The following is a 54,957-nucleotide window of genomic DNA, read 5'->3' as shown; positions in this document are numbered from 1 at the left end:
CCCTACACGCCGCTGCCCACCCGGTCCCGGCAAGCCTGGAAACCAACTAACCAGCTCTCCACCAAACCCGGGGCTTGACACAGCGCCGCAACCTCCCGCTGCAGGTCGGTGATCATGTCCGACTGCTGGTCCGTCGCCTGCTTGAAGCTCAGTCGCTGCCCGCCGATCTCGAGCGTCACGTCGTCGGAGCTTCTCAGCTTCGAGAGGAGCTGCCGCCCGAACAGGAGCAGCAGGACGATCACGAGCAGGGGCCATAGCAGGGCGGCTATAGCGCTGATCAGGTCGGCCACGGATAGAACGTACCGGCTAGTGAATCTCAGCGGTCAGTCTTTCGAGCACCTCGTACATGCGCGCCGCGGCAGCCCGGTCGAGCTCAGGCCTGTCGATTCCGAGCAAGACACCCTTGCGCGAGACCGTCAGCGGTTCGACGGCGGCTCCAGGAGTCCGAACGAAGGGTTCCACCAGTGCCGCCGCCTTGTCGGCCGGCTGACCGAGGATTCGTGCGATGCCGTCGAGCGCCTTGCCGGCAAGGCCGCCCACCTGCCGGCCGAGGCCGGAGTCGACGAACATCGGATTGTGCAGCACGTAGCGCACACCCTCCGTTGACCCGCGCACAGCAAGTCGGCCACCCGCATATCGATCGTGGAAACCCGCGCCGAGCAGATCCGATGCCCGAGCCACCTGCGACACCGCGGCGAATGGCCGGTACGACTCCTCGAAGGCCAGGTCGTCCCAGCGGATTCCCGGACCACCCAGACCAGCGACCCCGCACATGCTGACGAGCACGGCACCGCCAGTGAGGCGCGGCATCAGCCTGTCCGTCAGCAGGTATCGGCTGACGACGTGCAACGCGAAGGTCTGTTCGAACCCGTCCGGCGTCAGGATTCGGCGGCGGTTGAACCGGCCTGCGCCGAGCACCAGACCGTCGATCTCGTCCGCTCTCTCGGCGATCTCGTCGGCAGCTCGTGCCGTGCCCGCCAAGGTACTCAGATCCGCTCGAACGAGTTCGGCGCCGGCGGGCGCTGAGGCAGAACGGCCCACGACCAGTACCCGGTGTCCTGCCCGGACCAGTCGCTCTGCCAGGGCCGCCCCGATGCCGTTGGTGCCGCCAGTGATCAGTGTGGTCGTCATACGCTGAAGTCTGGGATCGGGTAGAAACCACCGAAAGAAGGAACATCCATGTCTCTGGTCGCGGTACCCGTCACCGCCCAGCAGCGGGCCGACTGCAACGTGTCCGACGTCATGGCGCGGGTGGGCGAACGCTGGAGCGTGCTGGTGCTCAGCCTCGTGGCCGACAGGGCGTACGGGTTCAACGAGCTCGACCGTGCTGTCGAGGGGCTGAGCCGTCGGATCCTCACGAGAACCCTTCGGACCCTTGAACGGGACGGGCTGGTGCGGCGCTCTGTGCTCGGTGCTTCACACCATGGTGCGGTGGAACGTGTTGAGTACACGGCGACGCCGCTCGGGCACAGCCTGCTGCCGCTGGTGATCGCGCTGGGGGAGTGGGCCGTCGACCATGAGTCGGACCTCCAGGCAGCCCGGCGGGCGTACGCCGGTCCGCCGGTCCGCTGACCTCAAGTTCGACCTGTCATCGGGGAGCCGGAACCGTTCAGCCCTCCAGCAGCCCCCGGATCTCTTCCGCCCCCAGAGCCCCCGCGAACGCCCCGGCGTCATCGCTCAGCACGGCGTCGAAGAGTCGCGCCTTGCGCTCCTTGAGCGCCATCACCTTGTCCTCGATGGTGTTCTCCGAGACCATCCGGAACACCATCACGTTCCGCGTCTGCCCGATCCGGTGCGTCCGGTCGATCGCCTGGGCTTCCGTCGCCGGGTTCCACCAGGGGTCGAGCAGGTAGACGTAGTCGGCCTCGGTGAGGTTGAGCCCGAACCCGCCGGCCTTGAGGCTGATCAGGAACACCGGCGCGGCACCGTCCTTGAACCGGTTGATCACCTCGGCGCGTTTCCGGGTGGACCCGTCGAGGTACTCGTACGGAATGCCCAGCTCGCGGCATACCTCGGCCGCCTTCGCCAGGAACGACGTGAACTGGGAGAACACCAGCGCGCGGTGTCCCTCTGCCGCGACCTCGGCGAGCTGCTCGGCCAGCAGGCTCAGCTTCGCCGACGGCACCCCCTCGTACTCCGGGTCCACCAGCGACGCGTCCAGCGCCATGCGGCGCAGCGTCGTCAGTGCACGGAAGACCGCCACCCGGTTCTCGTCGAAGCTCTCGAGCAGGCCCAGCAGGCGAGAGCGTTCGCGCTGCAGGTGCGTGTCGTAGATCCGCCGGTGCTTCGCGTCCAGGGTCACGCGGAGCACCTGTTCCTGCCGCTCGGGCAGCTCCGGCGCCACCTGCTCCTTCGTGCGGCGCAGCAGCAACGGCCGGATCCGACGGCGGAGCCGGGCCAGCAGCGGCGTCGAGTCGCCCTCGCCGGCGACCGGCTTGACGTAGTCCTCCCGAAACTTGGTCGGCGACCCGTACAGCCCAGGGGCAACGATCGCGAGCATCGCCCACAGCTCCATGAGGTTGTTCTCCATGGGCGTGCCCGTGATCGCCAGCTTGAACGGAGTCTTCAGTCGACGGGCCGACTCGTTGGCACGTGTCTGGTGGTTCTTCGCGAACTGCGCCTCGTCCAGGATCAGGCCGCTCCACTCGACATCGGCGAACGCGTCGAAGTCCAGGCGGAAGATCGCGTACGACGTCACGACGACATCCGCCCCTGCCGCGACCTCGGCCACGGAGGTACCTGCCTTGCGCGCGGTGCTCGGCAACGTCACCACCGTGAGGTCCGGCGTGAACTTTGCCGCCTCAGCGGCCCAGTTGCTCACCACGGACGCGGGCGCGACCACGAGGAACGGCGCATTGGCTTCGGGCCGCTCCTGCCGGGCCTGCGCGACGAACGCGAGGGTCTGGACCGTCTTGCCGAGGCCCATGTCGTCGGCGAGGATCCCACCCAGCCCGTGCCGCCACAGGAAGGTGAGCCACTCGAAGCCGTGCTGCTGATAGGGCCGCAGCTCGGCCTTCAGGCCCACCGGCGGAGGTACGGTGTCCGGCCCGTCGACGCCGTCGGCGGTCAGCGCGACCAGGTCGCTCACCGATCGCCGCCACCGGTCGGACTGCTCGACGACGTCGGCGACCTGCTCCAGCTCAGCCCACAGACCGGCGTTGAACCGGCTGATCCGCAGCTTGCCCGGCTGGTCCGACAGGCGCTGCGCCTCGTCGATCAGGGCGCGCAGCTGCGCGAACACGGGCAGATCGGTGCGCAGCCATGTTCCGTCCGTCAGCATGAACCGTTTCTTGCCCCGGGCGAGGGCGTCGAACAACGGACCGAAGGGGATCTCGCGTCCGTTGACCGTGACCATGACGCCCAGGTCGAACCAGTCCAGGTCGGTGCTGTCGTCCGCGCGCATGCTGACAACGGGCGTGGCCTCGAGACCGTTGTACTCGGGCAGCTCCTCGCTCTCCACGCGTACGCCGGGCAGCTCCCGGAGCACCGGCAGCACGGTCGTGGCGAAGTCCATGGCCTGGAGCCCGCGGAACGACTCGGGTGCCACGCGGAAGTGGCCGAAGCCCGGGACGTCACGCACGGCGGCGACCGTGTCGCCGAGGGTCGCCGCCTCCGTCGCGAGATCGCGCAGGTCCGCTCCCGGCTCCAGTGCCGTGGTCAGCGGGTACTCCTTGTCTGACGGCGGGTACGCCCACCGCCACGCCACGCTGATCTCCGCCGGCGAGACCGCCGTGACCGTGGCCACGAGCTCGGGCCGAGGCAGCTCCGGCAGCTCGACACCGGCGTCGGCATGGACCTGGACCTCGCGACGGAGCAGTGGCAGGTAGTCCGCCAGGAACTCGTCCACCGCGTCGGCAGGAATGGCGACATCGGCCAGCTGGACCGCGGCGAGCTCCTGGTCGGTGAGCGGCGTCGCCGTCGGGCCGAGGGTGATGGTGCGACCCGCGGACGTCTCCTCGACCGCGAACAGGCCGTGGCGACCGAGCGCCCCGACGGAGGTCGCCAGGCTGACGGCGCCGTCGAACGCGACCGTCCGCTCGAGGTGCGCGCCGCCGTCGGGCAGGGAGAGGTCCAGGGCGATGGACGCCTCGCCCGCCAGACGCAGCGACTCCCGCTTGGACTTGCCCACGAGCTCGATGCCGAGGCCGGGAGCATCGGCGAGATGGCGCCAGAACGGGCGGGGGAGCACGTCGTCCAGCGCGATCCAGTCGCCCGCACTGACGTACCCGTACCCACGCGGGCTCGTGGCACGCAGAGCGTCGAGCGTGGTGAACCACTCGCGAACGGCCGGGTCGATGCCGCGCAGGAACCCGTTACGGATGTAGTTCCACGACGCCGTGCCGCCCACCCACGAGCCGCGATCGTTGCGCTGGACCGGCCGGACGGACAAGGACAGCTCGTTGGCGGAGGGCGCGCCATCGACGCGGAACTGCAGGGCCAGCACGGGCTGGGCGTCGGCTGCTCCAGGGGATGCGGCCTGGCCCGTTGACGGGGCCGCGGGCACAAGCTGCTGCACGGCCGCCTTCCAGGCCGGCACCTGCGGTACGCGCTTCAGCGACGACGCGGGCCGGACCATCGAGGCGAGCCCGTCGGAACCCGCCTCAAGGAGGGTCGCGGCGACGTGCTTGCAGGCGGACCGGACCGGACACGTGCAGTCCGTTCCGACGACGACGGCTGGTCCCTGCGCGGCGGTCTCGAACTCGATGGAGCACGAGTAGGTGCCGCGCCCGCTGCCCCGAACCCACGAGATGAGAAGCAGGTCGTCCGGCAGCCACTCCCACGAGATGACCCGGCCCTGCTTCTGGTAGTCCTCACCGCGCAGGAAGGCGCCACTGCCCACCAGGAGCTTGATCGCCGCGGGGTGGATGCGCGGGGCAGGGACGGACGTGGGCACGCCTCCATGGTTCCACGCCCGGCCGACCGGTCAGCGGAGTTATCCACAGCGTGCCTTCAACCCCCCACGGTGTCGGTGGCCTCTGGGAGAGTGTCGGCATGCATACCCTGCCCGACGCCGGGCGCCGGCCCGCCGCACTCAGCGTCCTCGTCCTCACGGTCGCTCTGTGGATGGCCGTACCGATGCGCCTGCTGATCCCGGGCAACGAGCTCGACTTCGGCTTCACCGTGAACAACGCGATCTTCGTGATCGAGAACGCCGCGATGGCAGGAACCGTCGTCCTGGCAGTGGGAACCGCGGCAGTCCGCGGCAGACGCGTCCTCACCGGCGCGTCGGTGATAGTCGGCCTGCACCTGCTGCTCCAGCTCGGAACCGCAGGGGTCCAGCTCATGCAGGGCGCCCGGCCCGAGCTGGTTCTCGGCACCCTTGCCGGGATTCTCGTGCTGATGATGGCGCTCGCCGGGGTCCTGCTTGCCCGGTTCGTGCGTTCGCCGAGGTCGGCTCGCCGTGCCGGTCTGGTCGTCGCCCTCGTCGGGGCACTTATCCACACCCTGTGGACAAGCGTCCTGCTCCCGCTGCTCGCGATCCTGCCTCATGGCGGCCCGCCGTCCGGGATGGTCTGGCCTCTTCTGCTGACCATGGTGCTGAGCCTGCTGGTCGTCGCGGCGGCGGCGTTGTGCGGCTGGGCGGCACCGACCTCGCGGCGGATCGGTGCCCTCCTGGCCGCTGTGGTCGGGGTGCTCGGGCTCCTGTCGGCGTCCGATGCGATCGGCGCCTTCGGCGGGGCGTACGGTGCGGTCCAGATCGTGCAGGCGCTCGTCACCCTGGCCGCCGTGCCGTTCGCGGTGGTCGCGGGCCGGCGCCTGGCGGTCGTCCGGCAATCCGACGACGGGCCCAGCAGCCTTACCTCGCGGAGCTGACTCGGATCTCCTCGAGCGCGACGACCTCGAGAATCTGCTTCACGATGATGGGGCCGACGGACTCCCACGAGAGCATCTCGGCGATCACCATGTAGGACAGGTCGTCCCCGGTGAAGCAGCCGCCGCGGTGCAGGGCGTTGAGGAGCCGGTGCTTGGGCCAGTCGAGCTCGTCGAGGCGCTCGACCCGCCGCACTGCGGGGAAGAGCCGGCCGACGGGCAGCGACTTGAGGCGGGTCACGGCCGCCTCGGCAAGGCGCGCGATACCGACGTCGGTCTTGGTGTCGACCTGACCGACGTACCAGGCGTCGTCTTCGGCCATGACCTCGCGGAACCAGGGGAACACCTCACCCCACGTGGGCGTGGGGGTGACGGCGGGTGCGTCGGACATGAGCGGATACCTCCAGTCCCTGTAGATAAGTTGTCTTAATCCTTGCACCGTTCTGCAGGCAAATCAGACATGATCGGCTCCAGGGACTGGACCTCATCCATAAATTCACCCGCTTGGTGCTTGCCTGGCCAACGCCGCGGTGCGTACGCCGCGCAGACCGAACAGGGCCGCTGCCGCGAGGTATCCCACGGAGAGGGCGATGAAGAGGCCGGGAGACCATCCGGCGTCCGGCACCAGGAAGGCCGCGAGGGCGGCGGCGCCCACGAAAGCCGCGTTGTAGAGGACGTCGTAGAACGCGAACGCGCGGCCTCGGTAGGCGTCCTCGGAGTCGCGCTGCACGATGGTGTCGACGGCGATCTTGGCCCCTTGGGCGGCGAGCCCGAGCAGGGCTGCGGCAGTGACCACGGTGACGAAGCCTGGCTCGGGCACGAGGACCAGCTGCGACAGCCCGGCCACGACCAGCATCACGGCGATCCAGGTCTGCGGGGCCATGCGGCGTGCGAGTACGGCGGTGAGCAGGATCGCGAGCCCGCCGCCCACACCCGTCGCGCCGATCACCGTGGCGAAGGTGGCGAGACCTGCCGTGCGGTCTCCCGGCTCGACGAGCAGGTTGCGCGACATCAGGATCGACGCGATGAACACGACCCCGTACAGGAAGCGGTGGAAGGCCATCACCATCAGCGCCTGGCCGGGGGTACGTCGCGCGGCCAGGTAGCGGGCGCCGTCGACCAGGCCACGGGCGACGACCACCAGCTCGTTCCGGATCGAGCCGACGGCGGGCCGTACGGGTCCCAGCAGTGTGCGCGACATCCGCAGCCCCAGGAGCGAGGCGCAGCCCATGACCACGCAGGCACAGGTCAGGGCCGTAGCGTCCTGGACGCGGCCGGCAGGGATCGCGAAGCCGAGCACAAAGCTCAGGCCGCCGCCGAGGAACGCCGCACCCGCGCCGAGCGTCGGCGTGAGGGCGTTCGCCGTGAGCAGCAGGTCGCCCTGGACCACGCGTGGCAGGCCCGCCGAGAGGCCCGCGAGGAGGAACCGGTTGACGCTCAGGGCAGCGAGCCCCAGCACGTAGATCGCCGGTGTGACGCCCTGCGTCAGCATGAGCACCGCCATCGTGCCGGTGAGCAGCACACGCACCGCGTTGCCGAACACGAGGACCTGTCGCCGCTGCCAGCGGTCCAGGAAGACGCCGGCGAACGGGCCGACGATCGTGAACGGCGCGAGCATGATGGCGAACGCCCCGGCGATTCCAGCGGCCGACCCCTGTGACTCCGGGCTGAAGAACAAGAGGTTGGCGAGGCCCACCTGGAACATGCCGTCGCCGGCCTGGGACACCAGCCGCACCGCGAACAGCTTGCGGAACCCGGGCAGGCGCAGCAGCGCGCGGAGTTCGGCCAGGACGGTCACCCGTTCACAGTAGTTGTCCGTCCACTGCCGTGGTGGGCGACGGCGGTGTCGGCCGTGGGGCGATCGAACCGTCCGCCGACGCGCGCCCGGACGGGGACCAGGCCCTGGTGGAAGGACCGACGCTCGAACACCTCTGACGGCAGGCGGCCACCTTTGAAGTTCATGTAGCGGACATCTTGGTGTCATCCGAGATCCGTCCACCTGCCACGGGTCGGCGTCAGTCTGCCCCGTGTGTCCCCCAACCGCCGCCACGCGGCATTCATCGCTTCTGGCGCCGCCCTCGCACTGGGGCTGAGCGCGTTCCCGGCATTCGCCGACCAGCGGGTCGAGCCTGTCGACGCAGGGGCCTCGACAGGCTCGACCAAGCCCCGCGAGACGTTCCACCGCCTCGCCACCTATCCCGTCTTCCAGAACGCTCCCGCAGGCACTGACCCCGCGGACGAGACGGTCGCCGAGATCTCCGCCGTCAGCGAGGACGGCAACACACTGATCCACACCGACGCCGCCGCGCGCCGCATCGGGTTCGTCGACCTCAGCGACCCCGCCGCGCCGCGGGGCCTCGGGTCGCTGTCGCTCGCCGAGCTCGGTTCCGAGCACGACGAGCCGACGTCCGTCGCCGTGGTGGGCGGCTACGTGCTCGTCGTCGTCGACAGCTCGACGTCGTTCACCTCGCCGTCCGGTCGCCTCGACGTCGTCGACCTCGCGACGCGCACCCGCGTCCGCTCGATCGACCTGGGCGGGCAGCCCGACTCGATCGCGATCACGCACGACGGCGCCCACGCCGTCATCGCCATGGAGAACCAGCGGGACGAGGACGTTCTTGCCGACACCGGCGAGGGCGAGGAGGGCGACCTCCCGCAGGCTCCCGCGGGATTCCTGCAGTTCGTCGACCTCCCGGGCACCGATCCGGCGGCCTGGCGGACCCGTGCCGTGGAGCTCGACGTCGCGACGCTCGGCGCCGCCGGCCTCGACACCCCGCAGGACGCCGAGCCGGAGTACGTGTCGATCAACCCGTCCGACACCAAGGTCGCGGTGACCCTGCAGGAGAACAACGGCGTCGCCGTGCTCGACGTCGTCTCCGGTGAGCTCCTGAACGTGTTCTCGGCGGGCGAGGTCGCGCTGGACGGCGTGGACGTCGACGACGACGGCGCGATCGACCAGACCGGGTCTCTCGACGCCGCCCCGCGCGAGCCCGACGCCATCGGCTGGGTGGACGACGAGCACGTCGCCACCGCGAACGAGGGCGACTGGAAGGGTGGCACACGCGGCTGGACGGTCTTCGAGGCCGCGACGGGCGACGTCGTCTGGGACGCGGGCACCGAGCTCGAGGATCTCGCGGTGCGCGTCGGCCTGCACAACGACGACCGTGCCGGCAAGAAGGGCGTGGAGATCGAGGGCCTGGCGGTAGCAACCCTTGACGGCGTCCGGTACGCGTTCGTGGGCTCCGAGCGGTCCAACTTCGTGGCCGTCTACGACGTGTCCGACCCGGCTTCCCCGCGGTTCGTGCAGGTCCTGGCAACCACGAACGGCCCGGAAGGGCTGCTGCCGGTGCCGTCGCGGAACCTCCTCGTCGTGTCCTCGGAGGAGGACTCGGCCGAGGACGGCGTCCGAGCTTCCGTGTCCGTGTTCGGCAAGGGGCAGCGGTACGCCCGCGACGCGGGCTCGCCGGTATTCCCGTCGGTGGTCTCCGCCGACGCCCGCACCGAGACCGGTGCGGCGAAGCCGATCGGCTGGACGGCGCTCGGCGCCCTCTCCGCCGACCCGGACAAGCGGGACCGCCTCTGGACCGTGACCGACGCCGCGATGTCGCCGACGTCGATCCTCTCCGTCTCGACCGCCGGCCAGCGCGGCAAGAAGGCCGGGCCAGCGGTGATCGACCGCGAGATCATCGTCACGGAGAACGGCTCCCCGGTCGGACTGGACGCCGAGGGCATCTGGGCGCGCCCGTCGGTCAAGGGCAGGTCGGGCGGCTTCTGGCTCGGCGTCGAGGGTGCGACCGGTGCGGAGAACGCGCTGGTGCGCGTCTCGGCCGCGGGCCGGGTGCAGGAGCGCGTGAGCCTGCCCGACGACGTCGCCGCAGGCCTCGGCAAGTGGGGCATCGAGGGCGTGTCCGGCACCGTGGACCGTACGGGCGAGCACCTGTTCGTCGCGCTCCAACGCGGCCTGACCACCGACGACGGTCTGGCCGGGTATGCCCGCATCGGGCGGTACGACGTCGCGACCGGCGAGTGGACCTGGTTCGGCTACCCCCTGTCCGCGCCGACGGCCGACGGCGACTGGGTCGGCCTGTCCGAGGTCACGGTGGTGGACCGCGACACGCTCGCCGTCATCGAGCGGGACAAGCTCAACGGTCCGGCCGCCGAGCTCAAGGCCGTGTACACCGTGGACCTGCCGCGACGCGCCCCGCGCCCCGGGACGGTCCCGATGCTCGACAAGGAGCTCGCGATCGACGTCCTGCCCGCGCTGCGCGGCACCAACGGCTGGACGCAGGAGAAGCTCGAGGGCCTCACGATCGGGGGTGACGGCCAGGTCTACGCCGTGACGGACAACGACGGCGTCCAGGACGCGACGGGCGAGACCGTCTTCCTGGACCTGGGCAAGGCACGGCACCTGTTCCGCTAGCTCCCGGAGATGTCAGACGCTCAGGTCACCCGAGTGACCTGAGCGCCTGACACGTCTTCAGGCGTGGGCACCCACGTGGACCGCCAGGGCCCCGTAGGCGGGGATCGACGCCGTGAACCAGCCGTTCCCGTCGACGCTCCGGGTCACCGAGCAGTCCGCGGCCGCCACGACGTCGCAGTACGTGCCCGCCGGGAGCGACGTCTGGAACGAGCGCTGCACGGTCGATGCGGTGTTGTTCAGCACCACGTACCCCCGGTCGCCCCGGCCGTAGCTCACGAGGTTGCCGCCGTCGTCCCACCAGTTGGTGACCTCGGTGCCCGCGACGGTGTTGTGGAAGCCGACCATGCCCCGGATCTCCGTCCAGCGCTGTGTGCAGGTCCACTTCCCGGCACCGCAGGTCGCGTCGGGCACCGTGGTCTCGGTGGCGCCGGGCGCGCCGGCGTCGGTGCCCGAGAACTCGTAGCCGGAGTACACGGTGGGGGACCCGTAGGGCCACGACAGCAGGAACGTGTTGGCCAGCACGTACTTGGCGCCCCACTTGTAGTTCATCGACTCGCCGTTGCGCTCGGTGTCATGGTTGTCCACGAACACGCCGGCCCGGTCGTAGGGCAGCTTGCCGTCGCCGATGAACCGCAGGTTCTTGATCTGGCCGTCGAAGTCGGCCTTGAGCTGCCGCGCGTAGTCGAACTCGTGCGAGTCACCGCTCCCCAGGTACTCGGACGGCTGGATCGGCTCGCCCGCGGCGCCGATCACCTCGTGCACCCAGAACACGTTCGGGTTGCTCATCCGCGACTTGATCGCCTCCAGGTCCGACGCCGGGATGTGCTTCGCGGCGTCGATCCGGAACCCGTCGACGCCGAGGGAGACCAGGTCGTCGAAGTAGGCGGCGAGCCGGCCCCGCACGTAGTCGGAGCCGGTGCGCAGGTCCTGCAGCGCGACCAGGCGGCAGTTCTGCACCTCGTAGCGGTTCGTGTAGTCGGCGATGTCGGTGCGGCAGTCGTTGAAGTCCTGCGCGCTGTACGTTCCGGTGAAGTTGTCCTCCGAGTACGCGGTGCCGGCCACACCGGTCCCCGACTGGCCGGCGCCGGCCATGTGGTTGACGACGGCGTCGGCGATCACGCCGACTCCCGCGGCGTCGCAGGTGGCGACCATGTTCGCGAACTCGGCGCGCGTGCCGAGCTTCGACTCGATCCGGTAGCTCACCGGCTGGTACGACGTCCACCACTGGGAGCCGCGGATGTGCTCCATCGGCGGGGAGACCTGCACATAGCCGAACCCCGCCGGGCCGGCGACGTCGGCGCACTCGGCGGCGACCGAGTCCCAGGTCCACTGGAACAGGTTGAGGATGACGTCCCCGTCGCCGTGCGCGGGGGTCGCGGCGCGAGCCGGTTCCGCGGTGACCGCGGCGGTGGTCCCGGCCAGGCCGAGGGTGAGTGTGGCGGCCAGGGTCGTCAGGGTGGCGAGCAGGCGTCGGGGCACGTTCGGACGGCGCTTCATCGCGGCTCCTTGCGGCGTTGTCCCGGCTGTGGCGCGTGCGGCGTTGCACGACCGTTTCCGGATCCTGCTGCAAGCCTTGCAGAGATGGACGACGACACGCCAGGCCCTGGGTGAAAAAGCGTCCAGGTCCTGGCGTGTCGGAGATGCGGTCCTGCCTACTCGGGGTCGTTCGGCATGAGGATCCAGAACGCGATGTACGCGAGGAACTGCGGTCCGGGGATGAGGAAGGACGCGACGGTGAGGACCCGCACCAGAGTGGGGTCCCAGCCGAATCGGCGGGCGACGCCGGCGCAGACGCCGGCGATCATTCGCCCCCGGCGCGGGCGGGAAAGTGTCTCTGTGCTCATGTCATCGACAGTACGCAGCCTGTGGGCGGCGCAGTATCCGGTGACGCCCTGGTTGATCCCTGACAGTGCCCTGGGATGTCCTGGGTGAAATCAGGGTTCCTCGGGTCGATCGACTGCCCGCTGCCCGTAACCTGACGGCGCCGGCCGGTACCGGGGCGCCGCAGCGCGCCCCGTCGAGAGGAGAGGGACAGCGTTGGGTTATGTCCACCGGACGCCCGCATGGGCGGGCCCGCTCGGCGCGAAGAACCGCACGACGTACTGGGGCGTGGTGCCGCTCAGGCCGGGCGGCTCGTCGCGCGGGTTGCCCCCGCATCCGGACGAGGTACGGCCCACCGGCACCTTCGGCGACTGGTACGACGCCGCGTGCGGCTACCTCTGGCGTGCGGAGCAGCAGGACCTCTCGCTGGTCCGCATCCTCGCCGGCGGTCTGCTGATCCTCCTCCAGCTTGTCGCGCTGGTGCCACTGGTGCAGCTTGTCGGTTCGATGCTGCCGGGCGGGCCGGTGGGGCGGCCCGAGACGTGGTCGGTCGTCGTCGGCGCCATCCTGCTGGCCGTCGGTTGGCTCTGCTGGGCCGTGTACCGGCGCCGCTGGAACAGGGCCTGGGAACTGCGTAAGGCCTGGTCCTGGGCGGTCCACGACCCTCGCGTCCTGGAGCTGCCCGAGCGGCCGCTCAGCGTGGGTGAGGTGCGTGATGTCGACATCGACCCCGAGATGACGCACCCGTACCGGGCGCGGCTGCACGTGCGGATCAAGGACCGGCCGTTCGTCTACAGGGTGTACTACCGGAGCCATACGGACCGGGTCCGTAGGCGCGAGGCGCTGCGGTCGTACCCGCCGCTGTCCGCGTTCATCCTGGCGACGGTCGGCGTTGTCGTATCGCCCACCTGGTGGGCGCCCGGACCAGGACAGTACGGAGTGCTGCTTGCCGCCTACCTGCTCGCCGCCCTGCCGCCGGTGATCAGTTCAACCGTGCGTTATGCCCGCCGGATGCTGCTGGCGCAGGCGCTCGCCCGGGCGGACGTCGAGGAGCGCCACCGGTGGATGGGCTGGCAGCTGCTGCACGGGGTGCCCGGCACGACACCGCTGAAGGAACGGGTGTCGAGTGCCGCCGCCGGTTCGCCGAGAGCCCTCGCTGACGGAGGAGTGGTCGATTCGAATGACCGTTCGCCGACCGTGTCGTTCGGGACGCGGCCGGACGTCCGGGCGGCGCGCGCCGCCGAAGAGAGCGTGCGGACCACTGTCCTTGGTGCCGTGGTCCCGTTCGGCATCTTCGGGCTGATCGCGGCACTGATCGCATGGCGGCAACCGAATCTGGGGCTTGCCGCCCTGGGCGGCCTCGCGGTCCTCGGGCTCATCTGTCTGGCGCTGTGGCTCTGGCACGGCTCTGGGCGACAGCCCGAGGGCCGGACCGGGTCGGGCTTCGTGGTCCTGGTCGAGGTCCCGAGCTACCCCCGCACTCCGCGCGCGACGGTGCCGACCGGCGACATGGTCCTCACCCTGGACGACGGTCACGCCCACCTGATCCCGGCCGACAGCTCGGTCCCCGAGCTCGACCTGCCCGTGACGGCACTGATCAGCGGCGTCGGGTCGCTCCTCCGCGACGGCAAGCAGTGGCTGGTGCTGCCCGACGGCAGCCACGTGGCCGTCACCTGCTCCGACTACGTCGGCCTGCGTGACGCAGCCGCCGACGCCGGGATAGCCGTGCTGATCCCAGGACCGCAGCCGCTGTGAGCCAGCGGCTCCCGACGGTCAGGCGGTGCGCTCGTTCGGGATGAAGACCCAGCAGATCAGGTAGGCCAGGACCTGGGGTCCCGGGATGAGGATCGAGGCGACGGTGACGACCCGCACGATCGTGGGGTCCCAGCCGAACCGGCGGGCGATACCGGCGCAGACGCCGCCGATGATGCGCCCCTGACGGGGTCGGAAGAGTCGAGGTGTGCTCATGTCCTCGACGCTACGCGGGGTGCGGTGCCCCCGACATCCGGTGATCCCCCGGTCGGCCCCTGAACGAACCCTGGGAGACCAGGGGGAGTTCTCCCCGTTGTCGCCGGGTGCGGGCGCTGAGATCGTGACCCCCAGCAGACGAAGCCGGCCGACACGGATCGAGCCGAGGAAAGGGCAGAATGACGCGCCTTGTGATGAACGACGAGTTCCTGGCGACGGTCGAGAACGACCTGGGCCAGATGAAGGACCGCCTGTACGACCCGCTGGACGCGATCAGGAAGGCTGAGCCGTCGGCGGTGGGGGAGCAGGGGCTCATCGAGAAGGTCGAGCACTTCAAGAACAGGTGGGACCACAGCATCGACCAGATGTGCGAGGCCACGGGCAACGCCCAGGAGCAGCTCCAGAAGATCCGTGAGGGCTTCGCCAAGGTGGACGCCGACCTCGCCGCAGCGCTGGGCGGTGAGTGATGGTCCAGTACGAGCACATCGGTACTGATCCAACCCCTGGCGACCACGTCGTCACCGGGTCTCTCGCCGACGGCCTGACGGGTGGTCACGAGACGCTCGAACGGGTGAAGTTCCTGCTGGAGAGCGTCAACGAGGGCGAGTGGTTCGGCGAGACGGCCATCGCCTTCAGGTCGATGCTCGCCGACGACTTCCGCCCCAAGGTCGCCGACGCCGAGGGGGCGTTCCGCAAGGCGGCGTCGGCTCTCGAGACGTGGGCCACCCACCTGGAGTCCTTCCGCCGTGACGCGGACAGCCTTGACCGCCGTCTCGGCGAGGCCATGGCTGCCCGGGACGCGGCGCAGGCCGCTTACCACAACATTCCCGACGGCTCGCGTCCGCCGGACGATGCCACCGAGGCGGAACAGCAGCGCTACGAGCAGAACGAGCGGGACCGGGGCAACGCTCGCGAGACCCTGGAAGGTGCCGAGCAGGGCGTCGCCGGCATCTGGGAGGAGATCCACCAGCTCGTCCGCGAGTACGACGCGGCGTCCAAGACGCTCCTCGACGAGTTCGACACCGCGGCGGCCATGGCCCCTGACGACCCCGCCTGGTACGAGCGTGCGATCGACTGGGTCGGGGACAGGTTCGAGGACCTGGGCGACTGGGTGGCCGACATCGGCGACATGATCCTCGAATGGGCCGCCGAGAACGCCGGCCTGCTGAACCTCATCTCCAACATCCTCAACGTGGTCGCCCTGGTGACCGGAATCCTGGCACTGCTGCCCATCCCCGGCGTCCAGGTCCTCGGCCTGATCAGCCTCGCGGCCACCGCCGGCAGCACCCTCGCCTCATATCTCTCGGCGGCGGGACAGGCTGGGTCCTGGGCGGACGGGTTCACGCCGTCCGTCGTGGTCGGGATCATCGCGACGGCGCTCGGCGTCGGAGCGCTCGGCGCCACGTTCAAGGCGACAGCCGCCGCGGCGACCACGGCGGGCCGGGCGGCTCCGACCTTCGGCCAGTTCATCCTGGGGCAGGGTCACCAGATCCCTGGGTTCTTCTCCCTCGCGGCCAAGGGAGGCTCGATCGAGTCGGTCGCCGAGCTCGGCTGGCGGTCCGTCGACCTCATGTTCGACCAGGGGATGTGGTTCGGTACGACACCGATCGGCCTCGGCATGATGGGGTGGGACACCAAGAACGACAAGAACGGCACGTACGACAACCAGAAGGGGGTCACGCAGTGACCGTGACGACGTCGCCAGAGGCGGACAACCCGACCCGCTGGCGCCTGCGTACCCGGGTCCCGGACGACTGGATCGAGCTGGCCGGCACCCTGACGGCGCAGGAGGCGCTCGGCACGATCCGGTCCGCGCTCGACGACGTCGGGGTGCCGCTGCCGGAGGCCGACGCGGACAGGCTTCGCGCCGGCCTGCAGTCGTGGCGCGAGATGTGGCGCCAGGAGCGGGTGCTCCTTCATGGTCTCGTCTACCAGGGAGCCGAGCACGAGGGCCCCACGGCGGTGGGGCAGGAGATCTTCTGGAACGTCATCGGCTCCGTCACCGAGATCACCGCGTTCGACGGTCCGCTGTCCCTTCTCGACGTGGTGCGGCGCGTCATCGGCGCGAAGGCGGGGATCGATCTCGACAGCGCGTACAGCGAGACCTTCGAGACGGGCATCGGGCCGGCCCTCGGCCTGACGACGACCTACGAGGCCACGTACCGGAAGCCCGGTGCGCCGCAGGAGGCCGAGCCCGTACGAAGCACGGTCGGGCTCGCGGCGGTCGTCGCGGCGCCGAAGGCCGGAGGGCCCGGCCTGGTCCTCATGGGCTTCTCGACGGACCCCGACCAGGTCCAGGGCGTCGGGATGCTGCTGGCGGCCATGGCCGGCCCTGCCACCATCATGCCCGTGGACAAGGACGGAAAACCTGTCGTCAGCGGTGCTCCGCCGCTCGGCGACCTGCCGCCGCTGCACGACGACGCGACGAGGGCCCCTGGGTCGCAGGAGGCCGGGTGAGCGGCATGACGACCTCCGTGCGGACGGCGCCGGAGAAGCGTGGTCGGCGCGCCCTCCCGCCCATGCCCGAGGACGTACCGCTGCCGACCACGTTCGGGGACTGGTACGACGCCGCGGCGGTGCACCTGGGTATCGCCGAGAAGCGGGACAGCGGTGTGCGTCGCATGCTGGCGGGCGTCGTGATGCTGGCCGGCGTCTCCGCGGGTGCCGGGCTCGTAGCCGGACCGGCGGCGGTCCTGGCCGGGCAGGGGGCCCCGGGGGAGAGCGCCGACGTCGCGTCGCTCGTGATCGGGCCGATCCTGGCTCTCGGTGTACTCGCCTGGTGGTTCTGGTACCGGCGGGACTGGGTACGCGCACGCCGCCTCCGCCACGCGTGGTCGCGTGCGATCCGGGACCCGCGCGTCCTGGCCCTGCCCGTGCGGCCGTACCAGGGCACCGGGGTGGACCCGGAGGAACAGCACGACTACCGCGTACGCGAGCGTGGGAGCTTCGCCCCGTACCCGGGGCTGCGCAGCGTCGGCGGGGTGACCGGCGGTCTCGACGCGGTGCGTGCAGTGCTCTACCCGGTCCTCTTCCTGATCGGGCTGATCGCGATCCTCGCGGTGCTCGGTGCTGACTCCTCGGGCAGCCCGATCAGCGGGGCGCTGCCGATCCTGCCGTTCGCCGTGGCGACGGTGTGCGCCACCGCGCGGGCCTGGCGGCGTATCGCGGACTCCTCCGGCCTGGTCGCGCTCCAGGCGGACGACCGCCGTCGGTGGACGGGCTGGCGGGTGGTGCGCGGGCTCGACGAAGGTGCGCCGCGGACGCCGTGGTACCGCCGGCTCAACTGGGCCATGCTGCCGGTGGCGCTCGGCGCGGCGGCGGTTCTCGTCTTCCGCGTCGCGTCCGGCGAGATGACCGGGCAGGCCCTGGTCATCGGCGTGGTCGTCTGCGTGGTGCCGGTCGCGATCCTCGGGGGGTCGTTCCTGGTGCGTTCGCTGGCCGCGCGCTCCCGGGGCGGCACGTCCGGCGTGGGTGTCGACATCGTGGCTGACGACGTGCCGCCGCTGGGTCCCGGGTCGGTGGCACCCGGCCAGGGCGTGCTGCGCACCGACGACGGCGGGATGGTGCTGGACGCGGGCGGCTCGGCGCTCCGGGTTCCGGCGGGTTCGGCGCTGGTCAGCGGCGAGCCGCACGCGGTGGCGAGCCGTCGGCACTGGCTGCTGCTGCCGGACGGCTCTCAGGTCCCCCTGACCTGCGCCGCCGTGCGGCGGCTCCGGGAGCTCGCAGAGGGCGCAGGTCTTCGGGTCCTGTGAGACGGCGGTCCGTCACCACCCGTTCGGCACCAGCACCTTGCGGATGCGCTTCTCGCTGACCGGGCCGTCGGTGCCGAGCTGCTGCGCGAACAGCGAGACGCGCAGTTCCTCGAGCATCCAGCGGACGTCCGCGAGCTCCGCAGCACGCGCGGCGTCGGGGGAGCCTGCCGCGTACGCGGCCCGTGCCTTCTCGTAGGCGGCCGTCACGTCGCCGATCCGCCAGGCGAGGTCGGCGTCGCGTCCCGGGTTCTCCGTGGCCTTCGTCAGGCGGTGCGAGTCCGCGCGCAGGTAGCGGGCCAGGTGCGGCAGCCGCCGCGGCGGCGTCGCGGACACGAACCCGTCGTGGATCAGCGACGCACGGTGCTCCCGGAGGTCCTGCAGGGTGTTCAGCAGCGCGAGGCTGCCCGACGCGCGGATCTCCGCCTCGAGCGTGCGGCTCGCCGACAGCGCGGCCACCACGTGCCCCACGATGCGGTGCACCTCGTCCTCCAGGTGCTTCCGCACGAAGGCCAGCGCGTCGGCGTAAGCACCGGCGGAGCGCACGGACGCGGCATCCGGCCCGCCCGGCGGCGTGTCGTACCGCGCGGAGTCACCAGCCGAGGTCAACGAGACGACGGCCGCCAGCTGCAGGTCGGTGACCAGCGCCTCGGTACTCGCGTACGGCGACGCCGCCATGGTCAGGGACTGCGTCCCGGTCCACCGGGAAGTGATCCGCCCGGTACCCAGTGCGGCCTCGGACAGCAACAGCCGCCGGACCCCGGCGGCATGCGCGGAGGCCTGGGCGCTCTCGTCCGCCAGGATCCGCAGGGCCACCCCGACCGACCGGGCCTGCCCCTTCACCGTGGGAGCAACCTCCTCCACGAGCGCCGGAAACCCCCGCACGACAACCCCGGCCCCGACGTCGGTAGACACGGAAACCGGCAGCACCCCGCCGTCAGGCAGCCCAGCAGGCCAAGAAGAAACCCCGCTCTGCTCCCCGACGACAACACCAGCACCATCGCCGACACCGACGCCCCCGCCAACCCCACCACCCTGGGAGCCGCGCGCCCCCACCTCGGAAGGCGACGGCACGACGGAGGGCGCGGCGGGCGAAGACCCGCGCGCGACCGTCTCCCCGAACGGAGCGCCCCCTGGGGCGCGTGAGTGTGTCGCGCGCGGGTCTTCGCCCGCCGCGCCCGCCCCGACCGAAGCACCAGAAGCCGAAGAAGCAGCCCGAGCCTCAGCCAGAGCAGCCCCAACAGCCCCCTTCACCGCCGACCGCACAGCAGCCTCGGCCCGCCCCGCCAGCTTCCGCTGCAGCAGCAGCAGGTCCTTCGACTCGTCCAGCACGATCGACGACGCGTCCCGGCCCCGCCCGCGCTCCTCGATGACCCGGAAGGTCATCCGGAGGTGCCCGGGCAGCCGCGCGACCCGCTCGTCGTCCCAGACCTCTGGCGGCACCACCACGTCGCGGACGGCCCGGACGGCCCGTGTGAACGTGCCGACATAGGGCTCGGCCATGTCGCCGGCCCGCACGACGTCCTCCCAGGCCGGGCACTCCTCACGCATCCAGGCGACGATCTCGCGCGCGACGTCCGGCGCAGGCACCAGCTCGCGCCGCACCACCTTGGGCAGTGACTTGATGGTCGCGACGGTCAGTTCTTCGAGGAGCCCTGGCACCATCCAGTCGAACCCGTCCGGCACGACTCGTGCGAGCACGGCGACGGGGATGTGCACGGTGACGCCGTCGGCGTCGGACCCAGGCTGGAACTGGTAGGTGAGGGGCAGTGTGAGCTCACCCTGGGGCCACTTCTCGGGGAACTCGGAGGTGTCGACGGACGCGTCACCGACGAGCTGCTCCATCGTGAAGGTGAGCAGGTCCGGCGTCTCCTTGCGCGCCCGGGACCACCAGCGGTCGAAGTGCGCGGCGGACACCACGGAGTCGGGGACGCGCTCGTCGTAGAAGGCGAAGAGGTCGTCCTCGTCCGCGACGAGCCCGCGCTGCCGGGAGCGGGCCTCGAGCTCACCGGCCTCCTCCAGGAGCGCGCGGTTGTCGTGGAAGAACCGGTGGTGCGTGGTCCACTCACCCTCGACGAGCGCGTGCCGTACGAACATCTCCCGCGCCGCCTCGGGGTCGACCTTCGCGTAGAGCACGCGCCGGTCGGACACGATGGGCACGCCGTACAGCAGCACCTTCTCGGTGCACATCGCGGCGCCCTGCTTGGACGACCAGTGCGGGTCGGAGTAGGTGTGCTTGGCGAGCGCCCCGGCGAGGCCCTCGGCCCACTCCGGCTGGATGCGGGCGACGTCGCGCGCCCACAGGCGGCTGGTCTCGACGAGCTCGCCCGCCATGATCCACGCCGGCGGCTTCTTCGACAGCGGGGACCCGGGGAAGATGGCGAACCGTGCCCCGCGGGCACCGATGTACTCGTTGCGGGCCTGCTTCTTGGCGCGCTTCAGCGCGATCTCGCGCTGCGCTCCCCGCAGGTGCGCGACGGCGGACGCCTTCACGTCGCCCGTGTCCTGCATGCCGAGCTGCGAGAGCAGGCCGGCCAGCAGCGACTTGTGGATGGTGTCGTCGTCCCAGGTCTGGCGGTATGACGGCGTCTCGACCTCGGCGTCCACGGTGACGGGGGTGGGACGACGGCGGGGCTGGAACGACATCTCGATGCCGAGCGGCTTCGACATCTCCCGGAGCTGGGCCACCACGTCCTGCCACTCGCGGATCCGCAGGAAGTTGAGGTACTCGGACTTGCACAGGCGGCGGAACGCCGAGCTGCCCATCGCGTGCTGCTGCTCCCGCACGTACTCCCAGAGGTTCAGGTACGTGAGGAAGTCGGAACGCGGGTCGGCGAACCGGGCGTGCAGCTGGTCGGCCTGCGCGCGCTGCTCCGCGGGGCGCTCCCGGGGGTCCTGGATGGACAGGGCGGCCGCGACGATCGCCACCTCGCGGGCCACGCCGTGCTTCGAGCCCTCGATGACCATGCGGGCCAGGCGGGGGTCCATGGGGAGCTGGGCGAGCGTGCGCCCGACGTCGGTGAGGCGCGTGGTGCCGTCGACCTCCTCGAGCGCGCCCAGCTCCGTGAGCAGCTGGACACCGTCGCGGATCGCTCGCGTGTCCGGGGGCTCGACGAAGGGGAAGCGGGCGACGTCGTCGGGCGTGCTGACCACGCCGACCGAGATCATCTGCAGCAGCACCGACGCCAGGGACGTGCGCAGGATCTCGGGCTCGGTGAACTCGGAGCGGCCGTCGAAGTCCTCCTCCGAGTAGAGGCGGATCGCTATGCCGTCGGCCACACGGCCGGACCGGCCGGACCGCTGGTTCGCGGAGGCCTGCGACACGGGCTCGATCGGCAGCCGCTGCACCTTGGTCTGCTTGGAGTAACGGCTGATGCGGGCCGTGCCGGGGTCCACCACGTAGTGGATGCCAGGGACGGTCAGCGACGTCTCGGCCACGTTGGTCGCCAGCACGATGCGCCGCGACGAGTGCTGCTGGAACACCCTGTGCTGCTCGGCGCTCGACAGCCGCGCGTACAGCGGTAGGATCTCGACGTGCTGCGGGTGTTTCGGGTCCCGGGCGCGTTCCTTGAGGTGTCCGGCGAGCCCGTCGGCGGTGTCGTGGATCTCGCGCTCTCCGGAGAGGAACACCAGGATGTCGCCGTCACCCTCGCGCATCAGCTCGTCACAGGCGTCGATGATGCCGGTGACGAGGTCCTTCTCCTCGGCGCCGCGCGATCTGCCCTTCTTCTTCGGACCGCCGGAGTCCCGGGGCGAAGGCGCCGGACGGCCGCCTTCCGTGGCCGCCTCGCCCTCGTCCGGCGACAGCGGGCGGTAGCGGATCTCGACCGGGAACGTGCGCCCGGAGACCTCGACGATCGGCGCCAGGTCGGGCAGCACGTCGGTGACGTAGTCCGGCGCACCGCCGCGCCGCGCCAGGGCAGCGGGGGAGAAGTGCGCCGCGAACCGCTCGGAGTCGATGGTGGCCGACGTGATGATCAGCTTGAGGTCGGGCCGCTGGGGGAGCAGCCGGGACAGGTAGCCCAGCAGGAAGTCGATGTTCAGCGACCGCTCGTGCGCCTCGTCGATGATGATCGTGTCGTAGGCGAGCAGCTGCGGGTCGCGCTGGATCTGCGCGAGCAGGATGCCGTCGGTCATGACCTTGACCAGCGTCCGGTCGCTGGACTGGTCCGTGAAGCGGACCTGGTAGCCCACGACACCGCCGAGCTCCGTGCCGAGCTCCTCGGCGATGCGCTCCGCGACCGTCCGCGCGGCGAGCCGCCGGGGCTGCGTGTGCCCGATCTGGCCCGTGCGCCCGCGCCCCAGCTCGAGCGCGATCTTCGGGATCTGGGTCGTCTTGCCCGAGCCGGTCTCGCCGGCGACGATCACCACCTGGTTGTCGCGGATCGCGGCGGAGATGTCGTCCCGGCGTGCGGAGACGGGAAGCTGCTCCGGATAGGTGATCGGCGGCACCTCGACGGCGACCCGCTTGGCGGCGGCAGCCTCGAGCTGTGCCGTCGACACGCGCTGCGGCCCGTTGCGCCGGGGTCGGCGGTTCTGCCTGTCCGTCTGCTGGCCTGCCCCGCGGCGACGGTTCCGGCCTCCGCCCGGGCGGCCGTGATCGCCGTCGGGCACGGGGGTGGAAGAAGGCTCGGTACTCACAACCCCTCATTGTCCCAGGGACGGCAAGGTGATTTGCTACGACGGCGCGACCACCGGTCCGTGGCCATGGGGATCGCTCCCCATGTCGCCGGTGCCGAGGGGCATCTAGGCTGCCGAGATCATTGTGACGTGCGGGGATGCCGTAGAGGGGGGCGGGATGCCTGAGCAGCTGGAGGTCGGCGCCGATGCGGTGGACCGTCGCCGAGGGGCCGACATGACCCTCACGGAGCTGGTCGAGCTGTGCGAGGCGCGGATCAACGGCCTGAGCCGCACCCGACAGGTCTTCGAGCACGGCGGTACGCAGGAGCAGATCGCGAGCATGCTCGCGGACCTGGGGGTCACGGCGTCCGGCTGGGACGCGGCGGTCGGCCGCATGCCCGACGGTGACCCGCTGGCGGTCCGCGCGGGCGCACGCACCGTGCGGGACGGCGCGCCGGGTTTCGGGGCGGTGGCCGAGGTGCTCGACACGTACGCCTCCGCGCTGGAGTCCGGACGCGCGGGGCACGCCGCGGGTCTCGCCGCCCTCCGGGCCGCCCAGGAGCGGGCCGTGGCGCTCCCGGCGAGCGGCAGCGGTACCGACCCGGCGCGGACGGAGACGGCGGCCAGGGCCGCGATCGCGGTGCTCGACCTGGCCTGCGCGGGGTACGCCGCCTGCCAGGACGCCTACGAGGCGGCACGCGACGCGGAGGAGGCCCTCTACGTGGCGCTGTCCTATGTCCGGGTCAGCCGCCCTGGGTCCTTCGACGACCTGAGCGGCTGACCTGTTCCGGCGACTCCGGCGACTCCCGCGACCAGGGCGCGCAGCGGATCCTGGTGCGAGTCAGTACGAGCAGGTGTCGAGGAGCGGCTGCAGCGCCGCCTTCTCCGCGGAGTCCACGCTGAGGTCCCAGCGCGCCTTCGTGTGGATCCACATCTTGGCGTAGGCGCAGCGCTTGCTCGCGAGCGGGGGAACCCACTCGGCGGGGTCGTGGTCGCTCTTCGAGATGTTCACCTCGGCCGTGACGGCGATCAGCTGCGGGCCGGTGAGGTCGTTGGCGAAGTCCTCCCGGCGATCCGTCGTCCACTCGCCGGCACCGGAGTCCCAGGCCTCGGACAGGGCGACCACGTGGTCGATGTGCAGGTCGGCCGGCGAGGTGCGCGTCTCGCCGTCGAACTCGCTGTACCAGGTGCCCGACGTCGGGTAGCAGTCGCTCCCGACCTCTACGCCGTCGCCGTCGCGTCGCAGGACGGTCTCGCGGGTGGTGCAGCCGTCGACGGTGGTCCAGTGCGGGAACAGGTCGCGGTCGTACGGCCCGGGGGCGCTCTCCGCTCGCACCGTGAGGACGTCGAGCTCGGTCTGTGCCACGGCCTTGGACGGGAGGTCCGGCGGGTAGGCGCCGGCGGGCTGCGGGAGCGTCACCGTCAGGAGCGCGACGAGCGCCAGCACCACGACCGACGTGACGAGGTGACGGGTTCGAGGCCCTTGACGGAGGCTTCGCTGGACGACGAGCTGCGACATGGGACAGACCTTCCTCGAGACCGACCGGGCGACTTCATCGTCGATCTGGGCGATGTCACCTGAATGACCGCGATGTGACGATTAGCGAAATTTCACCCGCTCAACCCTTCGGAGGCGATGTGCTCCGGGTGCGAGTCAGGCCCTCAGGTCACGCGCGTGACCTGAGGGCCTGACACGTCTGGGTCGGGCAGGCGCGGCTGCCCGGTCGGCCGGCTCAGACCGTGCCAGCGGTCAGCATGCCCAGGTAGTAGCCGAGGCCGACCAGGGCGAGGGCCCCGATGGTCTCGATGATGGCGAGCGCGAGACCCCAGCGGGCGAGCCACAGGTCGAAGCCCTCCTTGCCGGCGCGCGCGACGGCGATCGCGTTCAGGATGACGCCGATGACCGGCAGTGCGGCGAGGAAGAAGGTGAGAAGGCTGAAGACCGTGGTCTGCGGGTCCTCCTCCTCGTCGGCCTCGACGGAGTCGCCCGGGACGGCGACGGCGGTCCCGGCGGCGGCGGGGGCGGCCACGGCGACCGCGGCCTCGGTGACGGCCTCCGTCGGGGTCACGTCCGGGGTCTCGGTGGCTACTGCCTCCGTTGCCACGGCCTGCGCCGCTGACGTCACCTCCGACGCCGCGGGCTCGGTCTCCACGACCTGGGTGGCGGTCGCTGCCGCGTTCTCGTCGGCAGTGGCCTCGGGAGTCGTGGTGTCGGGCGTGGTCATGGTGGTAAAGCTCCCCTGGTTGCAGGTTTTATGACAGGTCAGGCCATATTCTGGAGTATCCGAAAGGTCTTGGATAGCCCGGTATCAGCCATGGAAGCAGCGAAGGCTGCCGCCCCGGTAGGGGACGGCAGCCTCCGCGCTGCTGGTGACGCTGCTGGGCGTCGCGCGGACGCCCTGGCCGATCTCGGTCAGGAGGTCGGCAGCGAGAGCGCCGCGTAGACGCCGGCGCCGACCAGCGCGAGGTACAGCACCGTGAAGGCGATCGAGAGACCAAGGCCCCACTTCGAGAGCTTGCTGTCGAAACCCGCCTTGCCGGCCTTGGAGGTGGCGATCGCCGAGACGACGATCCCGATCGGGGGAGCGACGAACGCGAGGATGAAGCCCACGATGGCCAGGGTGTTCGCCTGCGGGTCCTGGGCCGCCGCGCCCTGGACGGCAGGTGCGCTGGTGGTCTCGGTCATGAGGGACTTCCTTTCACGGCCACTGTTCCGGCCGCTCGACTGCGGGCGCACGAGCGCCCGTACGGACGCGGGACAGTGTGGAGCATCCGAGAAGTGCCTGGAAGCCCTCATTGCGTTATACGCCCGAATCGTTACCCTGGAGGATCGGGGGAGTGTCGCCGCGGTCGGAGCACGCGGCTCTGCCCAGGAGGGTCGTTCACCTGAGCGCTGAAAATTACGCCGGAGGAGTTCACCTCGGCGTGATACTCCTGTGCAAGGATCCGAAGCGGTAAGTACTGCACCGTGAGATGGCGCACCGACCGAGGGGGCGACGCGTGGACGATCAGGCGAAGAAGCTCGTTCCGCACACCTTCCGTACCGGCCTGCGGAGGTTTCTCCGGCCGGCCTGGACCGGGGTGGTCGCCACGGTGATCGCCGCAGGTGTGCTGTTCACCGCCTCCGCGAGCGTCCCGGCCTCCCAACCGTCCGGCGGCAACGACGGCGAGCTGCCCATGCGGCTCTACGGCCTGATCGAGAGCGTCTCCGTGGGCGAGGAGACGGCCCCGGACGGGGTGACGCTGGGCCAGATCGTCGCCGTCCTCGAACGGGCCGAGCAGCAGGCGCAGGAGCAGGGTCCCAACTTCAGCCCCACGATCGCGCAGGCCGCCGCCGAGCTGGGCATGCTCTACACGACGTACCAGATGCAGCAGCTGGCGTTCGGCGAGAACAACGAGGGCCTCCGTGTCGAGGACGCACCAGTGGCGCGCGGCTCCCAGCAGGCCGCCGACGACAAGGACGACAGCGGCACGAAGAAGGACGGCGCGGAGCGGCCCGACCGGGACAAGGGCGACCGGGCCGAGCAGGAATCCACCGAGAAGGACGTCGAGCCGAAGCGGGACGACGCCGGTCGGGACAGCTCGGAGCGGGGCGGCACCGCGAAGGACGGCACCGAGAAGGACGTCGAGCCCGACCGCGACCGGACGGCGCGGGAGCCGGAGGACGACGGCCCGCCCGCCGTGGAGGTGTCGAACGAGCGCACCTCGGTGATCGACCCGCACGACGACGACCCGCAGGCCGGCTACGTCACCTACGACGAGGTGGTCATCGCGGCCGTGCGGCTCGCGAACCTGCTGGACCCGTCGGTACCCAACGCACTGGTCGAGGTGGAGGGGCTGGGGCTCGGGCCCGGGCAGAGCCGAGGCTTCTCGCTGCGCGAGAACCTCCTCGACGTCGTGAGCAGGTTCGGCGGCACCACCACCGGATACGCCAACGGCCGCATCCCGGCCGCCGTGCTGTGTCCCCTGGAGTTCGCCCCCGGGCACATGCTGCGCTGCGACGCCGCCGAGCGGCTCACGGCCCTCAACGAGCAGTTCGAGCAGGAGTTCGGCTACCCGATCCCGATCACCGACTCCTACCGCTCCTACGAGCTGCAGGTCGCGGTGGCCAGCGCCAAGCCGCACCTCGCCGCGATCCCCGGCACGTCGAACCACGGCTGGGGCATCGCCGTGGACCTGGGCAACCCGATCGCCGGGGGCAACTCCGCCGAGTACGTCTGGCTGCGGGTGCACGGTCCGGACTACGGCTGGGACAACCCCTCGTGGGCTCAGCTCGGCGGCTCGAAGCCTGAGCCGTGGCACTTCGAGTTCTTCGCGGCGGGCTCGATCCCCAACCGCGCGATCGACCGGTCCGACGTCGGCACCTGGGAGCCGACGGACGAGACGACCCCGCGCTACAAGCCGGCGCTCGACCCGAAGCCGAAGGGCAACAGCTCCGACGACGGCCCGCGGAAGCCGGGTTCCAAGCCGGGCGCCGACAGGCCGGACAACCCGCCGTCGCAGAAGCCGACGAAGCCCACGCCGAAGCCGACCCCGTCGGGCCCGGACAAGCCGTCGCCGACGCCGTCGGACCCGGACGACCCGAAGCCGACGCCGACCGACCCGGACAAGCCGTCACCGTCACCGACGGATCCGGACGACCCGAAGCCGACGCCCACGCCGACGGACCCGAAGCCGTCACCGTCGCCGACACCGACGGACCCGAAGCCGTCGCCGACGCCGACCGAGCCCGGGGAAGAGCCCTCGCAGCCGTCGGAGCCGACCGACCCGGAGTGCACGGACGAGCCCGCGGCGAACGACGCCTCGACGCCGGACGGCGAGCCGGAGGGCACGGATGAACCCGCCCCGTGCCCGACGGACGACGAGCCGAAGCCCACGCCGAGCGCTTCGGCACCCAGCCCGACGGCGACCCTCCGCGACGACGAGCTCGCGCCGGTCGACGAGCAGCCCGAGGACTGACGGGCGGTCGCGTGACAGCCGAGCAGACGCGGCACGAGCAGGCCACCGCGGGCGCTGCGGGATCCCCGGGGGACCCCCGGCGTTTCCTGCGTTCCGGGATCCTCGAGGGGATGCCGCGCCGGTGGCGCGACAAGATCGCCGTGACGCGGTATCTGGCCGTCCAGGCGATGCCCACGCTCCTGGAGCCGATGACGGAGCGCGAGCTCACCGACCGGCTGCGTGAGCTGGCGCAGGACCCCGTGGGCGTCCGTCGTGCGATGGTGGACCAGGGCCTGGTGCGGCGCACGCGGGACGGCGCCGAGTACTGGCGAACCGAACGGACCGAGTACGACACCTGAGCGCCGGGCTCCAGGGGCGGTTCTTGACCAAATGGCGAGACAACGAAGACTTGCATTTTCAGGATAGGAAATTTCATGAGCGAAGAACGCGCCGTCGCGGCACTGGAGGCGGCGGGCATCCCGTTCGAGGTGACACGGCACGGTCAGGTGGCCAGCCTCGCCGAGGCGGCGGCCGCCCGCGGCGTCGACCCGGCGAAGCTGATCAAGACGATCGTCGTGCGCCGCGCGGACGAGGACTATCTCTTCGTGCTCGTCCCCGGCGACCGGCAGATCTCCTGGCCCAAGCTGCGCGCACTGCTGGGCGTCTCCCGCCTGTCGATGCCGAGCAAGGAGGTCGCTTTCGAGGTCACAGGCTACGAGAGGGGAACCATCACGCCGTTCGGGTCGTTCCACAGGTGGCCCGTCGTCGCGGACTCCCGGCTCAGCGAGCCGGGGCCGGTGTCGATCGGCGGAGGCGCTCACGGTGTGGGCGCCACGGTTGACGCCGTCGATCTCACGGCGGCGCTCGACGCCACGGTTGCGGACGTGACCGACCCTGCCTGAGGCTGTCTCGGGTGGGTGCCGAGCAGGCCCGCGAGGGTGCGGAGACCGGCAATTCTCCTCCGTGCAACGTGACCGTAACGCCTGGGGGGTGGACGGAAGTCATGTGTCGGGTGAACACTCGCCCTAGGCAATTCTTGCCCCTCCCGGCCAAGGAGCGGTCAGAGAGCACCAAGAAGCGTCCAAGTTCGCCAGTGCAAGTCAGTGTGTAGAAGTCAGTGTCTAGCGAAGTCGAGGCTCGACCAATGCAGGACGGAGCGAATGACCCCATGGACCCTCTCCCGTCAGACTCAGCGCAGGACCTGGTTCCCGAACGTCTGGGCTCGGGTATCGCCTGCCGGAACACCTACGAGGGCACTGTGCTGACCCTCTGGGGTGACATCGACGCGCTGCTGCGCGAGAACGCGAGCGAGGCGATGGCCACGCTCGCCGCACGACCCGATCCCGAACCCGTCATCGTCGACGCGCGGGACGTCACGTTCATCGACTCCTCCGGGGTGGCCTTCATCCTGCAGGTGTTCGTGCTCGGTGAGGAGACGGGTTCGCCCGTCCTGCTCCGTGAGCCGTCCGCCGTGGTGATGGAGGTCCTGGACATGGTCGGTATCAGTCAGCGGATCCCGGTGGTCCGCAAAGCGGCAGCCAGCGCCTGAGTCGCACGCCGCCCCCGGCTGATCGGCAGCGTCCGACCGGCCGCAGGAGTGGCACCCTTGTCCGGTGAAGAACTGGGCAGCGAACCTCACCTACTCCTCCGCGCGCACCGAGCGCCCCCGGAACCTCGCGGAGCTCACCGGCATCGTCGCCGGTGAGCCCCGCGCCCGGGCTCTCGGCTCACGGCACTCGTTCTGCGACGTCGCGGACACGACCGGCGTGCACGTCCAGCTCGACCTGCTCGACGACGGCAGGGCGCCCCTCGAGGTCGATCCCGAGGGGGTCGCGTCGGTGCGTGCCGGCCTGCGCTACGGCGAGGTCGCGGCGGAGCTCCACGCGCAGGGCCGGGCGCTGGCCGCCATGGCCTCGCTGCCGCACATCTCCGTCGCCGGTGCCGTCGCCACGGGTACCCACGGTTCGGGCGACGGGACGCGCTCGCTGGCGGGCGACGTCGTCGGGGTGGAGCTCGTGACCGCCGGCGGCGAGGTGCTGACCCTGCGCAGGGGCGACGCCGACTTCCCCGGGTCCGTGGTGGCCCTGGGCGCCCTCGGCATCGTGACGCGCGTGGACCTGGCCACCGTGCCGGCGTTCGACGTGCGCCAGGACGTCTTCACGGGGCTGCCGTGGGACGCGCTGTTCGAGAACCTCGACGCCCTCATGGGCAGTGCCTACTCCGTCAGCGTCTTCACCAGCTGGTTCGAGCCGGACGTCCGCATGGTGTGGTGCAAGTCGAAGGTCGCGACGAGCCCGTCCGGCGCGGAGACGGTGATGGCGGGTGGGCCCGCCGCCGGCCTGCTGACCGGCCTGGGCGCCCGGCCCGCCGTCCGGCCCATGCACCCCCTGCCCGACGTCGCCGCGGTGGCGTGCACGGAGCAGGGCGGGGTGCCAGGTCCGTGGTTCGAGCGCCTGCCGCACTTCCGGCTGGACTTCACGCCGTCCCTGGGCGAGGAGCTGCAGTCGGAGTACCTCTTGCCGCGCGCCGCGGGGGCTGACGCGGTCCGCGCCGTGCGGGCGCTCGGGGACCGGATCGGCCCGCTGATGCTCACGTCCGAGATCCGGACGATCGCCGGCGACGACCTCTGGCTCAGCACCACGCCGGAGGACAGCCTCGCGTTCCACTTCACGTGGAAGCAGGACTGGCCGGCGGTGCGGGCCGCGCTGCCCGAGCTGGAGGCGGCGTTGCTGCCGCTCGGCGCGCGCCCGCACTGGGGCAAGCTGTTCACCGTTCCCGTGGCCGACCTCCCGGGCCTCTACCCGCGGTTCGACGACTTCGCGGAACTGGCGGCGCGCCTCGACCCGACGGGCAAGTTCCACGGTGGATACGTGGCGGAACTGCTCGCGAGGTGACCCTCGCCGTGCCGCGCCGGTGAATCTTCCGTGAAGTTCCCGGCGAGCCGATTTCGCACTCAGAGAGATTTTCCAAGAGGATCAGGGTATGAGCGACGCGCAGAGAACTACCGCGGAGCCCGAGAAGCGCGAGGAGTTCAGCGGACAGCTGGGTTTCATCCTGTCTGCGATCGGCTCCGCTGTCGGGCTAGGGAACATCTGGCGCTTCCCGGGGGTGGCATACGAGAACGGTGGGGGCGCGTTCATGGTGCCCTACCTGGTGGCGCTGCTGACGGCCGGCATACCGATCCTGTTCCTGGACTACGCGATCGGGCACCGGTTCCGTGGTTCGGCACCGCTGGCGTTCCGTCGGCTGAAGCGCTGGCTGGAGGGCTTGGGCTGGTTCCAGGTGATGATCTGTTTCGTCATCGCCATCTATTACGCGGTGATCATCGCGTGGGCGCTGAGCTACTTCGTGTACTCGTTCGGCCTCCAGTGGGGTGACGACACGGCGGGCTTCTTCACCGGTACGTACCTGCAGCTCGCCGACGTCGGCGGCGCGGACCCGTGGTTCACCCTCGACTTCGTGCCCGCCGTGCTGATCCCACTCGTCCTCGTGTGGGTCGCGACGATCATCGTCCTGGCCGCCGGGGTGGCCAAGGGCCTGGAGAAGGTCAACTTCGTGTTCATCCCGCTGCTCCTCCTCGCGTTCGGTGCGCTGGTGGTGCGGGCGCTGTTCCTGCCGGGGGCGGCCGATGGTCTCAACGCGCTGTTCACCCCGGACTGGAGCGCGATCGCCGACCCGAACGTGTGGATCGCCGCGTACGGCCAGATCTTCTTCTCGCTCTCCATCGCGTTCGGCATCATGATCACGTACGCCTCCTACCGGAGGCGTCGCGCCAACCTGACGTCGCCCGGCTTCGTCGTCGCGTTCTCCAACTCCGGCTTCGAGGTGTTCGCGGGCATCGGTGTGTTCGCCGCGCTCGGCTTCCTCGCCAACGAGCAGGGGCTGGCCATCGCCGAGCTCGAGGGCATCAGCGGCCCGATCCTTGCCTTTGTCACGTTCCCGGCGATCGTGTCCCAGATGCCGGCGGGCGGAATCTTCGGTGCCCTGTTCTTCGGCTCCCTGGTGATGGCAGGGTTCACGTCACTGCTGTCGATCCTGCAGGTGGTCTCGGCGTCCTTCCAGGAGAAGTTCGGCTGGACCCGCGCCCAGGCCGCGATCCGTATCGGCCTCGTGGCGGCCCTGTTCTCGGTGGTGGTCTTCTCGACCACCACGGGCCTGATCGCGCTCGACACCGTCGACAACTGGGCCAACAACATCGGTATCGTCGCGTCCGCTGTCGTGACCACCGTCGTCGTCGGCTGGGTGCTGCGTCGCTCCGGGGAGATGAGGTTCCACCTGAACTCCGTCTCCACGATCAGCGTGGGTCGGTGGTGGTCCTTCTGCATCATCGTGCTCGGGCCCGTGGTGCTCACCTACATGCTCGTCTCGCGCATCGTGAGCCTGATCCAGGACGGGTACGAGGGATATGCGGAGGCGTACCTCGGCGCCGCAGGTTGGGGCACCGTCGTCGTGCTCCTCGTCGGTGCCGCGGTGCTCACCCTGATGCGATGGCGCGTCGAGCCCGACGCGTTCGATGCGTGGCCCAGGTTCGGAGGTAAGTCATGACCAGCGAAGCAATCGCCCTGCTCGTCGTCTCGCTCATCGTGGTGTGGGGTGGGCTGCTGGCGAGCATCGTGGCCATCGTGCGCCGCCCCGAGCGGGCCGACTGGCCGCACGGCTGGGAGCACGAGGGCGGTCCGGAGGACCGGCCCGACGAGCCCGTCCAGCACGACACGTGAGCACCACCCCGGCAAGTCGGCCTCTGGCCGGCTTGCCGGTGGTGTTTATGCAGGCCAGTCCACATAGACGTGGGTGAAACATTCACGAAGCACGTAATACATCACAATGTGACATCGGTCTCGATCTTCCGGGTTTACGTCAGCGGAACGCCACGGTTAGGTGAGACTCGCACACGAGGCGCCATGTGCGCCGTCGGGTCCTCTGCTCCCCTGACGACGGAGATCTGCCGGGTCGTACCGCCTCGTGACACACCAACGATCCGACCCAGGAGACCCCTGATGCGCAGGCTTCCCGCCCTCACCGCTGCCTCGGCACTGACCGCTGCCGCCCTTGTCCTCACCGCATGCACCGACGCGTCACAGCAGACCGCCGGCGATGCCGCCACTGACGAGTCCAGCGCTGAGGCGACGTTCGACCCGTCGGCCATCGAGGCCGACGAGGAGATCGCCGCGATGCTCCCGAAGGAGATCGCCGACAAGGGCACGCTGTCCGTCGGCTCCGACACGGCGTACGCGCCGGCGGAGTTCATCGACGTCGACGGCGAGACGCCGGTCGGGTTCGACATCGACACGGTGTCCGCCGTGGCGGCGGTGCTCGGCCTGGAGGCCGAGGTCCAGACGGCACCGTTCGACGGGATCATCCCCGCGATCGGCTCCAAGTACGACCTGGGCATCTCGGCGTTCACCATCACGGACGAGCGCACCGCCGAGGCCAACATGATCAGCTATGCCCTGGCCGGCTCGCAGTACGGCGTCGCGGCGGGCAATCCCGAGGACTTCGACCCCGAGAGCCTGTGCGGTACCACCATCGGCGTGCAGACGTCGACCATCCAGGACGACGAGCTCACCCAGGCCACCAAGGACTGCGAGAAGGACGGCGAGGAGCCCATCGACGTCGTGCGCTACGAGTCGCAGGCCGACGTGACCACCAACCTCGTGGGCGGCAAGCTCCAGGCCATGTACGCGGACTCGCCGATCACGGCCTACGCCGTCGAGCAGACCTCCGGCGAGGTCGAGACCATCGGCGAGATCCAGGACGCCGCGCCGTACGGCATCGTCGTCTCGCAGGACGACAAGGACCTGACCGAGGCCGTGCAGGCCGCACTGCAGAAGCTCATCGACGACGGCACACTCGAGGAGATCTTCGCCGGTTGGGGCAGCGAGGACGTCGTCGTGGACGAGGCCGAGCTGAACCCGGCCGAGTGAGCACCGCCCCAGGAACGAGAAGAGGGGCGAGATGAGCTCCAGCAACGCTTCGGCGTCGGGCCGCGACCCGGTGCCCAACCGGATCCACGCGCGCCCGGTGCCCCGGCCGGGCCGCCTCGTCGCGGCGGCGATCGTGCTCGTCCTGGCCGCCATGGCGGCCAACGCGCTGATCACCAACGACAACTTCCGCTGGGACGTGGTCTGGCTCTACCTGCGCGACGTCGTCATCGTCCGCGGCGTCATGTGGACCCTGATCCTCACGTTCGCGTCGATGGCCATCGCCGTGGTGCTCGCCGTCACGCTCGCGATGATGCGCAGGTCGGACAACCCCGTGATGCGCTGGGTGAGCTGGGTCTGGATCTGGTTCTTCCGCGGCACGCCGATCTACACGCAGCTCATCTTCTGGGGGCTGCTCGCGGTCCTCTACCCGCGGCTGTCACTGGGTATCCCGTTCGGGCCCGAGTTCTTCACGTTCCGCACGGACGACGTCATCACGGCCTTCTGGGCGGCGCTGCTGGGCCTCGCGCTCAACGAGTCCGCGTACCTCGCGGAGATCGTGCGCGCCGGCCTGACCTCCGTGGACCCCGGCCAGACCGAGGCGGCCAAGGCGCTCGGGATGAAGGACGGCAAGATCATGCGCCGCGTGGTGCTGCCGCAGGCCATGCGCGTCATCGTGCCGCCGACGGGCAACGAGACGATCTCCATGCTCAAGACGACGTCCCTGGTGGTCGCGGTGCCGTTCGGCCTGGAGCTGACCTTCGCGGCCGGCGCCATCGGCAACCGCATCTTCCTCCCCGTGCCGCTGCTGGTCGTCGCGGCGCTCTGGTACCTGCTGATCACCTCGATCCTCATGGTGGGCCAGCACTACCTGGAGCAGTACTACGGGCGCGGGTTCGGCACGGCCACCGGACGCAAGAACCGTGGCAAGGGCCCGGGCGGTGGCAGGCAGGCGGCCATCGCGGCCGCCGGGACAGTGCAGGAAGACGTCAACAAGGAGGTGACACCATGAGCGCCGTCGCTGACTCCGCCACGCCTCCGGCCGACACGGCGGACATGGTCTCCGTGCGCGCCGTGCACAAGGTGTTCGGCCACGGGCACGACGCGGTGCACGTCCTGAAGGGCGTGGACCTGGACGTGGCGCGCGGCGAGGTCACGGTGATCCTCGGCCCGTCCGGGTCCGGCAAGTCCACCCTCCTGCGGTGCATCAACGAGCTGGAGGAGATCACCGGCGGCTCCGTCGTGGTCGGCGGCGAGCTCATGGGCTACCGCAAGGACGCCAAGGGGACGCTGCACCGGCTGCACCCCAAGGCCGTGGCCAAGCAGCGCTCGCGCATCGGCATGGTGTTCCAGAGGTTCCACCTGTTCCCGCACATGACGGCGCTGGAGAACATCATGGAAGCGCCGGTGCAGGTACGGGGCATGTCGAAGAAGGCGGCCAAGCAGCGCGCGATGGAGCTCATCGAGCGCGTAGGACTGTCCGACCGGATGGACCACTACCCCGCGCAGCTCTCCGGCGGTCAGCAGCAGCGGGTCGCCATCGCCAGGGCGCTCGCGATGGACCCGGAGCTCATGCTGTTCGACGAGCCGACGTCGGCGCTCGACCCCGAGCTCGTGGGCGAGGTGCTGTCGGTGATGCAGGACCTGGCGAGATCCGGCATGACGATGATCGTGGTGACGCACGAGATCGGGTTCGCCCGTGAGGTCGCCGACCACGTCGTGTTCATGGACGACGGCGTGATCGTCGAGTCCGGCCCCCCGAGCGAGGTCCTGGACGCCCCGAAGGAAGACCGCACGAAGGACTTCCTCTCCCACGTCCTCTGACCCCTCACCGTTGAGTGCTGGATATTCGCCCTTGAAACGCACTTTCGAGGGCGAATATCCAGCACTCAACTGGTCGGGGCCGGGAGGCGGAGGGTGAAGCGGCAGCCGGCCCCGCCGGGCAGGTTGTCCGCACCCGCCGTTCCCCCGTGGGCCTCGGCCACTCCACGCACGATGGAGAGGCCGAGGCCGGCGCCGCCTCCCGGCACCCCACCGCGCTCCGGGGTACGGGCCCCGGACCCGCGCCAGCCCGCCTCGAAGACGCGGCCGAGGTCCGCCTCCGGGATACCGCCGCACTCGTCCTCGACGGAGATCACCACGGTCTTCGCCGCGCGCGGGCCCGGCGCGTCCGGCTCGCACGCCACCGCCACGCGGACCGTGCCGCCAGGTCCCGTGTGCCGGACGGCGTTCACCAGCAGGTTCTCCAGCGCCCGCCCCACCTGCTGGGCGTCCAACGACGTCACCAGCGGATCCGTGACGTCCCATGCCAGGGCGACCCCGCCGGCGTCGGCCAGCGGTTGCGCCGACGCGATCGCGTCCGAGGCGAGGTCGGCGACGGCCACCGGCTCGCGGTGCAGCGTCGCCGTGGGGGACTGGAGGCGGGAGAGCGCCAGCAGGTCGTCGACCATCGCGGCCATCCGCCGGTTCTCGGCCAGGATGCGGGGCACGTGCTCGTCCACGGCTCCCACGCCGTCCTCCAGGGCCTCCGCCAGCGCCCGGACCGCAGCGAGGGGCGTGCGCAGGTCGTGCGACACCCAGGCCACCATCTCCCGGCGCCGCACCTCCACCTCACGGTCACGCTGCGCGGCCGCCTTCTCGGCAGCGGCCTGGGTGGTGACCGTGCGGATCCGTGCCGTCAGCACCAGGCCGACGGCGAGCGCCACCGGCACCGTCGCGAGCAGGAGAAGCAGGACGGTCGTGGAGTCGGTGTCGGACAGGAACATCGCCCGCGCGCTCGCGTAGACGCCGGCCGCGACGGAGCCCACGACGACCAGGGGGGCGAGGGTCGCCGCGAGCGCCACGCGCCGCCGCGCCAGGGCGAACAGCGCGACGGCGCCCGCCGCGCCCACCACGGCGGCCACGGAGACCGACAGGATCACGCCTGCCAGCTCGTTCACGTGTCGCCTCCGGAGGTGAGCGGTGCCGGCGAGCCGGCCGGGGCAGCGGGCGGCGTCGGGTCCCACCGGTAGCCCACACCGAACACGGTGACGAGGCGCGTCGGCCGGGACGGGTCGGTCTCGACCTTCTCGCGCAGGCGACGCACGTGGACCGTCACCGTGGACCGGTCGCCGTACTCCCAGCCCCAGACGCCGCGCAAGAGCGACTCCCGGTCGTGCACCTGTCCCGGGTGGGAGAGGAACCAGCGCAGCAGCTCGAACTCGCGGACGGTCAGCTGCAGCTGCGTGCCGGAGCGGGTGACGCGGTGGGCGGCCGGGTCGAGGCGGAGATCGCCGTCGTACAGGACCCCACTGGTCCGCTGGGCGGGCGCGGAGCCCTCCGCGGGTCCCTCGGTCCGCCGGGCGCTCGGGGCGGGCCCCACGGCGGTGCCGGCGCGGCGCAGCAGCGACTGCACCCGCAGCACCAGCTCGCGCGGGCTGAAGGGCTTGACCACGTAGTCGTCGGCGCCGATCTGCAGGCCGAGCACGCGGTCCTCCTCCTCGCCCCGCGCGGTGAGCATCAGGACGGGCAGGTCGGTGCGGGCGGAGCGGAGCCGCCTGCAGACCTCCAGACCGTCGATGCCGGGCAGCATGAGGTCGAGCACGACGGCGTCGGGCGGGTTCTCGGCGGCGGCGACCAGTGCGGCCGGGCCGTCGGCGGCGTGCTCGGCCACGACACCGGCGCGTTCCAGGTAGGCGACGACCACCTGTGCGACGGTGGCGTCGTCGTCGATCACGAGAACTCTGGCCACTTCTGAAGGGTACGGGCGGGGACCGACAGGGCCTTGTGCCGGGCGGTCCCGTCAGGACCTCGTAAGAACCGTTATGGAAAAGAGCGGAACCTCGCCGGTCCCGGGTTGCGTCTAAGGTGCATGACGCACACGAGGCGGCGCGCAGGGCGCCGCGAACCAGCGCCGGGGCAGTGGTCCGGTCATGGCTGCGGGCGGTGTACCGGATGAGTGAGGTGGCGTTGAGTCCAGCGGTTCAGCCGGGGACCGGCGAGATCACCGTGGTCCGGAGCGGGGTGGACCCCGTCGCGGACTTCACGGCCTTCGCGCAGGCCAACACCCCGGCGCTGTACCGGATCGCGTACCTGCTGTGCGGTGACCAGCACCGTGCGCAGGACCTGGTGCAGCTCGCCCTCGAGCGCACGTTCAAGGCGTGGAAGAGGGTCGGTGACGGCGACCCGTTCGCCTATGCCCGCCGGGTCCTGGCGACGGCACGCATCGACACCTGGCGCCGTACCCGCCGCGAGGTGCTCACCGACGACCCGGTGGGCAGCACCAGGGAGCTGAGCGCTCCGGCGTCGGAGGCGGAGCTCGCCGAGCGGGACCGCCTGGTCCGCGCGCTCATGGCGCTCTCGGTCAAGCAGCGCCGTGTGGTGGTCCTGCGCTACCTCCTGGACCGCTCCGAGTCCGACACCGCGGCGGAGCTCGGCATCTCAGCGGGCACCGTCAAGTCCACCGCCTCACGAGCCCTGGCCCGTCTGCGCACCCTCGTGGTGCCCGACGGCGGGGGGAGCCGATCATGAACGTGCACGACATCAACTCGAAGCAGGACGCGGTGCTGCTGGCCGGCCTGCGCGCCGCCGGGTCCACGATCGAGCCGCCACGGTCGCTGGACGCCGTCGCCATGGCGACGCGAGCCGTGCGCACCGTGCGCCGCCGCCGGATAGTCGTCGCGGCGACCGCCGGTGTCGCGGCGCTCGCGCTCACCGGCGCGGGCATCGGCGCGGCCGGCGCCATCTATGCCGACCGGCAGGCTCCTCTGCCCGGGACGGACCGGACGTCCGTCGAGTCCGCTCCGGCGAGCGATTCGCCGTCGGCCTCGCCGAGCCCCTCGACGACGGCGTCGGCGGCCGGCTCGAGCGGCGGGCCGGAGGCCGCGTCGCCGGAGTTCCTCGAGACCGGTGGCGGCACGCTCCCGGTGATGCCGGGGGTCGAGCGGGGTGTCGTCGAGGACGGTGGGCACTCCCCGTACATCCTCGGCGGGCTCTGGTACGAGGTGCCGCCGGGTGGCTGGATCGCCGTCGGCGACGTCAACGCGGGCGGCGTCGCCGGCTGGCTGGACCCGGAGCATCCGGAGGCCGACGGTCTCGGGGAGACCGGCACCATCGACGACATGGACGCCACCATCGAGCTGCGGAACGTGTTCGACGTCGCGGACTGGACCGTTCCGGCGAAGGACTCCGGCGCGATGACGCTGGACGTCGAGGGCGCGGACCTCGTGGTCATCGAGCGGCACGCGAAGGAGGGCGACATCCGCCCGGCGACCATCACGCTCCGTAGCGGCGACGAGGGCTGGATCATCGAGACCCGCTTCGCGGCGAACGAGCAGGGCGACGCCACCCTGCGGAACTTCCTGGGGAACCTCTGGTTCAAGGAGGCGGGCGAGCCCGACTGGTACCAGCCGGAGTTCTCGACCCCGGTCCTCGACGCCATCGAGCGCGGGGTCCCGGCCGACTGGGCCCGGACCGAGCACAACGGCTTGAAGTTCGCGGTGCCGGAGGGCTGGACCGACAAGGAGACGGAGGGCGAGTTCACGCCGGGCGTCGAGTGGACCGGTCCGACGATCGCGCACGTGGAACCCGGCATCAGCGAGGAGGCGCTCGAGCTGTGGGTGGACGCCTCCGAGAAGGAGAAGGAGCGCGCGTCCGAGCCCACGGAGTCGCCGGAGCGGGTCTACGTCCAGGGCGGCAAGCCCGGCGGCCTCTGGTGGACCCGGAGCGCGGACGCGCCGCAGTCCCAGATGATCGACGTGCCGGGCGCCGACTACGCCGAGGTCCTGCCGACGGTCTACAACAGGGACGGGGCCGCCGACTACTACTGGGCCCAGATCTACCTGCACCAGGAGGACCGGGGCGAGAACCTGTTCCTCGTGGTCGAGTTCGACGGCGGCGAGCAGGGCCTGAAGGACTTCCACACCTTCCTGGGCACGCTCGACTTCCGGCGCTGACCGCACCGCACCACCGCACGTGCCGGGTGTGCGGGTCACCGAGTGACCCGCACGCCCGGCACGTGCTCTTTCGTCTGCGCGGTGACCCGGCTCACAGCGGTCCCGGAGAAATCCGCGAGATCGGATGGAACCTTCACCCCGGCTGGCCCGTGTTCCGTTCGTGACAGTCACGAGTCCGCGTGCAGCAGCGCCAGAGTCCCGGGTCCCCAAACCCGTGACCCTGTACGTCGTGCGCGCCGACTCCAGCTCTGCGGACGACCTGGAGACCGTGACCACCGAGCAGAACACCCCAGACTCCCCATCCACCACGACGCCGGAACCGGTGGCGGGCACCGCCCCGGAGAAGACCGGACCCACCCCAGCGACCCGGCCGCTCAGGCTGGTCCGGGGTGGGGACACGGGCGCCGATGACGTAACCTCGCTGCCCGTGCGGACAGACCGGCCTACGGCCACTCACGCGCGCAGGAACGCACAGATCTCGAAGAACGAAGAGTTCACCGTGTTCATGCGAGAGGCCAAGGACCCCCTCCATCGGATGGCGTTCCTCCTGAGCGGCGACGCGCATCGCGCCGAGGAGCTCACCCAGCAGACGTTCGAGCGGTGCTACCGCCACTGGCACAAGGCCAGGGCGGGTGACCCGCTGATCTACGCCCGGCGGGTGCTGGCCAACCTGCGCATCGACGCCTGGCGCCGCACGCGGCGCGAGGTGCTGACCGGTCCCGACGAGCTGCCGCAGGACGACGTCCGCGTCGCCAGGGCGGCGGCCCGCATGCCCACGCGCACCGTGGACGATCGCGACGCCGTCGTGCGCGCCCTCCTGCGGCTTCCCCTGAAGCAGCGCCGTGTCGTGGTGCTGCGTCACCTGCTGGACCTGTCGGAGTCCGAGGTGTCGAGCGAGCTCGGCATCCCCCTCGGCACCGTCAAGTCCACGGCCTCGCGCGGCCTCGCCCACCTGCGCGCGATCCTCGACGTCGATCCACTGGGCGGAACCCGATGAACACGAACCTCTCCCAGGGCGCCCCCGACGACGAGTTCGTCGCGCGGGTCCGTGAGTCGGCGCACGCGGCGGTACCCGCGTCGACGCTGGATCTGGACAGGGTCCTGCGGTCGAGCCGCCGCAAGCACGCCACGCGGCGGGCGAGCGTGACACTGGCGTCCACGCTGGCGCTCGCCACGGCGGGGGCGGGCGTCGCCGGCGCCCTCCCGGGCATCCCGGGTCTCTGGAGCAACGCCCCGGTCACGGTGGAGACCACCGACGCACCACCCTCGACGCTCGAGGGTGAGGTCGACGTGGATCGGCCGGCGCCGTCACCGACGGACGTCCCGTCGTCGGAGCCGGAGACGGACCTCGCCTATCTCGCACCCGGTGTGCGCACGGTGGCGGAGCCCGCGTCGTACCGCGTCGACCGGGACACCGTGGTCCTCGACCTCGGCCTGGGCGCCGGGGGCGGCGACCGGTACCTCGCGGTGGTGACCCTGGCGAAGATCGACGGGCGCCACAGCGCGACGGACCTGGAGCTCCTCGCGGGCGGCGACACCGCCCTCAAGAACCTCCGCGAGGGGAACCTCGGCGGAACGCTGCTCTGGCGGGGCGTCACGTCCGACGCGATGGTCCTACCGTCGAACGGCGGGCCGGCGCTCGTGTTCGGGTTCTCGTCGGCGGCGTCGGAGGGGACCCAGCACCTGGTCTTCGACGACCCGCTGACCGGTGGTGCCGCGGGCGCGCAGGGGGCGCCCGCGTCACCGGAGTCCGACGCGCCGGATGCGGGTTCCTCGATCCCGGTCACGCCGTTCGACGTCCTCGGCGACGGCAGCGTGTGGATGCGGGTCCTGCAGGTGGACCGCGCGACGGCGGAGCCGCGTGGGTTCATCTATGCGAACCAGGACACGTGGAGCGCGTCGTGGTGCCGCAGCACCTCGCCGGAGTGCGCGGTCATCCACGACGTCGCCGGCAAGGCGGTGGAGAAGCCGCAGGCTGCCGAGCCCGCTCCGATGGTGGCGGAGCTCGCGCCGATGCTGGTCGAGGACGCGGAGGCGAACGAGGTCCCCGCGATGGAGGCGTGCGTCGCCCAGCGCACCGGTACCGGCTGGGCCGCTCCGCAGGGGCTGACGGGCAAGTCGTTCTGGCAGGCGCCGAAGGGCGTGGACGCCGACGTCTGGCGGCTGTGCCTGATCGACCTGAGCGAAGCCCTGCAGCTCGCCTCCACGGCGGACGAGCCCGCGCCGCCCGACGGCGTGACACCCACCCCGGCTCCGACCAAGGAGCCGACCACACCTCCCGAGAACGAGGATCCCCTCGGTCTCGGTGAGCTCCTGGACGGACTCTTCGGGAGCTGAGACTTCCCGGTCCACGTCTCGTCTGGGGAGATGGCGTGGGCCGGGAACACACGAGCGGGCCGAGACAGAATCTGGGGATCTGTCTCGGCCCGCTCTCATTCCTCGGGCCGGCGGCCCGTCCGGGCTACCGCACCGGGAGGCGCTGGTAGCCCGGCTGTGGCTCCGGGCCGATCGGTCTACTCGCCGCCCTCGCAGGCAACGCCGTTGCCGTTGCGGTCGAGGTGCGGCAGGTAGCCCGGTTCACCGTTCGACAGCGGGGCGGCGCCGGCGGCACGGACCGCGTCGCAGTTCCAGTAGAAGACCGTGCCGGGATTGTCGCCGCCCCAGTCCCCGTTCTCCTGCTCCTCCTCCTGCTCTTCCTGCTCCTCCTGCTGCTGCTGTTCCTCCTGCTGCTTGAGCGCCGCCTCGCGCTCGTCGAGCTGAGCCGACCGCTCGCCCAGCTTCTGCTCGCGCGCGGCCACCTCGTCGCGCTGCTCCTTGAGCTGGGTGCGCTGCTGCTCGATCTCGGCGCGCTCCGCCTCGATCTCCGACTCGAGGGTCCGGGCGTCGGTGATCGCCTGGTTCGCGTCAGCCTGCTGACCAGCCGTGACGACGACGCCGATGATCACGCCGAGCGCCAGGCCGGCGATGGCGATGGCGACCATGAGCCCGGCACCGGGGGAGCGGGAACCACCCTGCCGCCCCGAGCCGGCAGGACGGGGCCTGACCGGCGCAGGCTGTGCGGAGGCGGTACCCGTCGGCGCCGCCGTGCGGTGCGCGTCGTCGATGCTCAACGGGCCGGGCCCGGTGCTGGCTCCGGCGGCCGACGACGGGGCGGGGGGTGGGTTGGCGCCCTTGCTGCCCAACCCCTTCAGCGCGGCCAGGACGCCGGCGCCGGAAGCCTTGCGCGGCGCCTCCGGAGGCGGCGGTGGGGGCGCCATGCCGGGCTGGGGCGGGTAGACCGGTTGCGGCCCGGACCCGGGCTGGGGCGGGTAGACCGGCTGCGGCCCGGACCCGGGCCTGGGTGCGCCAGGTGCCGCCGGAGCGCTGATCGGCGCCATCGTCATGGTCGAGCCCATCGCGTCCGCCGGGGACGGGGCGGGGGCTCCGGGAGCCGGACGGCTGGGCGCACCGGCGATCACCTGGATCGCGACCGTCCGCGTGTCCGCGTCCGCCGATCCTTCCGGGGCGGTGTCGGGGACAGGTCCGGAACCGGGGGGCGCCGGCGGTGACGGGGGTGCCGGGGGCGCGGTGTGGTGCTCGGCCGCGGGCCGGGGGGTGTCGGGTCCGTCGACCCAGTAGTCCCAACCGGGCGGCGCCGGGGGCCACGACGGGTCGGGCGCCCAGGTGGAGTCGGGTCGGAATCCCGGGGGCACCTGCCAACCCGGAGGCGGGTTGAAGCGCACGGGCATGGTTGCTCCTTCGATACGGTCGGCCCCACTATCGGCCATCCAGGCGGCTCGGCGCCAGAACAAGGGGCTGAACCGGACATATCTACCGCCTGCGGGGACGACAGTAGCGCGCTCGTGTCAGGGGTCACTGGTAGACCTGGGGGCATGTTCCTCCTGGAGCGTGACGACGCAGGCACTCTCGTGCACTCGGCAAGCGACCTCGTGATCGCGGGTGAGTGCGAGTTCCGCCTGCTGAGACGCCTCGACGAGCTGCTCGGCCGCAGCCCGCGCCGGGTGCGGGAGGAGGACGAGATGCTCGCCCGCACCGCTGCCCTGGGCGAGGACCACGAGCGGCGGGTCCTCGAGGGGCACCTGCGTACCTTCGGGCCGGCGGCCGCCGGTCGGCCCGGTGGCGTGCTCGAGGTCCCGCCCGCCCGCCGGATGGCTCGCGACGACCTGATCGACGCGCACACCCGCACGCTGGCCGCGATGGAGCAGGGCGCCGACGTGGTCTACCAGGCCTCGTTCTTCGACGGCCGGTTCCACGGCCGGGCCGATTTCCTGGTGCGCGACCCGCTGGGCGAGCTGGCCGCCGAGCTCGCGCCGCAGCCCAGGTACGCCGTGCACGACTCCAAGCTCGCCCGCCGTACCAAGGTCCGCGCGCTGCTCCAGCTCGCCGCGTACGCGGACCAGCTGATGGGCGCCCGGATCGACCCGACCGCCGAGGTGCACCTCGTGCTCGGCACGGGGGAGACCACGTCGCACCGGCTCGCCGACCTGCTGCCCGTCTTTCGCAAGCGGCGCGCGCGGCTCCTGGAGGTCCTGGACGCCCACGTCGCCGACGACGCCGCGGTGAGCTGGGCCGACGACCGGTACCTGGCCTGCGGCAAGCTCCGCACCTGTCAGGACTGTGCGGAGGCCGCGGCCGCGCGTCGCGACGTGCTGCTCGTCGGGGGCGTGTACGGCGTGCAGCGCTCCACGTTGTCGGCGTCGGGGATCTCCACCATCGACGCGCTCGCGGCGGCCGAGGACCCACCGGAGGGTATGTCCGCCGCCCGGTTCGAGGGGCTCCGGGCCCAGGCGCGGCTCCAGCTCGGGCTCGACGAGGGTGACGGGTCGGTGGCGCTCGACCCGCTGCCCGAGGGCGTCGACCCGGACGGACCGGACGCGCGCCTGCGCTGGCGGCTCGTCGCGACCGAGGCCATCGACCGGATCCCGCCGCCCAGCCCCGGTGATGTGTTCTTCGACTTCGAGGGCGACCCGCTGTGGGAGGCGGCACGCCTGCCGGGCGACGACCAGGCGCCGGCCATGGGTCTCGACTACCTCTTCGGCTGGGTCGAGCGCCCCGGTGGGACCGACACCGCCCCGCCCTTCCACGGGCTCTGGGCCGACGACCTGGCGGGGGAGCGCGACGCGCTCATCCAGTTCGTCGACTACCTCACGGCACGCCTGAAGACCTACCCTGACCTGCACGTCTACCACTACGCGGCCTACGAGAAGACGCATCTGCTCTCGATCGCGGCACGGCACGGGGTGTACGAGGACGAGGTGGACCAGCTGTTGCGGGACGGCGTGCTGGTCGACCTGTACGCGGTGGTCCGGTCGTGCCTGCGCATCTCGAACCGGTCGAAGTCGATCAAGAAGCTCGAGCCCCTCTACATGCAGGACGATCCGGCGCGCGATGGCGTCACCAGCGCGACGGCCTCGGTCACGGAGTACGCGGAGTACGCCAAGCTGGCCGCTGAGGGTTCGGAGCAGGCGGCGGCGCTCAAGCGGCGGATCCTGGACTACAACGAGTACGACTGCCGATCGACGCTGCGGCTGCTCGACTGGTTGCGGTTCGCGCGGTCGTCGGCCGGGCCGGTCGAGAACGTCGCGGCGGGTGCGGCCGGCACGGCTGGGACCACCCGGGGGAGCGCGGACGCGCGCGCGTACTCGCTCCCCGCCGCCGACCCGGCCCTCGAGGGGGACTCGGCCCGGACCGTCGCCCGCCGGGACGGGCGGGAACGGCGACTGGCGTTGGCCGACGCGATCTCCGACCGGGTCGGGGAGAACCGCGGGGGCCGGTCGCTCGACGTGCAGGCGCTCGCTCTGCTGGGTGCCGCCGTCGGGTACTACCAGCGAGAGGACAAGCCGTTCTGGCAGGAGCACTACGCCCGGCTGGAGCTGCCGCTGGACGAATGGCCCGGTCGGAGGGCGACGTTCCACGTGGAACGTTCGACGGTGCTGCGGGACTGGGCCGTGGTGGGCCGTGACCGGCTGCCCACGCGGGAGATCGAGCTGGTGGGCCGCATGCTCGACGGTTCGCGGATCGACGGGTCCGACCTGGGCGCCGGAGCGGCCGTCCACGTGCTGTACGACCAGCCGGTGCCGCCCGTCGCCCTCCCCAGGGGCTCCGGCGAGCTGGAGGGACGGGCCGTGCGCGGTGAGCACTCCGGCGGGCTGATCCTGGAGGCACGGGACCCGTACGGGGAGCGGGAGGACCTGCCGCGAGGGCGCGACGTGGTGGTCCTGCGGGAGCGGCTGTCCGGCGGCGCCGAGCCGCACGGGCAACTGCCCGTAGCGCTCGCGCCGCAGCGCGGACCGGCCCACGACGCGCAGGAGCTGGCGGTCGAGCACGCCGCGCGCGAGGCCCTCGCCGCGTGGGACGCGGACCGCGCGTTGCCCGACGGCGCGGCGCTCGACCTGCTGCGCAGGCGTCCGCCGCGACTGGTGGGCGCTCCGGCGGGTACCGCCCCGAGCACTTCGGTCGGTGCGGAACCGCCCGGTGGTGAGCTGCCCGGCCTGGGCGACGAGACGGACGGCGGGCTCGACCTCGAGACAGCGGTGTACACGGCCGTCGAGCGGCTCGACCACTCGTATCTCGCCGTGCAGGGCCCGCCCGGTACGGGCAAGACGCACGTCGGCTCGCACGTCGTCGCCAAGCTGGTCGGGGCGGGGTGGCGGGTGGGGGTCGTGGCCCAGTCGCACGCGGCGGTCGAGAACATGCTGAGCGCCATCGTCGACAAGGCAGGCGTGCCCGTCGAGCAGGTGGCCAAGAAGCAGCGTGCCAAGGGTGCCGAGCAGGGTGCTGCCCCGCCGTGGCAGGAGCTGACGAGCAGCCAGCTCGCGGACTGCGCGGCGAACAGCTCCGGCGGCTGCGTCGTGGGCGGCACCGCCTGGGACTTCGCGCACGAACGCTGGCCCGACGAGGGACTCGACCTGCTGGTCATCGACGAGGCGGGGCAGTTCTCGCTCGCCGACACGATCGCCGTCGGCAGGTCCGCGCAGCGGCTCCTGCTGCTCGGTGATCCGCAGCAGCTTCCTCAGGTCAGCCAGGGCAAGCATCCGGAGCCGGTCGACGAGTCGGCGCTCGCCTGGCTCGCAGGCGGCAGCGCAGTGCTCCCCGACGGCCTGGGCTACCTGCTGCCCGAGTCGTGGCGCATGCACCCCGACGTCTGTGCCGCGGTGTCCCAGCTCTCCTACGCCGGCCGGCTCTCGGCGCACCCGATCACGACCACACGGTCGCTGGACGGTGTTCCGCCAGGAGTGGTGCACGTGCCGGTCGAGCACGAGGGCCACTCGTCGTCGTCCCCCGAGGAGGCGGCCGAAGTGGTGCGGCAGGTGCGAAGCGTGCTCGGCCGGACGTGGGACCCGGGCGGTGGACTGCCACCACGGCCCCTCGGGCCCGACGACGTCGTGGTGGTCGCCGCCTACAACGCGCAGGTCCACACAGTGCGCCAGGCGTTGCGGGCTGCCGGCCTCGACGGCGTGCCCGTCGGTACCGTCGACATGTTCCAGGGGCGTGAGGCGCCCGTGGCGATCCTGACTCTCGCGGCCTCGACGCCTGACGACGTCTCTCGCGGCATGGGATTCCTGCTGTCGCGCAACCGCATCAACGTGGCGGTCTCGCGTGCCCAGTGGCGCGCGGTCGTGATCTCGTCGCCGCGGCTCACCGACTACCTGCCGGGAGACCTGGACGCCGACGGCGTCCGCAGGCTCATGGAGCTCGGCGGGTTCCTGCGCCTGCTCGGCAGCTGACCAGCCCTCCGCCGAGGTAGTCATGCAGCGAGGTAGTCACCCGGTTCACGCTTGGGTGACTACCTCGCTGCATGACTACCTCGGCTGAAGGGCTAGAACTCGCCGCCGCCGAAGTCGCCGCCGAAGTCTCCACCGCCACCGAACATGTCGCCGAAGAAGCCGCCACCGGCGTCACCACCGGCGTCACCGCCCGCGTCACCACCGGAGGCCTCGACCGGCTCGCCGCCGGCCTCCGCACCGGGGTCGCCACCTTCGGCTCCGGCCTCCTCGCCGCCGCCCTCGGCTCCGCCACCCTCCTCGCCGCCGGCGAAGTCCTGGGACGGGTCGCCGAAGGAGCTGCCGAACATCATGTCCGCCACGGCCGAACCGATGACCATGCCACCGATCGTGCCGAGCATGCTCGCGCCGAGCATCGAGCCGAAGCCCGGTCCGCGGCTCGAGCCGAAGTTGCGCTCCAGCGTGCCGGGATTGCGCATCTCCGCGCGGGTGGCCATGCGGGCCAGGTCGCGCGGCTCGTCGGACGTCGCTCGCTCGCCGGCCGGAACGCTCTCGCTCAGCTGGGCCTGGACCTGCCGGCGCTGCTCCGGCGTGAGCTGGGCGAACGCCTCGGCGTGTGCCTCCTCGACCTGGTCCGGCGGGGCGGTACGGAGCAGGTAGCGGTAACGCTCGATCGCCACCTCGTCCTCGCTGCGGCCGGTGCTCGCGGCGGAGCCGTAGACCGGCGCCGTGCCGTACTCGGGGGTCTGGCCCGGCTGCTGCCGGTACTGCTGTCGGGGCGCGCTGCCGCCCTGGTACATGCCGGGGATCTGCTCGCGCGGCTCGCGGCCGAGCAGTCGGTCGAGGAAGCCCATGATGTCGTCCTTCGTAGGTGACGGTCCAGGTGAGGAACGCCCGGCGTGGCCCAACGGTTCCGTATCGCCCCGCCAGGTCCACCGGGGGAAATGGCGAAGGCCCGGTCACCTCGAAAGGTGGCCGGGCCTACGTCGTACAGCCGACGACGAACTCAGACGAGATCACCGCGGAAGCTGCGAAGATTGAGGGATCAGATCGGGCGGATGTTCTCCGCCTGCAGGCCCTTGGGGCCCTGCTTCACGTCGAACTCGACGCGCTGGTTCTCCTCCAGCGAGCGGTAGCCGCTCGACTGGATCGCGCTGAAGTGGGCGAACACGTCCTGCCCACCGTCCTCGGGTGCAATGAACCCGAAGCCCTTCTCGGCGTTGAACCACTTGACGGTTCCGAATGCCATGTACTGCTCCTTGCATGAGGCGACGACCCCGACCGTCGGGATCGCATAATCACGGTGTCGTCGTCATCTCACGGAAGAACGATCGAGGCACTGCAACACCTACCACCCTACCTGCCCGCGGCCAGGAAAGCCCGATCAATCTTGAGTGACTTGTGTTGGAGGGTCGTCAAGCCGGCGTCAAGCCCGGTTCTCGGCCGCCGTCGACGACGTTCGGAGCCGGTGTTAGAACGGAAGACATGAACGCAGCTACCGATATCCCGTCCGTCACTCTCAACAACGGAATCGAGATCCCACAGGTCGGCCTCGGCGTCTTCCAGGTGCCGGACAACGGCACCCAGGCCTGCGTCGAGACCGCCATCGAGCTCGGCTACCGGCACATCGACACGGCCGCCGCCTACTACAACGAGGAGGGCGTCGGCGCGGCGGTCCGGGCGTCGGGCGTCCCGCGTGCGGAACTCTTCGTCACCACGAAGCTCCGCAACGGCGACCAGGGCTACGACAACGCGCTGCGCGCCTTCGAGAGCAGCCGCAGGGCGCTGGGTCTCGACGTCGTCGACCTCTACCTCATCCACTGGCCCGTGCCCACCCGCGACCTCTACGTGGAGACCTGGCGCGCGTTCGAGAAGCTGCTCGCCGAGGGTGCGGTCCGCGCGATCGGCGTCTCCAACTTTCTGCCCGAGCACATCGATCGCCTGGTCAGCGAGTCGACCGTGGTGCCGGCGGTGAACCAGGTCGAGCTCCACCCGACCTTCCGGCAGCCCGCGACGGTCGAGCGGAGCCGCGCCCACGGCATCGTTCCCGAGGCGTACTCACCCCTCGGACAGGGGGCCGACCTGGAGGCGCCCGCGGTGGTCCGCATCGCGAACGAGCTGGGCGTCACACCGGGACAGGTGGTGCTGCGGTGGCAGGTACAGCACGGGGTGATCCTGATCCCCAAGTCCGTGAACCCGGAGCGGATGGCGACCAACATCGACCTCTTCTCCTTCTCTCTCAGCGAGGCGCAGATGGCCGATATCAACGCCCTGCACGCCCCGGACAGCCGGATCGGCGCCGACCCGGACGTCGCGGCCTTCACACAGTTCAGGAGCTGACGCCAGACGACTACCTCGCCAGACGACTACCTCGCCAGAGGACTACCTCGGCGGGGGTGGGCGGGGGCGCGGTCCGGTGCTTCCCGGCGGTGGCAGAGCGCCCTTCTTGCCCATTCGAGCCCTGTTCCAGACCCCGTTCTTGGGGTGCCGCACGCCTGGGTCACATCCTCGTAACGATCGGGTCGGTGTGACGGACTAGTCACACTTGTGCAACACAAGGTGACTACGTTCATCGCCACGACGAGGCAAGTCGCCGCGTCAGCTTCACTCCCGCTCGAAGGGGAACAGCGCAATGATTCGACGTTCCACGGCGGCGCGCGGTCTCGCGATCGCAGCTGTCCTCAGCGTGGGCCTCTCGGCCTGCTCCACGACAACGGAGACTGGCGGCGACGGCGACGGCGCCGGGTCGCAGGATCCGCTCATCGTCGGCACAATCCTTCCGCTCACCGGCACGCTCGCCTTCCTCGGCCCGCCCGAGGTCGCCGGTGTCGGTCTGGCGATCGCCGACATCAACGAGGCCGGCGGTGTGCTCGGCAACGACGTCACGCTGGAGCAGGGCGACTCCGGTGACACCACGGACACCAGCGTCGCGCAGCAGACGGCGACCGACCTGATCAGCAAGGGTGCACAGGTCGTCATCGGTGCCGCGTCGTCGGCCGTGAGCCTCAACGTGGTGGACCAGTTCACCGAGGCCGGCGTCATGCAGATCTCCCCGGCCAACACGGCCACGGACCTCTCGGGCGCGAGCGAGTTCTTCACCCGCACGGCGCCGCCGGACACCGTGCAGGGTGCCGCGCTCGGCTCGCTGATCCTGGACGGCGGTCACCAGAAGATCGCCATGATCGTCCAGGACGAGGCCTACGGCACCGGCCTGCGCGACAACATCCAGCAGGCCGTCGAGGCCGGCGGTGGCGAGGTCGTCTATGGCGCCACCGGCGCCGGCGACGAGTTCCCTCCCGGTGAGAGCAACTTCTCGTCGATCGTCACGGACGCCCTGGCCGCCAAGCCGGACGCCATCGCGGTCATCGCCTTCGAGGAGACCAAGGCGATCGTCTCGGAGCTGACGTCGCAGAACTGGGACTTCAACGGCACCACGTACTTCTGCGACGGCAACACCGCCTCGTACGAGCCGGACTTCGACCCCGGCACGCTCGAGGGCGTGGTCGGAACGATCCCCGGCGCGCAGGCTCCCGACGACTTCAAGGAGCGCCTGAGCGCCTGGTACGAGGAGAACGAGGGCGAAGAGCTCGCGGACTACTCCTACGGTCCCGAGTCGTACGACGCCGTCGTCCTGGCCGCGCTCGCCGCTGTCCGTGGTGAGGGCACCGACGGTGCCACCATCTCGGAGAACATCCAGGCGGTCTCCGGTGCCGACGGCGGCACCGAGGTCACCTCGTACGAGGAGGGCGTCGCGGCGCTCGAGGCGGGCGAGGAGATCCACTACGTGGGCCAGTCCGGTGTCGGTCCGCTCAACGAGGAGAACGACCCGACGTCCGCGTTCATCGGCGTCTACAAGTACGACAAGAACAATGTCAACGTCTTCGAGCGCTCGATCGAGGGCAAGGTCGCGGAGTAGCTCGCGAACCGGACTGACCCGCCGGCCCCCCAGCCGGTGGACAGCCCAGACGACGGCCCGATCGCCTTCCGTGCGGAGGGTGACCGGGCCGTCGTCCTGTCTGGATTGATGTGTCCTGTAGACAAATGCAGGCGAATAGTAACCCTTTCGTGTGACACCGGCTGCGCCAGATGTGACACAAACCACGGCTACACTTCCGGCACGCTCGCGAAAACCTTGCGATACACGGCCCGTTCAGGGCTGCTACATCACGGGGAGAACGGTGGTCCGGAGGCTTGAAACCCCTCGGCCAGCCCCAGACACCATGGAGGACCCGGCACATGAAAGCCGACCGACCCATCGCGTCCGCGATCCGGCGCACCCTCGCCGTCATCGTGGCGGTACTCGCGGCACTGACCGCGAGTGCGGCGATGCTCGCCGCCCCCGCCGCGGCGTCCGCAACGGACGTCGCCACCGACTGCACCCCGGACGGGACCACCGCGTGTGTCTCCCCGATCGTGCTCGACGAGAACAACGAACCCCTGGCCGGCGTCGACGTGACGATCACGGGCCAGGGCTTCGAGGAGGTCGTCACCTCGACCGACGGGCCGGTGTCCGTCGCCGTCCCCGAGGTCGGCCCCTACACGCTGACCATCGACCCGGCAACGGTGCCGGACGGGATGGCGGCGAACGCCACGGAGCGTCAGGTCACGGCCCAGCTGGGCTCGACGGCCCGCGGGGCGTTCACCATCGCGGAGGGCTCGGCCCCCGCGGAGACCGGAGCGTCGACCGAGCCTTCGGAGACGGCGGACGGCGACGCCGGTTCCGCAGAGGAGGACGATGCGGAGGCCAGCGGCATCGGAGCCGACGGATCCACCGAGAACGTCTCAGGACTGCCGGCGTTCAGCCAGGTCTGGCAGCAGTTCGGGTCAGGTATCCGGTTCGGTCTGCTCCTCGCGCTCGCCTCGGTGGGGCTGAGCCTGATCTACGGCACCACGGGGATCTCGACCTTCTCGCACGGCGAGCAGGTGACGCTGGGTGCCCTGATCGGCTTCATGTCGGTCAACTGGTGGGGCCTGCCGGTCTGGGCGGCCGTGCTCGTCACGATCGTCATCTGCGCGTCGACGGGCTGGCTCCAGGACGTGGTCCTGTGGGGCCCGCTCCGCCGTCGCGGGACACCGGTCATGCAGCTGATGATCGTGACCATCGGTCTCTCGATGGCGCTGCAGTACCTGATCCAGATGTTCATCGGCGGTCGCTCCCAGCGGGTGCTGCCGTCGAACGCCCGGCCCGTGGAGATCGCCGGCATCACCCTGAGTGCCGCGTCGTGGCTCTCGATGCTCGTGGCCCTGGCCGTGATCGGCGTCATCGCCTGGTTCCTCACCCGGACCCGGATCGGCCGGGCGACCCGCGCCGTGTCGGACAACCCGGCGCTGGCCGCGGCGACCGGCATCAACCCGGACCGCATCGTGCGCATCGTCTGGACCGTGTCCACCGGCCTGGCCGGCCTGTCCGGCATGCTGCTCGCGATCTCGTTCGGTTCGTTCACGTGGACGCTCGGCATGATCCTGCTGCTGCTCATGTTCGCCGCGGTGACGCTCGGCGGCATGGGCACGGCGTTCGGTGCCCTGGCCGGGTCGATCGTCATCGGCCTCGTCGTCGAGATGTCCACCCTCATCCCCGGCATGCCGAGCAGCCTTCGGTACGCCTCGGGCCTCCTGATCCTCATCCTCGTGCTGCTGTTCAGGCCTCAGGGCCTGCTCGGCCGCGCCGTGCGGGTCGGCTGAAAGGAGAATCGTCATGGACGAACTGAGTCGTATCCTCATCCAGGCGCTCGGCCAGCTCATCGCGCCGGCCACCGCCGCATACGCTCTCGCGGCGATCGGCCTCAACCTGCACTTCGGTTACACCGGGCTGCTCAACATCGGCCAGGCCGGCTTCATGCTGATGGGCGCGTACGGGTTCGCCATCGCCACGGTCGAGGGCGCGCCGTTCTGGCTCGCCTTCCTCATCGCGGCGGCCGCCGGCGCGCTGCTGGCCCTGGTGCTCGGCATCCCCACGCTGAAGCTGCGCGGGGACTATCTCGCCATCGTGACGATCTCCGCCGCGGAGATCATCAGGTTCGCCGGCCGGTCCACCCTCTGGGCGGACTACACCGGCGGTGCCTCCGGGCTCGCGGGCACCGCGTACAAGGGCACGTTCCAGGACCTGTCCCCGCTGCCCGACGGACGGACCGCCATCGGGCCGTTCGAGTACATCCACAACGGGTCGGACTCGTGGTGGACCCGCATCTTCGCCTGGGGCGTCGTGCTGATCGCCGTCCTCCTGGTCTGGCTCATCACCCGCAGCCCGTGGGGCCGGGTGCTCAAGGGCATCCGTGAGGACGAGGACGCCGTGCGCGCCCTCGGCAAGAACGTCTTCTCGTACAAGATGCAGGCGCTGGTCCTTGGAGGGATCGCCGGGTCATTGGCGGGCATGTTGTTCGTGCTACCGATATCCGTCGCGCCCGACAACATGGGCCGCACCCTGACGTTCTTCGTGTGGACCGTCATGCTGCTGGGTGGTGCCGCCACCCTGTTCGGGCCCGTGCTCGGCTCGATGCTCTTCTTCTTCGTCTACATGCTGCTGCGCACGGGCATGCGGGCCGGGCTCGGCGAGGTCATGCCGGCCCAGAACGTGGAGCACCTGGCCGGACTCATGGTGGGCGTCGCGCTGATGTGCATCGTGATCTTCCGGCCCCAAGGAATCCTGGGAAACAAGAGGGAGCTCGCCTTCGATGTCCGTTGACAAGAATGAGAACGAGGCGGGCGAGCCGACCGGGACCACCGGACCGGTCGGCACGGCCGATCCGGCCGAGCTCGCAGACCCGGCAGAGACGCCCGAGCCGACGGCGAAGCCGGCCGACGAGCTGATCGGGTCCGCTGCCGCCGCCGAGGCGGCCGCCGAGAAGCCGGGTGCCGAACGCAGCGCTGCGGCCCGGAAGGTGACCGAGACGCTGAGCCGCGTGGACGCCAAGGTCGGTGTGGCCAAGCCGGACCCGATCCTCCGGGCCACCGGTGTGGAGCGCCGGTTCGGCGGCATGACCGCCGTCGACGTGGACCACCTGGAGGTGCAGCGCGGCGCCATCACCGCGCTGATCGGTCCCAACGGGGCAGGCAAGACGACCTTCTTCAACCTGCTGACCGGGTTCGACCAGCCCAACCAGGGCAAGTGGGAGTTCGAGGGCCGGCAGATCTCCCGCACCAGCGCCGCGAAGCTGGCCCGCACGGGCATGGTCCGCACGTTCCAGCTCACCAAGGCGCTGTCGCGCCTGACCGTGCTGCAGAACATGCTGCTCGCCGCGCCCGACAACCCGGGGGAGAACCTCTTCGGATCCCTCTTCCGGCCGCTGTGGTCGGGCGTCGAGAAGCGCAACACCGCGAAGGCGCTGGAGATCCTGGAGCGGTTCAACCTCGACCAGAAGAAGGACGACTTCGCGGGGTCGCTCTCCGGAGGCCAGCGCAAGCTGCTGGAGATGGCACGCGCGCTCATGACCAACCCGACCATGATCATGCTCGACGAGCCCATGGCCGGCGTGAACCCCGCCCTGGTGCAGTCCCTGCTGGGGCACGTCCAGGCGCTGCGGGACGAGGGCATGACCGTGCTCTTCGTCGAGCACGACATGCACGCCGTCCGGCACATCTCGGACTGGGTGGTCGTCATGGCCGAGGGGCGCATCGTCGCCGAGGGCCCGCCTGAGAGCGTGATGCAGGACCAGGCCGTCGTGGACGCCTACCTCGGCGCCCACCACGACACCGACCTCGGGGACGACGCGCTGCTCGACCCCGCAGTGCTGGCCCGGCTCGAGGCCGAGGAGGAGAAGCGATGAGCGAGGCGACAGCTGCCGAGACGCGCACGACCGGGACGAAGGTGCTCGAGCCGCTGCTGCGGGCCGAGCACCTGGTGGCCGGCTACGTGCCCGGCGTCAACATTCTCCAGGACTGCTCCATCGAGGTGGGCAAGGGCGAGCTGGTCGGCATCATCGGCCCCAACGGTGCCGGCAAGTCCACCCTGCTCAAGGCGCTGTTCGGGCTCGTGAAGATCCACAGCGGCACAGTGACCCTCCTGGGCGACGAGATCACGGGCATGAAGGCGAACCGGCTCGTGGAGCGTGGCGT

The 54,957-nt window shown here is 70.9% G+C and carries 47 protein-coding genes (1 of these 47 cut by a window edge); 30 read left to right on the top strand and 17 right to left on the bottom strand.

Going from position 1 to position 54,957, the window contains the following annotated elements:
* Positions 1-2 precede the first annotated feature (2 nt).
* Positions 3-290 (bottom strand): hypothetical protein, encoded by a 288-nt coding sequence (locus ACYVK7_RS21460; RefSeq protein WP_460889748.1) that lies wholly within the window; start codon positions 288-290, stop codon positions 3-5.
* A 16-nt stretch (positions 291-306) separates the two neighbouring features.
* The gene (locus tag ACYVK7_RS21455) at positions 307-1,131 is read right to left on the bottom strand and encodes an SDR family NAD(P)-dependent oxidoreductase (protein ID WP_460889747.1); all 825 of its coding nucleotides are present in this window, start codon (positions 1,129-1,131) and stop codon (positions 307-309) included.
* Positions 1,132-1,179: 48 nt separating this feature from the next.
* On the opposite strand from ACYVK7_RS21455, the gene ACYVK7_RS21450 reads away from it, so the two are divergent.
* A complete protein-coding gene (locus tag ACYVK7_RS21450) occupies positions 1,180-1,572 on the top strand; it encodes a winged helix-turn-helix transcriptional regulator (RefSeq protein ID WP_460889746.1) in 393 nt (130 codons plus the stop codon).
* A 37-nt stretch (positions 1,573-1,609) separates the two neighbouring features.
* Here ACYVK7_RS21450 and ACYVK7_RS21445 read toward each other — a convergent pair whose 3' ends face one another.
* On the bottom strand, positions 1,610-4,894 hold the full coding sequence (locus tag ACYVK7_RS21445; RefSeq protein ID WP_460889745.1) for a DEAD/DEAH box helicase: 3,285 nt from the start codon (positions 4,892-4,894) through the stop codon (positions 1,610-1,612).
* 98 nt (positions 4,895-4,992) lie between these two features.
* Between ACYVK7_RS21445 and ACYVK7_RS21440 the strand changes: the two genes are divergently transcribed.
* Complete coding sequence (locus ACYVK7_RS21440) at positions 4,993-5,814, top strand: hypothetical protein (protein WP_460889744.1); 822 nt, start codon at positions 4,993-4,995, stop codon at positions 5,812-5,814.
* Here ACYVK7_RS21440 and ACYVK7_RS21435 read toward each other — a convergent pair.
* Both ACYVK7_RS21435 and ACYVK7_RS21430 read right to left on the bottom strand, forming a co-directional pair.
* Positions 5,798-6,202 (bottom strand): hypothetical protein, encoded by a 405-nt coding sequence (locus ACYVK7_RS21435; RefSeq protein ID WP_460889743.1) that lies wholly within the window; start codon positions 6,200-6,202, stop codon positions 5,798-5,800. The two genes, ACYVK7_RS21440 and ACYVK7_RS21435, sit on opposite strands and share 17 nt — an antisense overlap.
* A gap of 105 nt (positions 6,203-6,307) precedes the next feature.
* Complete coding sequence (locus ACYVK7_RS21430) at positions 6,308-7,609, bottom strand: MFS transporter (protein WP_460889742.1); 1,302 nt, start codon at positions 7,607-7,609, stop codon at positions 6,308-6,310.
* 231 nt (positions 7,610-7,840) lie between these two features.
* On the opposite strand from ACYVK7_RS21430, the gene ACYVK7_RS21425 reads away from it, so the two are divergent.
* Positions 7,841-10,231 carry an esterase-like activity of phytase family protein gene (locus ACYVK7_RS21425; RefSeq protein WP_460889741.1) on the top strand — a complete coding sequence of 797 codons (2,391 nt, stop codon included), beginning with the start codon at positions 7,841-7,843 and terminating at the stop codon, positions 10,229-10,231.
* 57 nt (positions 10,232-10,288) lie between these two features.
* On the opposite strand, the gene ACYVK7_RS21420 is transcribed toward ACYVK7_RS21425, so the two are convergent.
* Both ACYVK7_RS21420 and ACYVK7_RS21415 read right to left on the bottom strand, forming a co-directional pair.
* A complete protein-coding gene (locus tag ACYVK7_RS21420) occupies positions 10,289-11,728 on the bottom strand; it encodes an alpha-amylase (protein WP_460889740.1) in 1,440 nt (479 codons plus the stop codon).
* Between the two features lie 155 nt (positions 11,729-11,883).
* Positions 11,884-12,075 carry a PspC domain-containing protein gene (locus ACYVK7_RS21415; RefSeq protein WP_377199155.1) on the bottom strand — a complete coding sequence of 64 codons (192 nt, stop codon included), beginning with the start codon at positions 12,073-12,075 and terminating at the stop codon, positions 11,884-11,886.
* Between the two features lie 193 nt (positions 12,076-12,268).
* Here ACYVK7_RS21415 and ACYVK7_RS21410 point away from each other — a divergent pair, with 193 nt between their 5' ends.
* Complete coding sequence (locus ACYVK7_RS21410) at positions 12,269-13,807, top strand: hypothetical protein (protein WP_460889739.1); 1,539 nt, start codon at positions 12,269-12,271, stop codon at positions 13,805-13,807.
* 18 nt (positions 13,808-13,825) lie between these two features.
* On the opposite strand, the gene ACYVK7_RS21405 is transcribed toward ACYVK7_RS21410, so the two are convergent.
* Entirely contained in the window at positions 13,826-14,020 is a 195-nt protein-coding gene (locus tag ACYVK7_RS21405; protein ID WP_460889738.1) for a PspC domain-containing protein, read from the bottom strand.
* Positions 14,021-14,199: 179 nt separating this feature from the next.
* Here ACYVK7_RS21405 and ACYVK7_RS21400 point away from each other — a divergent pair, with 179 nt between their 5' ends.
* Genes ACYVK7_RS21400 through ACYVK7_RS21385 form a run of 4 tightly spaced genes read left to right on the top strand, consistent with a single transcriptional unit; the run spans position 14,200 to position 17,772 of the window.
* Positions 14,200-14,487, top strand: coding sequence for a hypothetical protein (locus ACYVK7_RS21400; RefSeq protein ID WP_460889737.1), 288 nt, complete (start codon positions 14,200-14,202; stop codon positions 14,485-14,487).
* Entirely contained in the window at positions 14,487-15,707 is a 1,221-nt protein-coding gene (locus ACYVK7_RS21395) for a putative T7SS-secreted protein (RefSeq protein ID WP_460889736.1), read from the top strand. Before ACYVK7_RS21400 ends, ACYVK7_RS21395 begins: the two co-directional genes overlap by 1 nt.
* 2 nt (positions 15,708-15,709) lie before the next feature.
* Positions 15,710-16,477: a hypothetical protein gene (locus tag ACYVK7_RS21390; protein ID WP_460889735.1), complete on the top strand. Its 768-nt coding sequence runs from the start codon at positions 15,710-15,712 to the stop codon at positions 16,475-16,477.
* Complete coding sequence (locus ACYVK7_RS21385; RefSeq protein ID WP_460889734.1) at positions 16,474-17,772, top strand: hypothetical protein; 1,299 nt, start codon at positions 16,474-16,476, stop codon at positions 17,770-17,772. The genes ACYVK7_RS21390 and ACYVK7_RS21385 overlap by 4 nt, the downstream gene beginning before the upstream one ends.
* Positions 17,773-17,784: 12 nt before the next feature.
* Here ACYVK7_RS21385 and hrpA read toward each other — a convergent pair whose 3' ends face one another.
* Complete coding sequence (gene hrpA, locus ACYVK7_RS21380) at positions 17,785-22,272, bottom strand: ATP-dependent RNA helicase HrpA (protein ID WP_460889733.1); 4,488 nt, start codon at positions 22,270-22,272, stop codon at positions 17,785-17,787.
* 295 nt (positions 22,273-22,567) lie between these two features.
* Here hrpA and ACYVK7_RS21375 point away from each other — a divergent pair, with 295 nt between their 5' ends.
* Positions 22,568-23,170 carry a hypothetical protein gene (locus ACYVK7_RS21375; protein ID WP_460889732.1) on the top strand — a complete coding sequence of 201 codons (603 nt, stop codon included), beginning with the start codon at positions 22,568-22,570 and terminating at the stop codon, positions 23,168-23,170.
* Positions 23,171-23,230: 60 nt separating this feature from the next.
* On the opposite strand, the gene ACYVK7_RS21370 is transcribed toward ACYVK7_RS21375, so the two are convergent.
* The 3 genes from ACYVK7_RS21370 to ACYVK7_RS21360 all read right to left on the bottom strand — a co-directional run bounded on the left by ACYVK7_RS21370 (position 23,231) and on the right by ACYVK7_RS21360 (position 25,075).
* The gene (locus ACYVK7_RS21370) at positions 23,231-23,908 is read right to left on the bottom strand and encodes an HNH endonuclease family protein (RefSeq protein WP_460889731.1); all 678 of its coding nucleotides are present in this window, start codon (positions 23,906-23,908) and stop codon (positions 23,231-23,233) included.
* 214 nt (positions 23,909-24,122) lie between these two features.
* Positions 24,123-24,614: a hypothetical protein gene (locus ACYVK7_RS21365; RefSeq protein ID WP_460889730.1), complete on the bottom strand. Its 492-nt coding sequence runs from the start codon at positions 24,612-24,614 to the stop codon at positions 24,123-24,125.
* A 188-nt stretch (positions 24,615-24,802) separates the two neighbouring features.
* Positions 24,803-25,075, bottom strand: coding sequence for a hypothetical protein (locus tag ACYVK7_RS21360; RefSeq protein WP_460889729.1), 273 nt, complete (start codon positions 25,073-25,075; stop codon positions 24,803-24,805).
* A 314-nt stretch (positions 25,076-25,389) separates the two neighbouring features.
* Here ACYVK7_RS21360 and ACYVK7_RS21355 point away from each other — a divergent pair, with 314 nt between their 5' ends.
* The 10 genes from ACYVK7_RS21355 (at position 25,390) to ACYVK7_RS21310 (ending at position 35,072) form a co-directional block, all read left to right on the top strand.
* Entirely contained in the window at positions 25,390-27,348 is a 1,959-nt protein-coding gene (locus tag ACYVK7_RS21355) for a M15 family metallopeptidase (RefSeq protein WP_460889728.1), read from the top strand.
* Positions 27,349-27,359: 11 nt separating this feature from the next.
* Positions 27,360-27,686, top strand: coding sequence for a DUF2087 domain-containing protein (locus tag ACYVK7_RS21350; protein WP_460889727.1), 327 nt, complete (start codon positions 27,360-27,362; stop codon positions 27,684-27,686).
* 75 nt (positions 27,687-27,761) lie between these two features.
* Entirely contained in the window at positions 27,762-28,229 is a 468-nt protein-coding gene (locus ACYVK7_RS21345) for an aminoacyl-tRNA deacylase (RefSeq protein WP_460889726.1), read from the top strand.
* A gap of 266 nt (positions 28,230-28,495) precedes the next feature.
* Positions 28,496-28,876 carry an STAS domain-containing protein gene (locus tag ACYVK7_RS21340; RefSeq protein WP_460889725.1) on the top strand — a complete coding sequence of 127 codons (381 nt, stop codon included), beginning with the start codon at positions 28,496-28,498 and terminating at the stop codon, positions 28,874-28,876.
* A gap of 64 nt (positions 28,877-28,940) precedes the next feature.
* Positions 28,941-30,221, top strand: coding sequence for a D-arabinono-1,4-lactone oxidase (locus ACYVK7_RS21335; RefSeq protein WP_460889724.1), 1,281 nt, complete (start codon positions 28,941-28,943; stop codon positions 30,219-30,221).
* An 88-nt stretch (positions 30,222-30,309) separates the two neighbouring features.
* A complete protein-coding gene (locus ACYVK7_RS21330) occupies positions 30,310-31,872 on the top strand; it encodes a sodium-dependent transporter (RefSeq protein WP_460889723.1) in 1,563 nt (520 codons plus the stop codon).
* Positions 31,869-32,045 carry a methionine/alanine import family NSS transporter small subunit gene (locus ACYVK7_RS21325; protein ID WP_460889722.1) on the top strand — a complete coding sequence of 59 codons (177 nt, stop codon included), beginning with the start codon at positions 31,869-31,871 and terminating at the stop codon, positions 32,043-32,045. The genes ACYVK7_RS21330 and ACYVK7_RS21325 overlap by 4 nt, the downstream gene beginning before the upstream one ends.
* A 279-nt stretch (positions 32,046-32,324) precedes the next feature.
* Positions 32,325-33,251 (top strand): ABC transporter substrate-binding protein, encoded by a 927-nt coding sequence (locus ACYVK7_RS21320; protein ID WP_460889721.1) that lies wholly within the window; start codon positions 32,325-32,327, stop codon positions 33,249-33,251.
* A gap of 31 nt (positions 33,252-33,282) precedes the next feature.
* On the top strand, positions 33,283-34,260 hold the full coding sequence (locus ACYVK7_RS21315; protein ID WP_460889720.1) for an amino acid ABC transporter permease: 978 nt from the start codon (positions 33,283-33,285) through the stop codon (positions 34,258-34,260).
* Positions 34,257-35,072, top strand: a complete 816-nt coding sequence (locus ACYVK7_RS21310) for an amino acid ABC transporter ATP-binding protein (protein ID WP_460889719.1) — start codon at positions 34,257-34,259, stop codon at positions 35,070-35,072. Before ACYVK7_RS21315 ends, ACYVK7_RS21310 begins: the two co-directional genes overlap by 4 nt.
* Before the next feature lie 65 nt (positions 35,073-35,137).
* On the opposite strand, the gene ACYVK7_RS21305 is transcribed toward ACYVK7_RS21310, so the two are convergent.
* Positions 35,138-36,187, bottom strand: coding sequence for a sensor histidine kinase (locus ACYVK7_RS21305; protein WP_460889718.1), 1,050 nt, complete (start codon positions 36,185-36,187; stop codon positions 35,138-35,140).
* Complete coding sequence (locus ACYVK7_RS21300; protein ID WP_460889717.1) at positions 36,184-36,978, bottom strand: response regulator transcription factor; 795 nt, start codon at positions 36,976-36,978, stop codon at positions 36,184-36,186. The genes ACYVK7_RS21305 and ACYVK7_RS21300 overlap by 4 nt, the downstream gene beginning before the upstream one ends.
* Positions 36,979-37,181: 203 nt before the next feature.
* On the opposite strand from ACYVK7_RS21300, the gene ACYVK7_RS21295 reads away from it, so the two are divergent.
* The 4 genes from ACYVK7_RS21295 to ACYVK7_RS21280 all read left to right on the top strand — a co-directional run bounded on the left by ACYVK7_RS21295 (position 37,182) and on the right by ACYVK7_RS21280 (position 41,518).
* Positions 37,182-37,757 carry a SigE family RNA polymerase sigma factor gene (locus ACYVK7_RS21295; RefSeq protein WP_460889716.1) on the top strand — a complete coding sequence of 192 codons (576 nt, stop codon included), beginning with the start codon at positions 37,182-37,184 and terminating at the stop codon, positions 37,755-37,757.
* Complete coding sequence (locus ACYVK7_RS21290; RefSeq protein WP_460889715.1) at positions 37,754-39,181, top strand: hypothetical protein; 1,428 nt, start codon at positions 37,754-37,756, stop codon at positions 39,179-39,181. Before ACYVK7_RS21295 ends, ACYVK7_RS21290 begins: the two co-directional genes overlap by 4 nt.
* A 214-nt stretch (positions 39,182-39,395) precedes the next feature.
* Positions 39,396-40,178: a SigE family RNA polymerase sigma factor gene (locus ACYVK7_RS21285; RefSeq protein ID WP_460889714.1), complete on the top strand. Its 783-nt coding sequence runs from the start codon at positions 39,396-39,398 to the stop codon at positions 40,176-40,178.
* Entirely contained in the window at positions 40,175-41,518 is a 1,344-nt protein-coding gene (locus tag ACYVK7_RS21280; protein WP_460889713.1) for a hypothetical protein, read from the top strand. Before ACYVK7_RS21285 ends, ACYVK7_RS21280 begins: the two co-directional genes overlap by 4 nt.
* 176 nt (positions 41,519-41,694) lie before the next feature.
* Here ACYVK7_RS21280 and ACYVK7_RS21275 read toward each other — a convergent pair whose 3' ends face one another.
* Entirely contained in the window at positions 41,695-42,909 is a 1,215-nt protein-coding gene (locus ACYVK7_RS21275; RefSeq protein WP_460889712.1) for an excalibur calcium-binding domain-containing protein, read from the bottom strand.
* A gap of 144 nt (positions 42,910-43,053) precedes the next feature.
* Between ACYVK7_RS21275 and ACYVK7_RS21270 the strand changes: the two genes are divergently transcribed.
* The gene (locus ACYVK7_RS21270; protein WP_460889711.1) at positions 43,054-46,908 is read left to right on the top strand and encodes a TM0106 family RecB-like putative nuclease; all 3,855 of its coding nucleotides are present in this window, start codon (positions 43,054-43,056) and stop codon (positions 46,906-46,908) included.
* 92 nt (positions 46,909-47,000) lie between these two features.
* Here ACYVK7_RS21270 and ACYVK7_RS21265 read toward each other — a convergent pair whose 3' ends face one another.
* Positions 47,001-47,759 (bottom strand): hypothetical protein, encoded by a 759-nt coding sequence (locus tag ACYVK7_RS21265; RefSeq protein WP_460889710.1) that lies wholly within the window; start codon positions 47,757-47,759, stop codon positions 47,001-47,003.
* Between the two features lie 191 nt (positions 47,760-47,950).
* Positions 47,951-48,154, bottom strand: coding sequence for a cold-shock protein (locus ACYVK7_RS21260; RefSeq protein ID WP_036971009.1), 204 nt, complete (start codon positions 48,152-48,154; stop codon positions 47,951-47,953).
* Positions 48,155-48,390: 236 nt separating this feature from the next.
* Here ACYVK7_RS21260 and ACYVK7_RS21255 point away from each other — a divergent pair, with 236 nt between their 5' ends.
* The 6 genes from ACYVK7_RS21255 to ACYVK7_RS21230 form a co-directional block, all read left to right on the top strand.
* Positions 48,391-49,245 carry an aldo/keto reductase gene (locus tag ACYVK7_RS21255; RefSeq protein WP_460889709.1) on the top strand — a complete coding sequence of 285 codons (855 nt, stop codon included), beginning with the start codon at positions 48,391-48,393 and terminating at the stop codon, positions 49,243-49,245.
* Positions 49,246-49,537: 292 nt separating this feature from the next.
* Positions 49,538-50,821, top strand: a complete 1,284-nt coding sequence (locus tag ACYVK7_RS21250; protein ID WP_460889708.1) for an ABC transporter substrate-binding protein — start codon at positions 49,538-49,540, stop codon at positions 50,819-50,821.
* A gap of 320 nt (positions 50,822-51,141) precedes the next feature.
* Positions 51,142-52,587 carry a branched-chain amino acid ABC transporter permease gene (locus ACYVK7_RS21245; RefSeq protein ID WP_460889707.1) on the top strand — a complete coding sequence of 482 codons (1,446 nt, stop codon included), beginning with the start codon at positions 51,142-51,144 and terminating at the stop codon, positions 52,585-52,587.
* 13 nt (positions 52,588-52,600) lie between these two features.
* A complete protein-coding gene (locus ACYVK7_RS21240) occupies positions 52,601-53,587 on the top strand; it encodes a branched-chain amino acid ABC transporter permease (protein WP_460889706.1) in 987 nt (328 codons plus the stop codon).
* Positions 53,577-54,668 (top strand): ABC transporter ATP-binding protein, encoded by a 1,092-nt coding sequence (locus tag ACYVK7_RS21235; RefSeq protein ID WP_460889705.1) that lies wholly within the window; start codon positions 53,577-53,579, stop codon positions 54,666-54,668. The genes ACYVK7_RS21240 and ACYVK7_RS21235 overlap by 11 nt, the downstream gene beginning before the upstream one ends.
* Positions 54,665-54,957 carry the start of an ABC transporter ATP-binding protein gene (locus ACYVK7_RS21230; protein ID WP_460889704.1) on the top strand. Its footprint extends 493 nt past the window's final position, so only the first 293 of its 786 coding nucleotides appear in the window; it begins with the start codon at positions 54,665-54,667; the stop codon falls past the right edge of the window. Before ACYVK7_RS21235 ends, ACYVK7_RS21230 begins: the two co-directional genes overlap by 4 nt.

This window comes from Promicromonospora xylanilytica, from assembly GCF_054782895.1.
The sequence above is the reverse complement of the archived record's forward strand: the minus strand, read 5'-3'. Positions and strand labels throughout refer to the sequence as shown.

What these genes read in the sequence shown, in the direction of transcription:
- ACYVK7_RS21455 (WP_460889747.1), bottom strand. Translation starts at nt 1,131, where the DNA reads ATGACGACCACACTGATCACTGGCGGCACCAACGGCATCGGGGCGGCC.
- ACYVK7_RS21450 (WP_460889746.1), top strand. Translation starts at nt 1,180, where the DNA reads ATGTCTCTGGTCGCGGTACCCGTCACCGCCCAGCAGCGGGCCGACTGC.
- ACYVK7_RS21440 (WP_460889744.1), top strand. Translation starts at nt 4,993, where the DNA reads ATGCATACCCTGCCCGACGCCGGGCGCCGGCCCGCCGCACTCAGCGTC.
- ACYVK7_RS21435 (WP_460889743.1), bottom strand. Translation starts at nt 6,202, where the DNA reads ATGTCCGACGCACCCGCCGTCACCCCCACGCCCACGTGGGGTGAGGTG.
- ACYVK7_RS21420 (WP_460889740.1), bottom strand. Translation starts at nt 11,728, where the DNA reads ATGAAGCGCCGTCCGAACGTGCCCCGACGCCTGCTCGCCACCCTGACG.
- ACYVK7_RS21415 (WP_377199155.1), bottom strand. Translation starts at nt 12,075, where the DNA reads ATGAGCACAGAGACACTTTCCCGCCCGCGCCGGGGGCGAATGATCGCC.
- ACYVK7_RS21405 (WP_460889738.1), bottom strand. Translation starts at nt 14,020, where the DNA reads ATGAGCACACCTCGACTCTTCCGACCCCGTCAGGGGCGCATCATCGGC.
- ACYVK7_RS21400 (WP_460889737.1), top strand. Translation starts at nt 14,200, where the DNA reads ATGACGCGCCTTGTGATGAACGACGAGTTCCTGGCGACGGTCGAGAAC.
- ACYVK7_RS21395 (WP_460889736.1), top strand. Translation starts at nt 14,487, where the DNA reads ATGGTCCAGTACGAGCACATCGGTACTGATCCAACCCCTGGCGACCAC.
- ACYVK7_RS21375 (WP_460889732.1), top strand. Translation starts at nt 22,568, where the DNA reads ATGCCTGAGCAGCTGGAGGTCGGCGCCGATGCGGTGGACCGTCGCCGA.
- ACYVK7_RS21370 (WP_460889731.1), bottom strand. Translation starts at nt 23,908, where the DNA reads ATGTCGCAGCTCGTCGTCCAGCGAAGCCTCCGTCAAGGGCCTCGAACC.
- ACYVK7_RS21365 (WP_460889730.1), bottom strand. Translation starts at nt 24,614, where the DNA reads ATGACCACGCCCGACACCACGACTCCCGAGGCCACTGCCGACGAGAAC.
- ACYVK7_RS21360 (WP_460889729.1), bottom strand. Translation starts at nt 25,075, where the DNA reads ATGACCGAGACCACCAGCGCACCTGCCGTCCAGGGCGCGGCGGCCCAG.
- ACYVK7_RS21345 (WP_460889726.1), top strand. Translation starts at nt 27,762, where the DNA reads ATGAGCGAAGAACGCGCCGTCGCGGCACTGGAGGCGGCGGGCATCCCG.
- ACYVK7_RS21340 (WP_460889725.1), top strand. Translation starts at nt 28,496, where the DNA reads ATGGACCCTCTCCCGTCAGACTCAGCGCAGGACCTGGTTCCCGAACGT.
- ACYVK7_RS21330 (WP_460889723.1), top strand. Translation starts at nt 30,310, where the DNA reads ATGAGCGACGCGCAGAGAACTACCGCGGAGCCCGAGAAGCGCGAGGAG.
- ACYVK7_RS21325 (WP_460889722.1), top strand. Translation starts at nt 31,869, where the DNA reads ATGACCAGCGAAGCAATCGCCCTGCTCGTCGTCTCGCTCATCGTGGTG.
- ACYVK7_RS21320 (WP_460889721.1), top strand. Translation starts at nt 32,325, where the DNA reads ATGCGCAGGCTTCCCGCCCTCACCGCTGCCTCGGCACTGACCGCTGCC.
- ACYVK7_RS21315 (WP_460889720.1), top strand. Translation starts at nt 33,283, where the DNA reads ATGAGCTCCAGCAACGCTTCGGCGTCGGGCCGCGACCCGGTGCCCAAC.
- ACYVK7_RS21310 (WP_460889719.1), top strand. Translation starts at nt 34,257, where the DNA reads ATGAGCGCCGTCGCTGACTCCGCCACGCCTCCGGCCGACACGGCGGAC.
- ACYVK7_RS21295 (WP_460889716.1), top strand. Translation starts at nt 37,182, where the DNA reads ATGAGTGAGGTGGCGTTGAGTCCAGCGGTTCAGCCGGGGACCGGCGAG.
- ACYVK7_RS21290 (WP_460889715.1), top strand. Translation starts at nt 37,754, where the DNA reads ATGAACGTGCACGACATCAACTCGAAGCAGGACGCGGTGCTGCTGGCC.
- ACYVK7_RS21280 (WP_460889713.1), top strand. Translation starts at nt 40,175, where the DNA reads ATGAACACGAACCTCTCCCAGGGCGCCCCCGACGACGAGTTCGTCGCG.
- ACYVK7_RS21275 (WP_460889712.1), bottom strand. Translation starts at nt 42,909, where the DNA reads ATGCCCGTGCGCTTCAACCCGCCTCCGGGTTGGCAGGTGCCCCCGGGA.
- ACYVK7_RS21270 (WP_460889711.1), top strand. Translation starts at nt 43,054, where the DNA reads ATGTTCCTCCTGGAGCGTGACGACGCAGGCACTCTCGTGCACTCGGCA.
- ACYVK7_RS21265 (WP_460889710.1), bottom strand. Translation starts at nt 47,759, where the DNA reads ATGGGCTTCCTCGACCGACTGCTCGGCCGCGAGCCGCGCGAGCAGATC.
- ACYVK7_RS21260 (WP_036971009.1), bottom strand. Translation starts at nt 48,154, where the DNA reads ATGGCATTCGGAACCGTCAAGTGGTTCAACGCCGAGAAGGGCTTCGGG.
- ACYVK7_RS21255 (WP_460889709.1), top strand. Translation starts at nt 48,391, where the DNA reads ATGAACGCAGCTACCGATATCCCGTCCGTCACTCTCAACAACGGAATC.
- ACYVK7_RS21250 (WP_460889708.1), top strand. Translation starts at nt 49,538, where the DNA reads ATGATTCGACGTTCCACGGCGGCGCGCGGTCTCGCGATCGCAGCTGTC.
- ACYVK7_RS21245 (WP_460889707.1), top strand. Translation starts at nt 51,142, where the DNA reads ATGAAAGCCGACCGACCCATCGCGTCCGCGATCCGGCGCACCCTCGCC.
- ACYVK7_RS21240 (WP_460889706.1), top strand. Translation starts at nt 52,601, where the DNA reads ATGGACGAACTGAGTCGTATCCTCATCCAGGCGCTCGGCCAGCTCATC.
- ACYVK7_RS21235 (WP_460889705.1), top strand. Translation starts at nt 53,577, where the DNA reads ATGTCCGTTGACAAGAATGAGAACGAGGCGGGCGAGCCGACCGGGACC.